This is a genomic window from Kribbella sp. CA-247076, from assembly GCF_050942445.1.
Lineage (GTDB): Bacteria > Actinomycetota > Actinomycetes > Propionibacteriales > Kribbellaceae > Kribbella.
The window spans coordinates 2,125,273-2,179,442 of the sequence record NZ_CP192051.1; the positions used below are offsets into that span (position 1 = coordinate 2,125,273).

The 54,170-nt window shown below is 69.3% G+C and carries 60 protein-coding genes, 1 tRNA gene and 2 pseudogenes (2 of these 63 only partly in view); 44 read left to right on the plus strand and 19 right to left on the minus strand.

The annotated features are described in order from the left end of the window. Positions 1–354, minus strand: the start of a protein-coding gene (dnaN, locus tag ACQPYZ_RS10245; RefSeq protein ID WP_433167219.1) for a DNA polymerase III subunit beta. Its footprint begins 780 nt before the window's first position; only the first 354 of its 1,134 coding nucleotides appear in the window; it begins with the start codon at positions 352–354; the stop codon falls past the left edge of the window. A gap of 84 nt (positions 355–438) precedes the next feature. Between dnaN and ACQPYZ_RS10250 the strand changes: the two genes are divergently transcribed. Continuing rightward, on the plus strand, positions 439–1,455 hold the full coding sequence (locus ACQPYZ_RS10250) for a PQQ-binding-like beta-propeller repeat protein (protein ID WP_433167220.1): 1,017 nt from the start codon (positions 439–441) through the stop codon (positions 1,453–1,455). On the opposite strand, the gene ACQPYZ_RS10255 is transcribed toward ACQPYZ_RS10250, so the two are convergent. Further along, complete coding sequence (locus ACQPYZ_RS10255) at positions 1,444–2,061, minus strand: AAA family ATPase (protein ID WP_433167221.1); 618 nt, start codon at positions 2,059–2,061, stop codon at positions 1,444–1,446. The two genes, ACQPYZ_RS10250 and ACQPYZ_RS10255, sit on opposite strands and share 12 nt — an antisense overlap. Before the next feature lie 480 nt (positions 2,062–2,541). Here ACQPYZ_RS10255 and ACQPYZ_RS10260 point away from each other — a divergent pair, with 480 nt between their 5' ends. From ACQPYZ_RS10260 to ACQPYZ_RS10275, 4 genes are all read left to right on the plus strand, one after another. After that, the gene (locus ACQPYZ_RS10260) at positions 2,542–3,345 is read left to right on the plus strand and encodes a hypothetical protein (protein WP_433167222.1); all 804 of its coding nucleotides are present in this window, start codon (positions 2,542–2,544) and stop codon (positions 3,343–3,345) included. Between the two features lie 225 nt (positions 3,346–3,570). After that, positions 3,571–4,299, plus strand: a complete 729-nt coding sequence (locus tag ACQPYZ_RS10265) for a DDE-type integrase/transposase/recombinase (protein ID WP_433167223.1) — start codon at positions 3,571–3,573, stop codon at positions 4,297–4,299. A 160-nt stretch (positions 4,300–4,459) separates the two neighbouring features. After that, entirely contained in the window at positions 4,460–5,854 is a 1,395-nt protein-coding gene (locus tag ACQPYZ_RS10270; protein ID WP_433167224.1) for an IS110 family transposase, read from the plus strand. 22 nt (positions 5,855–5,876) lie between these two features. Continuing rightward, positions 5,877–6,464: an integrase core domain-containing protein gene (locus tag ACQPYZ_RS10275; protein WP_433167225.1), complete on the plus strand. Its 588-nt coding sequence runs from the start codon at positions 5,877–5,879 to the stop codon at positions 6,462–6,464. Between the two features lie 51 nt (positions 6,465–6,515). On the opposite strand, the gene ACQPYZ_RS10280 is transcribed toward ACQPYZ_RS10275, so the two are convergent. Further along, positions 6,516–6,589, minus strand: a tRNA-Arg gene (locus tag ACQPYZ_RS10280). Positions 6,590–6,736: 147 nt separating this feature from the next. Between ACQPYZ_RS10280 and ACQPYZ_RS10285 the strand changes: the two genes are divergently transcribed. Continuing rightward, complete coding sequence (locus ACQPYZ_RS10285) at positions 6,737–8,419, plus strand: PrsW family intramembrane metalloprotease (protein ID WP_433167226.1); 1,683 nt, start codon at positions 6,737–6,739, stop codon at positions 8,417–8,419. Positions 8,420–9,535: 1,116 nt separating this feature from the next. Here the strand turns inward: ACQPYZ_RS10285 and ACQPYZ_RS10290 are convergent. Then, complete coding sequence (locus ACQPYZ_RS10290) at positions 9,536–10,693, minus strand: hypothetical protein (RefSeq protein ID WP_433167227.1); 1,158 nt, start codon at positions 10,691–10,693, stop codon at positions 9,536–9,538. Between ACQPYZ_RS10290 and ACQPYZ_RS10295 the strand changes: the two genes are divergently transcribed. Both ACQPYZ_RS10295 and ACQPYZ_RS10300 read left to right on the plus strand, forming a co-directional pair. Further along, complete coding sequence (locus ACQPYZ_RS10295; RefSeq protein ID WP_433167228.1) at positions 10,649–12,235, plus strand: ABC transporter; 1,587 nt, start codon at positions 10,649–10,651, stop codon at positions 12,233–12,235. The two genes, ACQPYZ_RS10290 and ACQPYZ_RS10295, sit on opposite strands and share 45 nt — an antisense overlap. Then, positions 12,232–13,911 (plus strand): GTPase, encoded by a 1,680-nt coding sequence (locus ACQPYZ_RS10300; protein ID WP_433167229.1) that lies wholly within the window; start codon positions 12,232–12,234, stop codon positions 13,909–13,911. Before ACQPYZ_RS10295 ends, ACQPYZ_RS10300 begins: the two co-directional genes overlap by 4 nt. A 110-nt stretch (positions 13,912–14,021) precedes the next feature. Here ACQPYZ_RS10300 and ACQPYZ_RS10305 read toward each other — a convergent pair whose 3' ends face one another. Further along, entirely contained in the window at positions 14,022–14,639 is a 618-nt protein-coding gene (locus ACQPYZ_RS10305; RefSeq protein ID WP_433167230.1) for an SRPBCC family protein, read from the minus strand. A 78-nt stretch (positions 14,640–14,717) separates the two neighbouring features. Further along, positions 14,718–15,245, minus strand: a complete 528-nt coding sequence (locus ACQPYZ_RS10310) for a single-stranded DNA-binding protein (RefSeq protein WP_433167231.1) — start codon at positions 15,243–15,245, stop codon at positions 14,718–14,720. A 149-nt stretch (positions 15,246–15,394) separates the two neighbouring features. On the opposite strand from ACQPYZ_RS10310, the gene ettA reads away from it, so the two are divergent. From ettA to ACQPYZ_RS10330, 4 genes are all read left to right on the plus strand, one after another. Beyond that, complete coding sequence (ettA, locus tag ACQPYZ_RS10315; protein ID WP_433167232.1) at positions 15,395–17,077, plus strand: energy-dependent translational throttle protein EttA; 1,683 nt, start codon at positions 15,395–15,397, stop codon at positions 17,075–17,077. A gap of 276 nt (positions 17,078–17,353) precedes the next feature. After that, positions 17,354–17,626: an ArsR/SmtB family transcription factor gene (locus tag ACQPYZ_RS10320; RefSeq protein WP_433169648.1), complete on the plus strand. Its 273-nt coding sequence runs from the start codon at positions 17,354–17,356 to the stop codon at positions 17,624–17,626. Next, positions 17,623–18,099, plus strand: a complete 477-nt coding sequence (locus ACQPYZ_RS10325) for an SRPBCC domain-containing protein (protein WP_433167233.1) — start codon at positions 17,623–17,625, stop codon at positions 18,097–18,099. The genes ACQPYZ_RS10320 and ACQPYZ_RS10325 overlap by 4 nt, the downstream gene beginning before the upstream one ends. Continuing rightward, positions 18,096–18,716 carry a dihydrofolate reductase family protein gene (locus ACQPYZ_RS10330; protein WP_433167234.1) on the plus strand — a complete coding sequence of 207 codons (621 nt, stop codon included), beginning with the start codon at positions 18,096–18,098 and terminating at the stop codon, positions 18,714–18,716. The genes ACQPYZ_RS10325 and ACQPYZ_RS10330 overlap by 4 nt, the downstream gene beginning before the upstream one ends. On the opposite strand, the gene ACQPYZ_RS10335 is transcribed toward ACQPYZ_RS10330, so the two are convergent. After that, positions 18,700–19,599: an aminoglycoside phosphotransferase family protein gene (locus ACQPYZ_RS10335; protein ID WP_433167235.1), complete on the minus strand. Its 900-nt coding sequence runs from the start codon at positions 19,597–19,599 to the stop codon at positions 18,700–18,702. The genes ACQPYZ_RS10330 and ACQPYZ_RS10335 overlap by 17 nt on opposite strands. 44 nt (positions 19,600–19,643) lie before the next feature. Beyond that, the gene (locus ACQPYZ_RS10340; protein WP_433169650.1) at positions 19,644–20,102 is read right to left on the minus strand and encodes a MarR family winged helix-turn-helix transcriptional regulator; all 459 of its coding nucleotides are present in this window, start codon (positions 20,100–20,102) and stop codon (positions 19,644–19,646) included. 146 nt (positions 20,103–20,248) lie between these two features. Here ACQPYZ_RS10340 and ACQPYZ_RS10345 point away from each other — a divergent pair, with 146 nt between their 5' ends. Next, a complete protein-coding gene (locus ACQPYZ_RS10345; protein ID WP_433167236.1) occupies positions 20,249–20,821 on the plus strand; it encodes a YceI family protein in 573 nt (190 codons plus the stop codon). 48 nt (positions 20,822–20,869) lie between these two features. On the opposite strand, the gene ACQPYZ_RS10350 is transcribed toward ACQPYZ_RS10345, so the two are convergent. Then, positions 20,870–21,469: a TetR/AcrR family transcriptional regulator gene (locus tag ACQPYZ_RS10350; RefSeq protein WP_433167237.1), complete on the minus strand. Its 600-nt coding sequence runs from the start codon at positions 21,467–21,469 to the stop codon at positions 20,870–20,872. A 72-nt stretch (positions 21,470–21,541) separates the two neighbouring features. On the opposite strand from ACQPYZ_RS10350, the gene ACQPYZ_RS10355 reads away from it, so the two are divergent. The 3 genes from ACQPYZ_RS10355 to ACQPYZ_RS10365 are packed head-to-tail and all read left to right on the plus strand — an operon-like array spanning position 21,542 to position 24,675. Beyond that, positions 21,542–22,687 carry an acyl-CoA dehydrogenase family protein gene (locus ACQPYZ_RS10355; protein WP_433167238.1) on the plus strand — a complete coding sequence of 382 codons (1,146 nt, stop codon included), beginning with the start codon at positions 21,542–21,544 and terminating at the stop codon, positions 22,685–22,687. 12 nt (positions 22,688–22,699) lie between these two features. After that, the gene (locus ACQPYZ_RS10360; RefSeq protein ID WP_433167239.1) at positions 22,700–23,920 is read left to right on the plus strand and encodes an acetyl-CoA C-acetyltransferase; all 1,221 of its coding nucleotides are present in this window, start codon (positions 22,700–22,702) and stop codon (positions 23,918–23,920) included. After that, a complete protein-coding gene (locus tag ACQPYZ_RS10365; protein ID WP_433167240.1) occupies positions 23,920–24,675 on the plus strand; it encodes an SDR family oxidoreductase in 756 nt (251 codons plus the stop codon). The genes ACQPYZ_RS10360 and ACQPYZ_RS10365 overlap by 1 nt, the downstream gene beginning before the upstream one ends. Here the strand turns inward: ACQPYZ_RS10365 and ACQPYZ_RS10370 are convergent. Then, positions 24,672–25,220 (minus strand): hypothetical protein, encoded by a 549-nt coding sequence (locus ACQPYZ_RS10370; protein ID WP_433167241.1) that lies wholly within the window; start codon positions 25,218–25,220, stop codon positions 24,672–24,674. The two genes, ACQPYZ_RS10365 and ACQPYZ_RS10370, sit on opposite strands and share 4 nt — an antisense overlap. Before the next feature lie 262 nt (positions 25,221–25,482). Between ACQPYZ_RS10370 and ACQPYZ_RS10375 the strand changes: the two genes are divergently transcribed. Beyond that, positions 25,483–26,391, plus strand: coding sequence for an N-acetyltransferase family protein (locus tag ACQPYZ_RS10375; protein ID WP_433167242.1), 909 nt, complete (start codon positions 25,483–25,485; stop codon positions 26,389–26,391). 109 nt (positions 26,392–26,500) lie between these two features. Next, the gene (locus ACQPYZ_RS10380; RefSeq protein WP_433167243.1) at positions 26,501–27,382 is read left to right on the plus strand and encodes a GNAT family N-acetyltransferase; all 882 of its coding nucleotides are present in this window, start codon (positions 26,501–26,503) and stop codon (positions 27,380–27,382) included. Here the strand turns inward: ACQPYZ_RS10380 and ACQPYZ_RS10385 are convergent. Together ACQPYZ_RS10385 and fabG are read right to left on the minus strand one after the other, a co-directional pair. Further along, the gene (locus ACQPYZ_RS10385) at positions 27,379–27,834 is read right to left on the minus strand and encodes a MaoC family dehydratase (protein WP_433167244.1); all 456 of its coding nucleotides are present in this window, start codon (positions 27,832–27,834) and stop codon (positions 27,379–27,381) included. The genes ACQPYZ_RS10380 and ACQPYZ_RS10385 overlap by 4 nt on opposite strands. A 9-nt stretch (positions 27,835–27,843) precedes the next feature. Then, the gene (fabG, locus tag ACQPYZ_RS10390; protein ID WP_433167245.1) at positions 27,844–28,599 is read right to left on the minus strand and encodes a 3-oxoacyl-ACP reductase FabG; all 756 of its coding nucleotides are present in this window, start codon (positions 28,597–28,599) and stop codon (positions 27,844–27,846) included. Between the two features lie 85 nt (positions 28,600–28,684). On the opposite strand from fabG, the gene ACQPYZ_RS10395 reads away from it, so the two are divergent. The 7 genes and pseudogenes from ACQPYZ_RS10395 to ACQPYZ_RS10425 form a co-directional block, all read left to right on the plus strand. Next, positions 28,685–29,110, plus strand: coding sequence for an acyl-CoA thioesterase (locus tag ACQPYZ_RS10395; protein ID WP_433167246.1), 426 nt, complete (start codon positions 28,685–28,687; stop codon positions 29,108–29,110). Further along, positions 29,107–29,526, plus strand: coding sequence for an acyl-CoA thioesterase (locus ACQPYZ_RS10400; RefSeq protein WP_433167247.1), 420 nt, complete (start codon positions 29,107–29,109; stop codon positions 29,524–29,526). Before ACQPYZ_RS10395 ends, ACQPYZ_RS10400 begins: the two co-directional genes overlap by 4 nt. 15 nt (positions 29,527–29,541) lie before the next feature. Continuing rightward, complete coding sequence (locus ACQPYZ_RS10405) at positions 29,542–29,961, plus strand: globin (RefSeq protein WP_433167248.1); 420 nt, start codon at positions 29,542–29,544, stop codon at positions 29,959–29,961. Positions 29,962–29,988: 27 nt separating this feature from the next. Next, positions 29,989–30,417 carry an OsmC family peroxiredoxin gene (locus tag ACQPYZ_RS10410; RefSeq protein ID WP_433167249.1) on the plus strand — a complete coding sequence of 143 codons (429 nt, stop codon included), beginning with the start codon at positions 29,989–29,991 and terminating at the stop codon, positions 30,415–30,417. A 190-nt stretch (positions 30,418–30,607) separates the two neighbouring features. Then, positions 30,608–31,375, plus strand: a pseudogene (locus ACQPYZ_RS10415) (helix-turn-helix domain-containing protein); the annotation flags it as partial. Positions 31,376–31,598: 223 nt separating this feature from the next. After that, a complete protein-coding gene (locus tag ACQPYZ_RS10420; protein WP_433167224.1) occupies positions 31,599–32,993 on the plus strand; it encodes an IS110 family transposase in 1,395 nt (464 codons plus the stop codon). A gap of 16 nt (positions 32,994–33,009) precedes the next feature. Next, positions 33,010–33,297: pseudogene (locus ACQPYZ_RS10425) on the plus strand (integrase core domain-containing protein); the annotation flags it as partial. A 9-nt stretch (positions 33,298–33,306) separates the two neighbouring features. Here the strand turns inward: ACQPYZ_RS10425 and ACQPYZ_RS10430 are convergent. After that, positions 33,307–34,083, minus strand: coding sequence for a mechanosensitive ion channel family protein (locus ACQPYZ_RS10430; RefSeq protein ID WP_433169652.1), 777 nt, complete (start codon positions 34,081–34,083; stop codon positions 33,307–33,309). A gap of 68 nt (positions 34,084–34,151) precedes the next feature. Here ACQPYZ_RS10430 and ACQPYZ_RS10435 point away from each other — a divergent pair, with 68 nt between their 5' ends. The 7 genes from ACQPYZ_RS10435 to ACQPYZ_RS10465 all read left to right on the plus strand — a co-directional run bounded on the left by ACQPYZ_RS10435 (position 34,152) and on the right by ACQPYZ_RS10465 (position 40,035). Next, positions 34,152–35,150: a hypothetical protein gene (locus tag ACQPYZ_RS10435; RefSeq protein WP_433167250.1), complete on the plus strand. Its 999-nt coding sequence runs from the start codon at positions 34,152–34,154 to the stop codon at positions 35,148–35,150. 73 nt (positions 35,151–35,223) lie between these two features. Beyond that, positions 35,224–37,341 (plus strand): 4-alpha-glucanotransferase, encoded by a 2,118-nt coding sequence (gene malQ, locus ACQPYZ_RS10440; protein WP_433167251.1) that lies wholly within the window; start codon positions 35,224–35,226, stop codon positions 37,339–37,341. 114 nt (positions 37,342–37,455) lie between these two features. Continuing rightward, on the plus strand, positions 37,456–38,064 hold the full coding sequence (locus ACQPYZ_RS10445) for a lytic polysaccharide monooxygenase auxiliary activity family 9 protein (protein WP_433167252.1): 609 nt from the start codon (positions 37,456–37,458) through the stop codon (positions 38,062–38,064). Between the two features lie 81 nt (positions 38,065–38,145). After that, a complete protein-coding gene (locus ACQPYZ_RS10450; protein WP_433167253.1) occupies positions 38,146–38,649 on the plus strand; it encodes a hypothetical protein in 504 nt (167 codons plus the stop codon). A 153-nt stretch (positions 38,650–38,802) separates the two neighbouring features. Next, positions 38,803–39,084, plus strand: a complete 282-nt coding sequence (gene ctaJ, locus ACQPYZ_RS10455; RefSeq protein WP_433167254.1) for an aa3-type cytochrome oxidase subunit CtaJ — start codon at positions 38,803–38,805, stop codon at positions 39,082–39,084. Beyond that, entirely contained in the window at positions 39,071–39,469 is a 399-nt protein-coding gene (locus tag ACQPYZ_RS10460) for a DUF5130 family protein (RefSeq protein ID WP_433167255.1), read from the plus strand. The genes ctaJ and ACQPYZ_RS10460 overlap by 14 nt, the downstream gene beginning before the upstream one ends. Beyond that, complete coding sequence (locus ACQPYZ_RS10465) at positions 39,466–40,035, plus strand: GNAT family N-acetyltransferase (RefSeq protein ID WP_433167256.1); 570 nt, start codon at positions 39,466–39,468, stop codon at positions 40,033–40,035. The genes ACQPYZ_RS10460 and ACQPYZ_RS10465 overlap by 4 nt, the downstream gene beginning before the upstream one ends. A gap of 7 nt (positions 40,036–40,042) precedes the next feature. On the opposite strand, the gene ACQPYZ_RS10470 is transcribed toward ACQPYZ_RS10465, so the two are convergent. Next, positions 40,043–40,807, minus strand: coding sequence for a hypothetical protein (locus ACQPYZ_RS10470; protein ID WP_433167257.1), 765 nt, complete (start codon positions 40,805–40,807; stop codon positions 40,043–40,045). 276 nt (positions 40,808–41,083) lie between these two features. On the opposite strand from ACQPYZ_RS10470, the gene ACQPYZ_RS10475 reads away from it, so the two are divergent. Further along, a complete protein-coding gene (locus ACQPYZ_RS10475; RefSeq protein WP_433167258.1) occupies positions 41,084–42,214 on the plus strand; it encodes a serine hydrolase domain-containing protein in 1,131 nt (376 codons plus the stop codon). Here the strand turns inward: ACQPYZ_RS10475 and ACQPYZ_RS10480 are convergent. Beyond that, a complete protein-coding gene (locus tag ACQPYZ_RS10480; RefSeq protein ID WP_433167259.1) occupies positions 42,211–42,741 on the minus strand; it encodes a hypothetical protein in 531 nt (176 codons plus the stop codon). The two genes, ACQPYZ_RS10475 and ACQPYZ_RS10480, sit on opposite strands and share 4 nt — an antisense overlap. Positions 42,742–42,826: 85 nt before the next feature. After that, on the minus strand, positions 42,827–45,397 hold the full coding sequence (gene pepN, locus ACQPYZ_RS10485) for an aminopeptidase N (RefSeq protein WP_433167260.1): 2,571 nt from the start codon (positions 45,395–45,397) through the stop codon (positions 42,827–42,829). Positions 45,398–45,508: 111 nt separating this feature from the next. On the opposite strand from pepN, the gene ACQPYZ_RS10490 reads away from it, so the two are divergent. From ACQPYZ_RS10490 to ACQPYZ_RS10500, 3 genes are all read left to right on the plus strand, one after another. Continuing rightward, positions 45,509–46,105: a mycothiol-dependent nitroreductase Rv2466c family protein gene (locus ACQPYZ_RS10490; protein WP_433167261.1), complete on the plus strand. Its 597-nt coding sequence runs from the start codon at positions 45,509–45,511 to the stop codon at positions 46,103–46,105. Positions 46,106–46,195: 90 nt separating this feature from the next. Beyond that, entirely contained in the window at positions 46,196–46,960 is a 765-nt protein-coding gene (locus tag ACQPYZ_RS10495; RefSeq protein WP_433167262.1) for a hypothetical protein, read from the plus strand. 19 nt (positions 46,961–46,979) lie between these two features. Further along, positions 46,980–47,447: a ribose-5-phosphate isomerase gene (locus ACQPYZ_RS10500; protein WP_433167263.1), complete on the plus strand. Its 468-nt coding sequence runs from the start codon at positions 46,980–46,982 to the stop codon at positions 47,445–47,447. On the opposite strand, the gene ACQPYZ_RS10505 is transcribed toward ACQPYZ_RS10500, so the two are convergent. Next, entirely contained in the window at positions 47,411–47,614 is a 204-nt protein-coding gene (locus ACQPYZ_RS10505) for a hypothetical protein (RefSeq protein WP_433167264.1), read from the minus strand. The genes ACQPYZ_RS10500 and ACQPYZ_RS10505 overlap by 37 nt on opposite strands. Before the next feature lie 10 nt (positions 47,615–47,624). On the opposite strand from ACQPYZ_RS10505, the gene ACQPYZ_RS10510 reads away from it, so the two are divergent. The 6 genes from ACQPYZ_RS10510 to ACQPYZ_RS10535 all read left to right on the plus strand — a co-directional run bounded on the left by ACQPYZ_RS10510 (position 47,625) and on the right by ACQPYZ_RS10535 (position 51,456). Continuing rightward, entirely contained in the window at positions 47,625–48,452 is an 828-nt protein-coding gene (locus tag ACQPYZ_RS10510; protein WP_433167265.1) for an Fpg/Nei family DNA glycosylase, read from the plus strand. A 63-nt stretch (positions 48,453–48,515) separates the two neighbouring features. Next, positions 48,516–49,610: a PP2C family protein-serine/threonine phosphatase gene (locus tag ACQPYZ_RS10515; protein ID WP_433167266.1), complete on the plus strand. Its 1,095-nt coding sequence runs from the start codon at positions 48,516–48,518 to the stop codon at positions 49,608–49,610. Between the two features lie 36 nt (positions 49,611–49,646). Next, positions 49,647–50,105, plus strand: a complete 459-nt coding sequence (locus ACQPYZ_RS10520) for a hypothetical protein (protein ID WP_433167267.1) — start codon at positions 49,647–49,649, stop codon at positions 50,103–50,105. A gap of 55 nt (positions 50,106–50,160) precedes the next feature. Continuing rightward, positions 50,161–50,598 (plus strand): SRPBCC domain-containing protein, encoded by a 438-nt coding sequence (locus ACQPYZ_RS10525; protein WP_433167268.1) that lies wholly within the window; start codon positions 50,161–50,163, stop codon positions 50,596–50,598. Further along, entirely contained in the window at positions 50,595–50,981 is a 387-nt protein-coding gene (locus tag ACQPYZ_RS10530; RefSeq protein WP_433167269.1) for an ArsR/SmtB family transcription factor, read from the plus strand. The genes ACQPYZ_RS10525 and ACQPYZ_RS10530 overlap by 4 nt, the downstream gene beginning before the upstream one ends. Before the next feature lie 31 nt (positions 50,982–51,012). Continuing rightward, complete coding sequence (locus ACQPYZ_RS10535) at positions 51,013–51,456, plus strand: nitroreductase family deazaflavin-dependent oxidoreductase (protein ID WP_433167270.1); 444 nt, start codon at positions 51,013–51,015, stop codon at positions 51,454–51,456. On the opposite strand, the gene ACQPYZ_RS10540 is transcribed toward ACQPYZ_RS10535, so the two are convergent. Next, entirely contained in the window at positions 51,450–51,950 is a 501-nt protein-coding gene (locus ACQPYZ_RS10540) for a DUF6609 family protein (RefSeq protein WP_433167271.1), read from the minus strand. The two genes, ACQPYZ_RS10535 and ACQPYZ_RS10540, sit on opposite strands and share 7 nt — an antisense overlap. A 161-nt stretch (positions 51,951–52,111) precedes the next feature. Here ACQPYZ_RS10540 and ACQPYZ_RS10545 point away from each other — a divergent pair, with 161 nt between their 5' ends. Together ACQPYZ_RS10545 and ACQPYZ_RS10550 are read left to right on the plus strand one after the other, a co-directional pair. Beyond that, the gene (locus ACQPYZ_RS10545; protein WP_433167272.1) at positions 52,112–52,840 is read left to right on the plus strand and encodes a CDP-alcohol phosphatidyltransferase family protein; all 729 of its coding nucleotides are present in this window, start codon (positions 52,112–52,114) and stop codon (positions 52,838–52,840) included. Further along, on the plus strand, positions 52,841–53,677 hold the full coding sequence (locus ACQPYZ_RS10550; protein WP_433167273.1) for a hypothetical protein: 837 nt from the start codon (positions 52,841–52,843) through the stop codon (positions 53,675–53,677). A gap of 80 nt (positions 53,678–53,757) precedes the next feature. Here the strand turns inward: ACQPYZ_RS10550 and ACQPYZ_RS10555 are convergent, their stop codons facing one another. Continuing rightward, positions 53,758–54,170, minus strand: partial view of an AAA family ATPase gene (locus tag ACQPYZ_RS10555; protein WP_433167274.1) — the 3' portion only. The gene runs 739 nt beyond the window's last position; the window shows 413 of its 1,152 coding nt (coding positions 740–1,152); its start codon lies off the right edge, out of view; the stop codon is at positions 53,758–53,760.

Below are 54,170 nucleotides of genomic sequence, written 5' to 3' on the forward strand. Positions count from 1 at the left end.
GGGAAGGGCCGGATACTCGTTCAAGGGCAAGGTCTGCAGCACGAAGCGCGACGTCCCGCTGGTCACGTGCACGCGTGCGGCGTCACCGCTCAGGTCCACGGACTCGCGCGGCATGCTGCGGCAGATCCCGGCGAGCAACCGCCCGGACACCAGATACCGCCCCTCGTCGGCGACCTCGGCCGGCACACTCACCTGCGCCGAACTCTCGTAGTCGAACCCGGACAGCGTCACCCGCCCGTCCGCGGCCTCGACCAGCATCCCGGACAGGATCGGCACACTCGGCCGGCTCGGCAGCCCCTTCGCCACCCACCCGACCGCCTCGGCCAGCACCTCACGACCAACCCGAACCTTCACGCCCACTCCTCCCCATCGAGAGGTTCGAGCCAATCACCCGCCACCGACATTTCCCGTGGGTGCCTCGGGGCGCATACTGTGGCCATGCTCACGCACCATCGAGCGCCGTTGTGGGGACGGATCTCGATCGTGGCAGCACTCGCGGTCGTCGCCGGCTGTTCGTCCGAGCCGACGGCGTCCACCTCGCCCAGCGTGCCGATCACGACGTCAGCGGCCCCAGCCACGACGGCGACGTACGCCGAGCGGCAGCAAGCCGTCATCTCGGTGGCGAACGGTGACGGCCTCGCCGCCGCGGCAGGTGCGGTCTGGGTCAAGACCGACGACGGCCGCGTCGTCCGGGTGGATCCGCGGACCAATCGGGTGACCGGCGAGACCAAGGTCGACACCACGTCGGACGAGAACGAGTACTGCCAGGGCATCGGCGCCGACCGTGCGTCGGTCTGGGCCTGCGCGACCGGCGACGACGGCATCGGGGTCGTACAGCTCGACCCTGCCACGCGCCGGATCGTCCGCCGGGTTGCCGTCGACAAGGTCTTCGACCAGCTGGCGATGCCGTTCACGTCCCGTGGCTTGTGGGTGCTGACCGCCAACGGCTCGTCGGCCGGCGTTGTGGATCCAACGACCGGACGGTTCACGTCGTACCCGCTCGGTGTTCGGTGCCTGCAGTTGACAGCACAGGGCGATCGGGTGGTCGCGACCTCGGCCACAGAGGGCAAGGTGGTCGCGCTGGACGCGACGAGCGGCGCGGTGGTCGCGAACGCCTCGCTGCCGGCTCCACGCCTGGCGGTGGCGGCCGGAGACGGGTTCTGGATCGACACCGGTGACGGCCTCACGCGGTTGAGCCGCGAGCTCGCCGTACCGTCCGTCTACGGCAACCTCAGCGCAGGCTCGAACGGCGACCTGATCGCAACGGCCGACGCGATCTGGCTGCGCTCGGCCGACGGGACGATCACCAAGCTCGATCCGGGCACCGGCGAAGTTGTCGAGCGCATCACGCCGGAACAACCCCTGACCGCCGGCAGTCTGCTGATTGCCTTCGGCAGCATCTGGACCACGTCAAGCGACGAAGGCACCCTCACTCGACTCCGCTTAGCCGGCTGAATCGAACCTGATGCGCTCGAGCTGACTCGCTTGGCGTCGGCTGAGTACGACGGCGGACACGGCGCCAGGCACTACCTGACTCGGATCGACAACCGCCTGCTCCAGCAGCTCAGGCCACCGTCGGCAGTGCGTCTCCATGCTTCCCGACCGCACGACCCGTCCACGGGCCCACTGACCGGACCGAGCCACGTCACCCGGTACGTCGAGCAGCACGAGGTGCACCTGGAGCCCGGACCGCTTCGCCCGCCAACCGATCAAGCGCCGTACCCACGGCCGGGTCGCGCAGTCGTGGAGAAGCATGGGCCCGGTCCGCATCGCGCTGAGCGCCTTCACGTAGTACGCGAGATGCAGCAGTGGCCGCCAGGCTGCATATGGGACGACGCCGAGAACTGGCATCCACTGCGCACGCAGGCGCTCGGAGTCGAACACCTGCACGCCCTGGTGGTCACCGCCTACCGGGAACAGTCGCCGCAGCAGCGTCGTCTTCCCAGCCCCCGGGATCCCGGCGAGCACCACCACCGAGTCCTGCGGGAACCGCAGCTCGTCCCTGTCCTGCGCCAGGTGGGTCCCCGGCGCCACCGCGATCCCCATACCTGCCACAGCCATCTCCGTCCTCTTGTCTCAGTGGTTACAACACCCAGTTAGACGGACGACGTTCCCGCTCGGCCCACAAAGCCCGCTGAGAAGTCCCTGGAAAAACCCTGAGAGCCGCACCCGCACGGCTGGTCGACTGTGCCTGCTGCTGGCCTGGCCGGTGCTGGCCGGGCCGGTGTTGACCGGGCCGGTGCTGGCTCGGCCGGGGTTGGCTCGGTTGGTGTTGGCCTGGCGGGGTGCTGGCCTGGCCGGTGTTGGCTCGGCCGCAACGGTTCGGACACAGAAGCAGGCCGCTGCTTTCCTAGCCGAGGCATCGAAGGCGACTCTCAGATCATGTGGACGGTCCGTGGGCGGCGGCTGCTCAGCGGCGGATTGCTGGTCGGAGTCCTCGGATGCACGGCGCTCGGGTGTTCCGGGTCGACGGCCGAACCTCAGCCGTCTCCGCCTGCGTCAACACAGCCGTCTCCGCCTGCGTCAACACAGTCACCGACCGTGCCGGCCGGCTTGATCGCCTTCGTCTCCGATCGGGACGGCCTCGACGCGCTCTACCTGATGCGAGCCGACGGCTCGAACGTACGGCGACTGACCGGGGAGCTACCGCCGGTCTCGCATCCGGCCTGGTCGGCGGACGGGCGACGGCTCGCGTTCAACGCGGGGTCGCCGACGGCCAGCGACATCTATCTGATCTCCGCGGACGGGTCGGGCCTGACGCAGATCACCCGCGACGCGGCCGCGAACTTCTACCCGACCTGGTCGCCGGACGGACGACGGCTGGCCTTCAGCTCCAACCGGGACGGCGACTGGGACATCTACGTGGCGAACGCCGACGGCTCCAACGTCCGGCAGTTGGTGAACTCGCCCGGCCTGGACGACAAGCCGCAGTGGTCACCGGACGGCTCGCGGATCGGTTTCGCGACCACACGCACCGGCGAACCCGAGCTCCGCGTGGTCGACCCCGACACCGGCGTCGAACAGCCGCTCCTCCCACAGCCGACCCGCGGCCTCAACCCGGCCTGGTCCATCGACGGCTCCCGACTGGCATACAACGTCGTGACCTCCTCCGGCTTCGACATCACCGTCGTAGACGCCGACGGCACCGCTCCCCGGTCAGTCGTCACCGGGTCGGCATCCGAGGAACGACCACGCTGGTCGCCCAACGGCCGATCACTCGCCTACTACTCCGACGCAGAGGGCTCCTGGGACATATACGTCGTCGACATCGAACTCGGCACCACCCGAGCCCTCACCCAACCCCCCAGCTTCGACGGCCAACCAGCCTGGCAACCAACCCGATAGCCGCCGCCCCCACAAGCCCAAAACACAACAGCCGAACCCACGTTTCGTGGGTTCGGCTGTCGCCTAGGTCCTGAGATATCAGAAGGCGCGCTCGGAGGTGTTGTGGCTCAGGACATCGCAAGGCGCGCCCGGCAGTGTTGTGGTTCAGGACATACCGGACGGGTGTCTCACGACATGCCGGACTGGTGTCGCAGGTGATGCCGGACGGGTTGTTGATGCTCTGGGATGTCGAAGGCCCGGTTGGTGATCATGGCTGTGGTGGTGGAGAAGCGGCCTGTTGCTGAGGTGGTCGCGCAGTACGGGGTGGCCCGGTCGTGGGTGTATGAGTTGCTGGCGCGGTGGCGGGCCGAGGGGGAGGCGGCGTTCGAGCCCAGGTCGCGGCGGCCGAAGAGCTCGCCGCGGGCGACGCCGGGTGTGACGGTGGAGCTGGTACTGCGGCTGCGCAAACAGCTCGCGGAGGCCGGCCTGGATGCCGGGGCAGACACCATCGGCTGGCACCTGCGCCACCATCACGCCACGGTGGTGTCGCGGGCGACGATCCACCGGATCCTGACCCGGGCGGGCGCGGTGACACCGGCTCCGGGGAAGCGGCCGAGGTCGTCGTACCTGCGGTTCGCCGCCGAACAGCCGAACGAGTGCTGGCAGTCCGACTTCACCCACTACCGCCTCGCCGACGGCCGCGATGTCGAAGTCATCAGCTGGCTGGACGACCACTCCCGGCTGGCTCTGCATGTCACCGCGCACCGGCGGATCACCGGGCAGACTGTGGTCACGACGTTCCGCGAAACCGTTGCGCAGCACGGGATCCCGGCCTCCACGTTGACCGATATTCAATCTGGGTGGGCGAGTCCCGTGGCTTCTTGGCGGCCGACGAGGAGGATCGGGAGTCGTCCGGCACCTGCCCGTCAACGTTGCTTGACCGAGTGGAGCGCTCTGCGACTCCTTGCCTGTTGACCATGCTGGCGGGCGGGGCCTCTGCCGGAGTTCGAGATGCCCTGTTAGGAACCCGGCGACCACATCTGGTGGATCCCTGTTAGCGAATGTCTGGTGCGGATCGTGCTCCCACGGCGGTCCGGCGGCCGGAACCAGCGAATGCGAGCAGAGGAGTCCGGCAGTGATCCTTCGGATGGGCATCGACATCGCGGTGCGCGCGCCGCACCAGGCCAGCCTGGCCGACGAACGGGGACGGGTGCTGTGGTCCGGGCACCGCTTCCGCACTATCGCCGAGGACCTGGACCGGCTCTGGTCCAGACTCCCTGCCGACGCCGCGGTCGAGGAACTGACGGTTGTCATGGAGCCGACCCGCAACGCCTGGGTTCCACTTGCGGCATGGTTCCGCCGACGCGGCGTGCAGGTGGTGCTCGTGTCGGCGGAACGGTCCGCCGACTTGCGTGCCTACTACGCCAAGCACACCAAGAGCGACCGGCTGGACTCGGTGTTGTTGGCCCGGTTGCCGATGCTGCATCCCGAGGGGCTCCATCCCGAACGCGGCCTGGGGCCTGGTGATCCGCTGCGGCGGGCCACCAAACTGCATTCCACGTTGGTCAAGCGGCGCACCACCAGCCTGGCCAGGCTGGATGCGCTGCTGGAGATCCTCGGACCGCACTGGCATGCCGCGCTCAGCGGCGACCTGGCCAACAAGACCCCACTGCGGTTCCTGGCCGCGGGCTACGCCGATCCGCACAGCGTCAAGCGGCTAGGACGCTCACGGCTGGTCCGGTTCTTCCATCGCCACTCCCGCGGCGCCTGGGGCGAGCCGGAGGTCGACGCCATCCTCGCCGCGGCCACCGCCACACTCGAACTCTGGGATGACGAGCTCGGCTTCCCCGAGCTGGCCGAGGACATCGCAGTGGAGGCGCGCCTGGCGCTGGCGTTGACCGAGGAGATCAAGGAAGTCGACGAGCGGATCGCTGTGCTGGTCGCCCAGCGGGACCCGGCAGGCATCATCGCGTCCGTCCCCGGCGTCGGCGCCGTCACCGGCGCGGTCATCCTCGGCCGGCTCGGAGACGCCAGCCGCTTCGCATCACTCGCGGCGGTCCGAGGCTTCAGCGGCCTGGTGCCCTCACTGGACTCCTCAGGACTGTCCGGCAAACACGGCGGACCCACCAAACGCGGGGACGCACTGCTGCGCGAGGCACTGTTCATGAGCGCCAACCAGGCCCGTCGCTACGACCCGACCCTGGCAGCGAAGTACCACCGACTGATGGTCGAAGCCGGCAAGCACCACAACTCGGCCATGTGTCACATCGCCACCACACTGCTCACCCGCGTGGCTGCCTGCTGGAAGACCCAAACGTCCTACCAGTTGCGCGACGTCGACGGACGGCTCATCGACAAGACCGAAGCCAAGGCGATCATCGCACTGCACTACACCGTTCCCGACCACCTACGACGCGCACGCACAACAACGACCCCCGCCGCAGGGACGGGCCGGCGAAGCAAGGAGTCACAACGTGCTCCATCAACCGGCCCGTCCACCACCCACGCTAGACGCCCTGGCGCCGCTTGACATCTCTTAGGAACTCAACGGCATGGTCTACACGACCCGGTTGTCGGGCGGGAAGGGCGGCCGCAACGGCCTGGAGACCGAGCTACGCCGCCTGAACATCGTGCAGAAGAACTCCCGCCCGAACCACCCGACCACCTGCGGGAAGGTGGAGCGGTTCCAGCAGACCCTGAAGAAGTGGCTGCGGGCCCAACCCGCCCAGCCCGCCACGATCGCCGACCTGCAGACCCTGCTCGACCAGTTCGTGGACGAGTACAACCACCGCCGCCCGCATCGGTCCCTGCCGCACCGCTGCACCCCGGCGGCCGCCTACACCGCCCGCCCCAAAGCCACCCCCACCGGCGACCGGGCCGGCGAGGTTCACCACCGGGTCCGCGCCGACCGGGTCGACCACACCGGCGTGGTCACCCTGCGGGTCAACGGCCGCCTCCACCACATCGGCATCGGCCGAACCCACGCCCGAACCCACGTCATCCTGCTCATCCACGACCTCCAGATCCGGGTCGTCGACGCCGCCACCGGCGAACTGCTACGCGAACTGGTCCTCGACCCCACCCGCGACTACCAGCCCACCGGCAGACCACCCGGACCTGCCCCCAAAAGAAGCAGGTGAACCCACGAATCGTGGGTTCACCTGTCCGGGATGTCTTGAGACATCACAAGGCGCGCCCGGCAGGATTCGAACCTGCGACCAACGGATTAGAAGTCCGACGCTCTATCCAGCTGAGCTACGGGCGCGTGGCAGGGAAGAGTCTCTCAGATGGGGGGTGAATCGTGCGCGTGGGTTACCGGTGGGCGGGTCGAAGTACAGGGTTGTCGTTCCATCCCGGTAACGCTGCGTGGGCTCTCCTGCCCTCGGATCGGCTCTCCAACTAGGCTGCGGGCATGAGTTACCCCTCACCAGGCCCGGCCGGCTCGCCGCAACCCGCGGCGGGGTCGGCGTACTCGCCCGGCGGACCCTACCCGCAGCCGAACGTGCTCGGCGGTCACCCGGTCCCGGGGCAGCGGCGCAACCGGGGCATCCTGATCGGCATCGTGATCGCGGTGGTGTTCGCGATCGCGGGCCTGGTGATCTTCAGCATCGTGGCCCAGTCGACCGGCGCGGGCGGCTTCACCTGGGGGCTGGTGTTCGCGTTCGTCCCCGTCATCCCGGTGATCGCGCTGTACCTCTGGCTGGATCGCTACGAACCGGAGCCGACCAAGTACATCCTGTTCGCGCTCTGCTGGGGCGCCTTCATCGCGACCCTGGTGGCACTGTTCATCAACACCAAGGTGTCCCTGCTGCTCGAGGAGACCGGCAGCGGCGGCTTCCGGTCCGCCGTCTTTGTCGCGCCGCCGGTGGAGGAGTTCGCGAAGGGTGCGGTGATCCTGCTGCTCGCGCTGATCCGGCGCAAGGAGTTCGACGGGATCATCGACGGCCTGGTGTACGCCGGGATGGTCGGTGTCGGGTTCGCCTTCACCGAGAACATCCTCTACTACGGCCGCATCTTCAGCGAGCTCTCCGAGGAAGCCGGCAGCGACGCCGGTCTGCGCGGTGTGTTCGTGCTGTTCTTCCTCCGCGGGTTCCTGTCGCCGTTCGCGCATCCACTCTTCACGTCGTTCACCGCGATCGGGATCGGGATCGCCGTACGACATCGCAGTACGGCGGTCCGCTTCCTGGCCCCGATCGTCGGCTACCTGACCGCCGTACTCGCGCACGGCCTGTGGAACGCGGTCGCGAGCTGGGCCAACGGCACCGGCTTCATCATGGCCTACCTGTTCCTGATGGTGCCGATCTTCATCGGCATGGTCGTCTTCGCCCTGGTGATGCGGTCCCGGGAAGGGAAGATGATCGCGTCCCGGCTGTACGACTACGTCCGCTTCGGCTGGCTGGTCGCCCAGGACGTCCCGCTGATCGCGACGCTGCGCGGGCGCAAGGCGCTCCGGCAGAACGCGAGGCGGTACGGCGCCCAGGCGGAAGCGGCCGCGAAGGCGTTCCAGCAGAACGCCACCGACCTGGCGTACCTGCGGGACAAGATCGTCCGCCAGGTGATCGGGCCGGACGCGCTGCAGACCGAGAAACGGCTGCTGGACGAACTGCGGGCCCGGCGGCCGAGCGTGCCGTTCCCGCCGATGCCGGCGTTCGCCCAGGCCGCTCCTCAGTTCCAGGGAGTGCCGGGACCGGGTGTCGGTCCTGGTCCTGGTGCCGGGATGGGTCCTGGTCCGGGGATGGGGCCTGGTCCCGGTGTGGGGCCCGGTGGGCCGGTCCCTGGCGCCGGGGTGCCTGGTGCGGGGGTGCCTGGTGCGGGGGTGCCTGGTGCGGGAGCCGGCGTACCCGGCCCTGGTGCTGGTGCCGGTGTGCCTGGCTCGGGTACCGGCTCGGGTGTGCCTGGTTCTGGTGCCGGTGGGTCGGGGTCTGGTGGATATCCGCCGCCGCAGGATGGTTATCCGCCTGCTCAGTCGGGGTATCCGTCGGGGCAAACCGCCGGTCAGCCCGGTTACCCAGCGGGCCAGTCCGGTTACCCACCGGGACCCCCTGGTCAACAAGGACCGCCGGGAGGATACGGTCCGTACCCACCATCGCAGTGACTGCCACCCGTCCACGCCGCCACACGGGGATGACGATGACTTTGCTTCTGCGCTGTCCGACCGGGCACTCTGTGCTCGTGGGCGGACGCCGTGGCTGACATCAAGTCAGCAGCTGGTGAGGGTTCGGAGCCGCAGGTTCCGGCCCAGGATCAGCCTGCCCAGGAGCTGGCGAACGCGATCGCCCAATCAGATGCCAAAGGCAAAGGCTTCTGGCGCCGCCGCAGGCGTAAGACAGCAACCGCCACCGCGGAGCCGAGCCCCGCGGCCGACCAGAAGCCGTCCGAGCCGACCCCAGAAGCTGATCAGTCAACCACAAAGCCGACCTCCGACGAGCCGGCAACCGGTACGGCGCCCGCCGACCAGGTAGCCGCCGAGCGGGCGGACGACGGCGCGGGTACGTCGGCCGGCGACGAGCAGGCCGCCGCGACCGATGGCGCGCCGGCGGCCAAGGAGTCCGATGGATCGGCCGCTGCAACTGACGCAGCCGACGAGCGTCGTCCTGCGGAGGAAGCCGCCGCAGGCTCGGGCTCACCTGAGGATGCGGTCTCGGTGGAGTCGTCTGCGGAGGGGGCAGCCACCGGGGAGTCGCCTGCGGAGGAAGCATTTGCCGCAGGGTCGCCTGCCAAGGAAGCAGCCGCCGGGAAGTCGCCGGTGGAGGCCGAGGCAGTCGCCGGAGGGCCGCTTGTGGAGGCAGCCGCCGCCCGAGAGCCTGCGGGGGAGACAGCCGCCGCCGGAGAGCCTGCGGGGGGGACGCCCGCCGCAGGAGAGTCGCTTGCGGGGGACGAGGCAGCCGCCGGGAAGTCGCCTGCAAAGCGGGCGGGCGTCGGGGAGTCACCTGCGGGGGGTGAGGAGGCGGAGTCTGGCGACGCTCAGCGGGCGGACGTTGCGCCGGAGCGTCCGACCGTGGGAGTGGTTTACGAGCCGGACGAGTCTCCGGATGGCTTTCCGGCAGAGTTCGGCGACATCATCATCGGGCTGCCCAAGACGCCGGTCACAGCCAAGTCCGCGACCGACTCCGGGGACGTCTCCGCGGCATCTGCGGAGCACGAAGAGACACCTGACGAGTCCACGGAGACTTCTGACGCCCCCGAAGCCGACTCCACCGCCGAATCCGCATCAGACGCCTCCGCCGCAGCTGACGAGCCCGGCACGCGCCCTGAGCAGGCCGACCCAGCGGACGAGCAGACCGAGCAGGCCGAGCCGGCGGTCGAGCAGACCGAGCTGGCGGTCGAGCAGGCGGAATCTGCGGTCGAGCAGGCCGACGCGTCCGAGGTGGCGGAGGAGGACGTCGACAGATCGGAGGCGTCCGAGGAGCCGGAGCTGACTTCGGACTCCGCTGACGCTGAGCCGACTGAGGTCCCCTCTGAGCAGGCCGATGCCGAAGCCGAGCAGGCAGATGAAGCTGACGGATCCGACCCGGAGCACGACGGCGCCGAGGCCGACGGTGCTGCGTCGTCTGACGCGGACGCCGGCGGTGCGCAGTCGGCTGGTGACGGCGAGAGCTCGTCTGGGGAGGTGAACGGCGGGGGCAGCCCGGAGCAGTCTGGTGAGGCCGGTGAGGAGTTCGGCGAGGCCGACGGAGACAGCGCCGAGGATGTCCAGGCGGCTGACGACGCGCGGCCCACACCCGCGGCAGATGACGCGGGCGCGGGGGATGCGGAGGGGTCTGCGGGAGCCGGTGATGCGGAGGAGTCTGCGGGCGCGGGGGATGCGCTCGACGAGTCCGGGGCGGCTGATGAGGTGCGTGCGGAGTCTGTGGCCGGTGGTGACGGCGCCGGTGCTGCGGACGAGTCTGCGGCGGGTGGTGAGGGCGCTGGTGCTGCGGACGAGTCTGCGGCGGGTGGTGAGGGCGCTGGTGCTGCGGACGAGTCTGCGGCGGGTGGTGAGGGCGCTGGTGGTGCGGACGAGTCTGCGGCGGGTGGTGAGGGCGCTGGTGGTGCGGACGAGTCTGTGGCGGGTGGGGGCGACGGTGACGAGGCACGGGGTGATGGTGCCGAGGGCGAGGGCGAGGGCGAGGGCGAGGGCGGGGGCGACGGGGATGAGACTGGGGTTGTTGAGGGGGAGGCGTCTCGGGAGCTGACGGCTGCGGAGATGGCTGAGCGGGTGGCGGCTGAGCAGGCGGCTATGGCGTTGATTACGGCGCTGATGCGGCTGCGCGGGGCGTTGGCCGGGAGTCAGTTGCCGCTGGATGTGGTGGGGGCTGACGAGGCGCGCCAGCAGCAGAAGGCGATGCTCGATCAGCTGGACGACTACATCCTGCCGCGGTTGGTGCAACTCGAGGCTCCGGTGCTGGCTGTGGTGGGCGGCTCGACCGGCGCGGGCAAGTCGACGCTGGTGAACACGATCATCGGCAAGGTGGTCAGCGAGCCTGGGGTGCTGCGTCCGACCACGCGGTCGCCGGTGCTGATCCACCACCCGGCCGACGCGGACTGGTTCGTCGGCGACCGGGTGCTGCCGGGCATGGCGCGGTCGAGTGGTGACAAGCCGGGCGGGATGGAAGACCCGGGACAGTTGCGGTTGGTTGCCGCCGACACCGTTCCGCAGGGCCTGGCGATCCTCGACGCGCCAGACATCGACTCCGTCGTCGAGGCCAACCGCGACCTGGCGACCCAGTTGCTCGCGGCGGCGGACCTCTGGCTGTTCGTGACCACGGCTGCTCGGTACGCCGACGCCGTACCGTGGGACTTCCTGCAGAGTGCGTCCGACCGCAGTACGGCGGTCGCGGTCGTGCTGGACCGGGCGCCGGAAGACACCATCGACGACATCACCGGGCACCTCGCGCAGATGCTGCTCGAGCGTGGGTTGGGTGACTCGCCGCTGTTCTCGATCAAGGAGACGGTTGTCGATGGCAACGGTATGTTGCCGGCCGAGACCGTTGCCTCTATCAAGGACTGGCTGATCGACCTGGCCGCCGACGCGGAGGCGCGTTCGGCGGTCGTCCGCCGTACGCTGCACGGTGCGGTGACCGCGATGGTCAAGAAGACGCCGCCGTTCGCGGACGCGGTGAAGGCGCAGGCCGAGGCCGTGCTCGAGCTGCGGTCGACCGTGGAGACGGCGTACGACCGAGCATTCAAGGACATCTCCAAGGCGACGCAGGACGGCACGCTGCTGCGCGGTGAGGTGCTGGCCCGGTGGCAGGAGTTCGTCGGCACCGGTGAGCTGTTGAAGGGCCTGCAGACGAACGTCGGCCGGCTGCGCGACAAGATGAAGGCGACGGTCGTCGGCAAGCCACCGCCGACTCGGGACCTCAACGACGCGGTCGAGTCCGGGCTGGAGTCGTTGCTGCGCGAGCACGCCGAGGCCGCCGCCGAACGAGCCGAGGAATCGTGGCAGTCCACAGCGGCCGGTCGCCAGCTGCTCGCTGCCGGCGATCGCGACCTCGGCCGGATGTCGAAGGACTTCCCGGCTGCGGCCGGACGCGCGGTCCGCGACTGGCAGGGCTACGTCCTCGACCTGGTCCGCAAGGAGGGCGCGGACAAGCGCTCGACCGCCCGCATCCTCGCGTACGGCGTGAACGGGCTGGGCCTCTCGCTGATGGTGGTGATCTTCGCGAGTACGGCGGGGATCACCGGCGCCGAGGTGGGCGTCGGCGCCGGTACCGCGGTTGTCGGGCAGAAGTTGCTGGAGGCCGTCTTCGGCGATCAGGCGGTTCGTACCCTGGTGACTAAGGCTCGCGAGGACCTTGACGGTAGGGTTCATGCCCTGATGGATGCCGAATTCGCCCGCTACCTGGCTGTCCTCGACCAGCATCCGGTCGATCCCGAAGCAGCCAGGCAACTGACGGAGGCCGCGCGCGCGGTGGAGGACTGCACGTGACGGGAATTGTGGATACGGTCAAGGGCCTGGTGAGGGGCTCGACCGATGTCCTGACCAAGATCGAGGCGCTGGAGGCGGCCACGGAGGCCGGCCAGGGCCGGCTGGACCCGGTAGTGCTCGCCGAGGCGAGCCAGATCGTGGATCGCGCCGGGCACCGGCTCAGGATGTCCGGCGAGCTGACCGTGGTCGCGCTGGCCGGTGCGACCGGCTCGGGCAAGTCGTCGTTGTTCAACGCGATGACCGGACTCGACCTGGCCGCGATCGGCACGCGCCGGCCGACGAGCTCGATGCCGCTCGCGTGTGTGTGGGGCGAGGAGCCGGCCGCCGAAGTGCTGAACTGGCTCGGGATCCCGCGCCGCCACCAGGTGCAGCACCGGAGCTCGCTGGAGGACGCGCACTCGGAGGACTTGGACGGCTTGGTCCTGCTGGACCTTCCGGACCATGACTCGACCGAGGTCGAGCACCGGCTGATCGTCGACCGGCTCGTCGAGCTGGTCGACATGCTTGTGTGGGTGGTCGATCCGCAGAAGTACGCCGACGCCGCGCTGCACAACCGCTACATCAAGCCGTTCGCCTCGCACTCCGGCGTGATGGTGTTCGCGCTGAACCACATCGACAAGCTCACGCCGGACCAGCGGAAGAGCTGCCTCAACGACCTCGACCGGCTGCTCAAGTCGGACGGTCTCAAGTCGCCGAACGTGGTGGCGACGTCCGCGGTGAGCGGCGACGGGCTCGACGAGCTGCGTGCACTGCTGGTCAAGCGGGTCAACAACAAGCGTGCTGCCCGCGAACGTCTGGCCGCCGATGTCGACCGCGTCGCGGACCGGATGGCCAGCCAGTGCGGCAACGCCAAGACGCCCGAGATCGCCAAGCGCGACATCACCGAGCTCGTCGACGCGCTGTCCGACGCGAGCGGTGTCCCGGTGGTGGTCGACGCCGTACGCCGGTCCTACCTGCAACGGGCTCGGGCCGCGACGGGATGGCCGGTGACCAAGTGGCTGGGACGCTTCCGCCCGGATCCGCTGCGGCGGCTGCACCTGGATCAGGTGTCGAAGCAACAGAACAAGGCGTTGCGCAAGTCGGCGTCGCACGAGGTCGCGATTGCGCGCTCTTCGTTGCCCGCGGCAACCCCGGTACAGCGGGCACGGATGGACACTGCCGTCCGCACCATCACCAACAAGGCTGCCGAAGGGCTGTCCCGTCCCTGGGCCGACTCCGTGCGATCGGCGATCCGCCGGCGGGAGGAGTCGCTGGGCGACGAGCTCGACCAGGCGGTCGCGCGGACCGACCTCGGCGCGAGCAACAACCCCGGTTGGTGGAGTGCGGTCCGGTTCATCCAGTGGGCGCTGTTCCTGGTCGCGCTCGCCGGTGGGGTGTGGCTGGCCGCGCTGGCCGTATTCAGCTTTCTGCAGTTGGAGGACCCGCCGCTGCCCAGGTGGAACGGCATCCCGTACGCGACGATCATGCTGCTCGGCGGCGCCGTCCTCGGACTCGCCGTCTCGTTCGCCTGTCGTCTCTTCGCCACCAGTGGCGCCGCCCGTCGGGGGCGTTTGGTCGCGAAGGCGCTGCGGACGGAGCTCGAGAAGGTTGCCGACAGCCACGTTGTGGCACCGGCCCGGGAAGAGCTCGACGCTTACAGCACCTGCCGCGACAGCCTCGCCACCGCCCGCCGTTGAGCCCGCTGCGCCGACCGATGACGTATCGTCGGTCGGCGCACCGGATCGACCCGTTGTTCTGTAGCTAGAGGGAAGGTCGAGGCGAGGGCCACCGACCGGGCGCGGCGGGGTCAGACCTCGGTGCCGGGCGCAAACTGATCCATGGAGACCTTGGCGGCTTCGGCCAGGTCCTTCTCGGTGGTCGTCCCGGAAGCGCGGACGGCTTCGATCCAGGCGCGGACGGATTGCTCGTTGAATCTGAGCACCTCGGGTGACTCGGCCAGCTCGACCGGGTTCGAGTCCTCGGGCAGCTCGCCGTCGACGTACAGGGCGAGGCCGAGGAAGCCGCCGTCCCAGCCTGGGCCGACCCAGAGCGCGCCGGAGCCGCCGGGCGCCGGTGGCTCGCTCATCGTGTGCTCGAGCTCCAGCTCGGTCGACGAGTCGCCGGTCGGCTGCAAGCGCAGCTCGAGCAAACTCGTCGGGCCGCCGAAGCTCACCCTGAATCGCTTGGGCGGCTCGCACTCCAGGATTTCGCCGCCGGCGTTGTTCTCCAGCTGGTAGGTGCCGCCGACCGTGAAGTCGCCGCTCACGGGCCAGAACCAGCGGCGCATGCGCTCCGGGCTGGTCAGCGCGTCCCACAGCTCCTCGGGCTCGGCCCGGTACGTCCGGCGCATCACCACCGTGGCCGTTTCCCCGGTCCTGCTGACCTCCCGCTGAACCGCGTTGATGTGCTCGAGGATGTCGATCACGGCTGTGTCCCTCTCGTCTCCGACTGTGGTGCTGCTCAGAATGCCGCTCACCACTTATATAAGTCAAGGCTGAGATAGTCATGCCGCCTCAGCCTCCGCAGTCAGCGGCATGGGTGTCGTCGTGTACTCGTCCGCGGGGAACGGGGATGCGGTCGTCTCGGCCGGACCGGAGGAGGGTACGGCGCTCAGTCCAGCGGTAGGTGGCTCGGCGGTGGCGTTCGACGTACCAGCCGGACGCGGTGGGTTCTTGGCAAAGGTCGTCGTACCCCGAGTCAGATCGTGGCCGAGGGAGAAGGCCTCGAGGACGACGCGGCTGCGCGATTCGCCGGCGTCGTCGGTCCACTCGTGGGTTCTCAGTCGGCCGGTGACGATCACCGGCTGGCCGACCTTCACCGAATCGAATGCGTTCTGGGCCAGGACACGCCAGCACTCGACCGTGAACCAGGTCGTCGGTTTGTCGGCGTACGCACCGGTGGTGCGGTCGAACTGCCGAGGTGTCGAGCCGAGCCGGAAGGTCACGCGAGCCGTCTGCCCGCCGACCTCCTTGAAATCCAGGCCGCTGCCGACCCAGCCCTGCACCGTCACGTAGGTCTCGCCGAGGCTCATGATGGCCGCCTTCCGTCAGGTCGCGATGTCGCTGTCACCCGAGAAGATGCACGCATCGTCCATGCGTCGGGAGGACCGACTTCTGATCTGTGGACAACCGACAGGGCCGGATTGGGGTTCGCCGGGGCGAACCACATAGGCTCTGGGGTATGGCGGAATTCATCTACACCCTGCGCAACGTCCGGAAGGCGTACGGCGACAAGGTCGTTCTCGACAACGTCACGCTGAACTTCCTGACCGGGGCGAAGATCGGCGTCGTCGGGCCGAACGGCACCGGCAAGTCCTCGCTGTTCAAGATCATGGCGGGGCTCGAGCAGCCCAACAACGGCGAGGCCCGGCTGGCGGACGACTCGACGGTCGGGATCCTGCTGCAGGAGCCGCCGCTGACCGAGGGCAAGACGGTGCTGGAGAACGTCCAGGAAGGCGTCGGCGACACCAAGCAGAAGCTCGACCGCTTCAATGAGGTCTCCGCCGAGCTGGCCGACCCGGACGCGGACTACGACTCGCTGCTGGCCGAGATGGGCGAGCTGCAGACCGAACTCGACCACCGCAACGCCTGGGACATCGACGCCCAGCTCGAGCAGGCGATGGACGCGCTGCGCTGCCCGCCGCCGGACGCGATCGTCGACAACCTCTCCGGTGGTGAGCGCCGCCGGGTCGCGCTGTGCAAGCTGTTGCTGCAGCAGCCCGACCTGCTGCTGCTCGACGAGCCGACCAACCACCTCGACGCCGAGTCGGTGCTCTGGCTGGAGCAGCACCTGCAGAAGTACCCGGGCGCCGTCATGGCGATCACCCACGACCGGTACTTCCTGGACAACGTCGCCGAGTGGATCCTGGAGCTCGACCGCGGCCGGACGTACGGCTACGAGGGCAACTACTCGAAGTACCTGGAGACCAAGAAGCAGCGGCTCGTGGTCGAGGGGCAGAAGGACGCCAAGCGGCAGAAGATCCTGGAGCGCGAGCTCGAGTGGGTCCGGTCGAACGCGAAGGCCCGGCAGACCAAGAGCAAGGCCCGGCTGGCCCGGTACGAGGAGCTCGCGGCCGAGGCCGAGCGGGCGAAGAAGCTCGACATCGACGAGATCAACATCCCGGCCGGCCCGCGACTGGGCAGCACGGTGCTGGAGGTCTCGAAGCTGGTGAAGGGCTTCGGCGACCGCAAGCTGATCGACGGCCTGAGCTTCAGCCTGCCGCGGGCCGGCATCGTCGGCATCGTCGGTCCGAACGGTGTCGGCAAGTCGACGCTGTTCCGGATGATCGTCGGCGAGGAGAAGCCGGACGCGGGAACGCTCAAGCTCGGCGACACGGTGAAGATCTCGTACGTCGACCAGTCGCGCGGCGGACTGGACCCGAAGAAGACCGTCTGGCAGCAGGTGTCCGACGAACTCGACTACATCAAGGTCGCGAACTTCGAGATGCCGAGCCGGGCGTACGTCGCCTCGTTCGGGTTCAAGGGCCCGGATCAGCAGAAGCCGACCGGCGTACTCTCCGGTGGTGAGCGGAACCGGTTGAACCTTGCGCTGACGCTGAAGATGGGCGGCAACCTGCTGCTGCTCGACGAGCCGACCAACGACCTGGACGTGGAGACGCTGCAGTCGCTGGAGGATGCGCTGCTGGAGTTCCCGGGGTGTGCGGTGGTCGTGTCCCACGACCGGTGGTTCCTGGACCGGGTGGCGACGCACATCCTCGCCTGGGAGGGGACCGAGCAGGACCCGGCGCAGTGGTTCTGGTTCGAGGGGAACTTCGCGTCGTACGAGGCGAACAAGGTCGAGCGGCTGGGGCCGGAGGCGGCACGTCCGCACCGGGTCACCTACCGCAAGCTCACGCGCGAGTAGCAGCAACAGCTCAAGCGCCCCACCTCGCCTGCGGCGAGGTGGGGCGCTGCTGTGTGGGTGGAGAGCTCGGGTGGGTGGCGAGCGGGCGCCGGAAGCGACGGTGGGGTTGAGTTGGGGAGCCGGTGACGTTGGAGGTGAAGCGGTGGGCGGGCTTGGGGAGTTGATACTTAGCTCTTGTGCTAAGTGTTGGGGTGGGGGATAGTTAGCTTTGTGGCACAGTGTTTGGGTGAGGTTGATGGGGTGTTTGTTGCTCTGGCTGATCCGACTCGGCGGGAGGTGATCCGGCGGCTCGGGCGGGGGGAATCGAGTGTGGGGGAGTTGGCGGCGGCGTTTCCGATGACGTTGCCGTCGTTCATGAAGCATGTGCGGACGTTGGAGAGCAACGGGCTGATCCGGACGGTCAAGGTCGGGCGGGTGCGTACCTGCGTGCTCAACCGGGAGCGGCTGGCGCTCGTCGACGACTGGCTCGCGGAGCAGCGGCGGATCTGGGAGGACCGTACCGACCGGCTCGAACGTTTCGTCACCGATTCTGTGGAGGAAGAAGCATGAACCCGGATCTCGACCTGACCGTGGAGCGGATCATCCGCGCCCCACGCAGCGCCGTCTGGCGAGCGTGGACCGACCCGGACCGCTTCGCACGGTGGTGGGTGCCGGCTCCGGCCGTGTGCAAGGTGGAGCGGCTCGAGGTCCGGCCCGGCGGTGCGCTCGTGACCAGGCTGAGTGAGGACGGCGAGGAGTTCGGCCCGCATCTGGACGCCGCCTTCCTGGTCGTCGACGACCTCGAGCGGCTCGTGTTCACCAACGCGATCGACAGCACGTGGCGCCCGGTGAACCCGGCACCGATCGCGATGACCGCCGAGGTCGCCCTGGCCGATCACCCGGACGGCACCGACTACCGGATCGTCGTACGGCATGCCGATCCGGCGGCTCGCGCGCTGCACGAGCAGCTCGGGTTCGCCGACGGCTGGGGGACGGTCACCAAGCAGCTCGCCGGGTTCGTCGAGAGCGAGGTCGCGCGATGAGGCTCGTGCTGACCGAGTTCGTCTCGCTCGACGGGGTCAGCCAGGGGCCTGGCTCGCCGACCGAGGACACCAGCGACGGGTTCACGCGCGGCGGCTGGCTCGTGCCGTTCCTGGACGAGCAGTTCGTCCGGCGTACGTCGGATTGGCTCGACCGCGCCGACGGGATCCTGCTCGGGCGGCGGACGTACGAGGCATTCGCCCGGGACTGGCCGCAGATCACCGACCCCGACGACCCGTACACCGCGCGGATGAACTCGCTGCCGAAGTACGTCGTGAGCAGCACACTGACCGAGGGAAGTTGGCACCCCACGACTGTGGTCCGCGACGTCGACGGCGTCAGCAAGCTCAAAGAGGAACCCGGTCGGGAGCTCCAGGTCCACGGGAGCGCCCGCCTCGGCAACTCGCTACTCGCGGCAGGCCTGGTCGACACCCTCCGGCTCGTCGTCGCGCCGACCGTGGTCGGCTCCGGGCGCAGGCTGCTCGACCATCCGATCGAGGCGGTCGGGTTGAAGCTGGTCGAGCAGGAAGTGACCCCGAGTGGCCTGGTCATCCTCGAGTACGACGCGGTCGGCGCCGCCGCAGTCGCGGAGTACGAAGGTGTTACGGCGTTCGTGTAGCCATGTGGTCCGCCAGGACCTCGTCGATCACCTGCCGGTTGATGTCGACGTCCCGGTCGGCGGCCAGGGTGATGAGGGCCTTCCAGAGCGCCCAGCCACGGGCACGGGCCCAGGTGCCGTCATCCTGCGCCACAGCAGAGCGGAACGCCTCGCGGGACGAGCCCTCGAAGAACGTGTAGGCGATCACCAGGTCGCAGGCCGGGTCCCCGACGCCTGAGGTGCCGAAGTCGATCACGGCCGACAGCCGGCCGTCCTGGACGAGCAGGTTGCCGCTCGCGATGTCACCGTGGAACCACACCGGCGGCCGGTCCCACGTGCTCGCGAGGGCCGCCTCCCAGACCTCGCGGGCCAGGTCGGTGTCGATCTTTCCCTTGAGTACGGCGAGCGCCTCGACGGTCTCGTCGTGGTAGTACTCCGGCGGCGCACCGCGGTAGAAGCTGTGCGCCCCGGCTACCGGCCCACCGCTCGCGTCGCAACTCAGCAACGCGACGATGAACTCGGCGATCGAGCGAGCGAACCCGGTCAGGTCCGAGACGGTGTCGCGGGATGCGGTGTCGCCGTCGATCCAGCGGCGGATCGCCCAGTGGAACGGGTACCCCTGACCCGGCTCACCCTTCGCCACCGCCTCCGGAATCTGCACAGGCAGCGCCGGAGCCAGCACCGGCAGCCACTCGTGCTCCTTGTCGACCGCGGCGGTGTAGCCCTCCGCGGTCGGCAGGCGGGCGGTCAGCTCCGAGCCGAGCCGGTACGTCCGGTTGTCCCAGCCGTCGATCTTCACCGGGGTCACCGGCAGGTCGGCCCACTGCGGGAACTGGTCGGCGAGCAACCGGCGTACGAGGTCGGCGTCGATCCCGGCCCGGCCGTCTTGGTGGAAGTCGGTCACGGGCCGCGATTCTTCCGGCGAGGGCCGGGGGAGCGCAAAGGAATTCAGCGCTGGCCGATGTGCTCGGACACGGTGTCGAACACCCGGCCGATGGCGGCGAAGTCCTCCGGAGTGGCCAGGTCGACGAGGTTGTCGCGGACCCCTTCGACATGCGTCGGGGCCGCCTGCTCGAGGAGCGCGAAGCCCGCGTCGGTGAGCTCGGCCCAGACGCCGCGCTTGTCGCTGGTGCACGACGTCCGGCGGACGAGCTCGGCGGCCTCGAGTCGGCCCACGGTGTGGGTCAGCCGGGAGCGGCTCTGGTGCAGCCGGTCGGCCAGGTCGGCCATCCGGAGCCGGCGGTCGGGCGCCTCGGAGAGCCGGACCAGGATCTCGTAATCGTTGATGCCGATGCCGAACTGACGCAGGTCGTCGTCCAGCTTCGCCATCAGGCGCGCGGTGCCCAGCAGGTACGCGCGCCACGCCACCTGCTGCTCGGCGTTGAGCCACCGGGTCTCAGTCGTCATCGTCACGAGGACAGTGTACCGGGAATGTAGTTGACATTTAAACCGTTGATGCCTACTGTCGCAGTCAACAGGTTGAAATTTGAACTTCCTTCGACTGTGTCGCCCCAGACCAGTTCAGTCCCCACGTAAGACCCCGAGAGGAACCCATGAGCGAGATCGTTACCACCGGCACCCCGACCAGCAGCATCCCCGGCCTGGTCGCCGGTACCTACGTGATCGACGCGACGCACAGCGAGATCGGCTTCACCGTCCGCCACCTGATGACCAAGGTCCGCGGCACCTTCCAGGAGTACGCCGGCGAGATCATCGTCAAGGACTCCCTGGAGGAGTCGACCGCGGCCGTCTCCGTCGAGCTGGGTTCGGTGCACACCCGCAGCGAGCAGCGCGACGGTCACCTGCGGTCCGGTGACTTCTTCGACGCCGAGAACAGCCCGAAGATGACCTTCGTCAGCACCGCCCTGAAGCCGGAGGGTGACGACTACATCCTGGCCGGCGAGCTGACCATCAAGACCGTGACCAAGCCGATCGAGCTCGCCGTCGAGTTCCTCGGCGTGCAGCAGAACGCCTACGGCCAGACCGTCATCGGCTTCGAGGCGTCCGCGCAGATCAGCCGCAAGGAGTGGGGCATCGACTTCAACGTCCCGCTGGAGGGCGGCAAGCTCCTGATCGGTGACAAGGTGGACATCCACCTCGACGTCCAGGCCGCGCTCCAGGTCTGACCACCGCAAGCATCAAGGGCCTCGCACCGCAACGGTGCGGGGCCTTTCCTATGCCTGGACCATCCGATGGGCGAGGTCGGCGTACAGCTTGCCGAGGGCGTCCGGGTCGCCGCGGTGTGGCGTGTACCACCGGGCGACGTCGATGGCGAGTGAGAGTACGGCGAGCGTCGTCCCCGGCAGGTCGTCGACCGCGAAGGAGCCGTCCTGCACGCCGTCCGCCAGCACCTGCTCGATCTGGGCCGAGATCGCCCGGCGGATCGTGGCGACCTCGGCGAAGTGCTCCGGGGAGAGGGCAGCGAGCTCGTACTGGACCACGCGGGCGATGGTGTGGTGCCGGGCGTGCCAGGCGGTGAACGCGGAGACGAGGGCGCGGAGGCGGTCCGCGGGGCTCGGGCCGGTGTCGGAGGAGCGCAGTACGTCGAGCGCGGCCTTGTGACCGTAGAGGCTGATCTCGAAGAGGAGGCGTTCCTTGGACGGGTAGTGGACGTAGAGCGCGGCCGGGCTCATCCCCGCGCGGGACGCGATGTCGCGGGTGGTGGTGGCCTGGAAACCCCGCTCGGCGAACGCGTCGATGGCGCCCGTCAGCAGGCGGCGGGCGGCGGCCGGCTGGACGTGCTCCCAGACGAGCGGGCTGGTGACTGCGGACACGTTGACACCCTGCCTCAGATTGGCGAAGCTAAGCAAGCGCTTAGCCAGTTGTCTCGACCTTCGGGAGGCCTGATGGAACGCGTCATCTTCAACGAGGACCACCACGCCTTCCGGGCGAGCGCGAAGGAGTACTGCGACCGCTCGCTGGTGCCGCGGATGGAGCAGTTCCTCGAGGAGAAGACGATCGAGCGGGCGGCCTGGATCGAGGCCGGCAAGCAGGGCTTCCTCGGGCTGGACGTGCCGGAGGAGTACGGCGGTTCGAGTGTCGGCGACTACCGCTTCAACGCGGTGTTCGCCGAGGAGGTCTCCAAGGTCTCAGCCTCGCTGTCGAGCTGCTTCGGCATCCACTTCGACTGCTGCGCGCCGTACTTCGTCGATCTCGGGACCGAGGAGCAGAAGCAGCGGTGGCTGCCGAAGTTCTGCGCCGGTGAGTACGTCGCCGCGATCGCGATGACCGAGCCGTCCGGCGGGTCCGACCTGGCCGCGCTGAAGACGACCGCGAAACGGGCCGACGGCGGCTGGGTGCTGAACGGGTCGAAGACCTTCATCACCAACGGCGACATGGCCGACCTGGTCATCGTCGCCGCGCGGACCGATCCGTCCAAGGGCGCCAAGGGCATCACGCTGTTCGTGGTCGAGGAGGGCATGGAGGGCTTCGCCCGCGGCCGCAAGCTGGACAAGGTCGGCCAGACCGAGTCCGGTACGTCGGAGCTGTTCTTCGAGGACCTGTTCGTCCCGGACGGCAACGTGCTCGGCGAGGTCGACCGCGGCTTCATCCACATGATGGAGCGGCTGGCCCAGGAGCGCGTCGGCGCGGGCGTCTCGAACATCGCACACGCGGCCCAGATCCTCGACGAGACGATCGAGTACGTGAAGCAGCGCAAGGCGTTCGGCCAGCCGGTCGGCTCGTTCCAGTACAACAAGTTCGTGATCGCCGAGCTGGTGACGAAGGTCGAGGTCACCCAGGCGTACGTCGACAACGCGGTCGTCGCGCACGACGAGGACCGGCTGTCCGCCGTGGACGCGGCGAAGGCGAAGTGGTGGAGCGCCCAGGTGCAGAACGAGGTCCTGGACGCGTGCGTGCAGCTGCACGGCGGGTACGGGTACATGAACGAGTACCGGGTGGCGCGCGCCTGGCGGGACGCCCGGGTGACCAAGATCTGGGCCGGATCCAACGAGATCATGAAGGAACTCATCGGCCGCGACCTCGGCCTGTAGAAGGGAACAGCTGTGCCTGAAGCAGTCATCGTGTCCACGGCGCGCTCGCCGATCGGCCGCGCGTACAAGGGGTCGCTCAAGGACATCCGGCCGGACGACCTGGTCGTCCAGATGATCCAGGCCGCGGTCGGCAAGGTGGGCCTGACCGGCGACCAGATCGAGGACCTGGCCGTCGGCTGTGCGGAGCCGCACGACGAGCACGGCGGCAACATGGCCCGCCGGGTCGCCGTCCAGCTCGGCTGGGACGACACTCCGGCGACCACGGTCAACCGGTTCTGCGCGTCGTCGACGCAGACCGCGCGGATGGCCTTCCATGCGATCAAGGCCGGCGAGGGGGACATCTTCGTCAGCGCCGGCGTCGAGTGCGTGTCGCGGTACAAGAACTTCGGCTCGGCCGGGGTCGGCGACCCGAGCTCGTTCAACGAGGTCTTCGCCGACGCGGTCCAGCGGACCGAGAAGTACGCCGAGACCAACGAGACCTGGCACGACCCGCGCCAGGACGGGCTGGTGCCGGACATCTACATCGCGATGGGCCAGACCGCCGAGAACGTCGCCACGCTCAAGGGGATCAGCCGGGCCGATCAGGACGCGTTCGGCGTCCGCTCGCAGAACCTCGCCGAGAAGGCGATCAACAATGGCTTTTTCGAGCGCGAGATCGTCCCGGTGACGTTGCCGGACGGGACTGTGGTCAGCAAGGACGACGGTCCGCGGGCCGGGACCACGCTGGAGAAGGTCAGCGAGCTCAAGCCGGTCTTCCGGGAGAACGGCACGGTCACGGCCGGCAACTGCTGCCCGCTGAACGACGGCGCCGCGGCGGTCGTGATCATGAGCGACACCAAGGCGCGTGAGCTCGGCCTGACCCCGCTGGCGCGGATCGTGTCGACCGGCGTCAGCGGGCTGTCGCCGGAGATCATGGGCCTCGGTCCGATCGAGGCGTCGAAGCAGGCGCTCGCCCGGGCCGGGATGAGCATCGGCGACATGGACCTGGTCGAGATCAACGAGGCGTTCGCGGTGCAGGTGATCGGGTCGGCCCGTGAGCTCGGCATCGACGAGGACAAGCTGAACGTGCACGGCGGCGCGATCGCGCTCGGTCACCCGTTCGGGTCGACCGGCGCGCGGATCATGACGACGCTGGTGAACGGGCTGCAGTTCGAGGACAAGCAGTTCGGCCTGGAGACCATGTGCGTCGGCGGCGGTCAGGGGATGGCGGTCGTGCTCGAGCGTCTCAGCTGATGTCGTTGCAGGGCCGTACGGCGATCATCACCGGAGCGTCCCGGGGGATCGGGCTGGCGATCGCGCAGCGCCTGGTCGCCGACGGCGCGCGCGTCGTCATCACCGGCCGGACGCAGGAGACGCTCGACCAGGCGGTCGCATCCCTGGGCGGCCGGGAGCACGCGTTCGCGGTCGCCGGGAAGGCGGCAGACCCGGAGCACCGGGCGAGCGTGGTCGCGGCCGCGGTGGCGACGTACGGGTCGGTCGACCTGCTGGTGAACAACACCGGCATCAACCCGATCTACGGCAAGTTGCTCGACGTCGACCAGGCGGTCGCGGCCAAGATGGTCGACACCAATGTGTTGGCCACGATCGCGTGGGTGAAGGCCTGCAGGGACGCGTGGATGCGCGCGCATGGCGGTGCGGTGGTCAACCTGTCCTCGGTGGCCGGTCTGGCGCCGTCTCCCGGGATCGGCTGGTACGGCGCGACCAAGGCGATGCTGTCCCGGGTGACGGCCGAGCTGGCGGTCGAGCTCGCCCCGGAGATCCGGGTCAACGCGGTGGCGCCGGCGGTGGTGAAGACGAAGTTCGCCGGGGCCCTGTACGAAGGGCGTGAGGACAAGGTCGCGTCGACGTACCCGCTGAAACGCCTGGGTACGCCGGAGGACGTGGCCTCGCTGGTGTGGTTCCTGCTGTCGGACGAGGCGTCCTGGATCACCGGCCAGACCGTCACCATCGACGGCGGCCTCACCCTGAACGGCGGAATCGTCGGCTAGGCCTGACCCGGTGCGGCCGGCCGGGTGGCGACGAACCGCTGGCGGACGGTGATGTTGCCGTCGGCATCCTCGTCCTCGTTGCGCCAGTGGAAACCGGTCTCGCTGATGCCGGTGAAGATCCAGCGGGTCTTGGCCGACAGCGGTTCGCGGGCGTCGAGGGTGATGGAGTCTTCGCCGGGGGTGCCGATGAAGGTCATCACGAAGGCGTGCTTCGGGCCCATCCAGGTCGAGCGGAAGGCACCGAGCTCGGGGTCGTGGATCCGGATCGTGAGCCCCCACTCGCCGTCACCGTCGGTCGGGCGGGCGGCCCGGCCGGGCGTGATCCAGATGTCGGCGACCGCCCGGCCGTCGAGCGCCCAGGCGAAGTGCCACTCGCCCTTCGTCCGGCGGGTGACGTTGCCGGCGTCGTCGTACCAGCTGACGTCGAGGTCCCAGCTGCCGATCAGCGGGGCGAACGGGGTGAAGGCCTCGGCGAACTCCGGCCGCGGTCCGTCGGACACCATCAGGCCGGCCAGCACCTCGGCGGCGGCCACTCCATCTGTCATCTGCATACCTGCTATTTACTCCTGACAGCATGGGAGCGTGTCAAGAGGATTCGGACTGCCCGCCGCCGGTGACCACGTCGTGTCCCAGCACGATGGCACTTCCGGCGGTCGGGGCGTTCAGTCCGACAGCACCGGGCCACTCTAGTCCCGATCGGGTACACGGCAGAATCACAGCGAGCGCGCAGCTGTTGCGATCGCGTTGCTGTTCGTCCCCGGCGTTATTCCGTGGCGGGCGAACCGGCCGCTGGTTAGGGTCCGGGGCATGACGACACCGGTGGCGATCCGGCAGGCCGTGGGCGACGACGCCGAAGGAGTGGCGGCGGTACGGCGCGCGGTCTACACGTACAAGGTGATGTCGCCGGAGGCCACCCGGCACCTGATCACCGTGTCGCGGCCGGAGGAGCGCTTCCTCGCCCTGATCGCCGAGTCCGAGGGCGTGGTGGTCGCGTGGGGTTCGGCCGGGCTGAACGTCTGGACGAGCGAACAGGGTCAGAGCACCACCTCGATCTACGTCCATCCGGACCACCGCAAGCAAGGCATCGGCAGCGTGCTGGCGGACCGGTTGCACCAGCACCTCACCGAGGTGGGCGCCGTACGCACGCGAGCGTTCGTGCATCCGGACGGGCTGGAGTTCGCCCGCAACCGCGGGTACGACGGGACCCGGCAGATGCACTACGCGGGCCTCGACCTCGGCACGCTGCCGGACCAGCCACCGACCCCGGACGGCATCGAGCTCGTGACCATGGACGAGTTGGACCCGCGGCAGGCGTACGCCGCCGACTCGATCGCCTCGCTGGATGAGCCGGGCGACTCGCCGCTCGACGCGATCGGGTACGACGACTGGCTCGCGGACGTGTGGAACGCTCCAGGCCTGGACAAGTCGCTCAGCGTGGCCGCCGTCGCCGGGGACGAGGTGGTCTGCTTCACCGCGGTCGAGACCGCCGACGACCGGGCGTGGTCGGGGATGACCGGCACGATCCCGGCGTACCGGGGTCGTGGACTGGCCAAACTGGTCAAGTCGGTCGCGCTGCGCCGGTGCGCCGCGGCCGGGATCACGTCGGCGTACACGTCGAACGACGACGAGAACGGGCCGATGCTTGCCATCAACAACTGGCTCGGCTACCGCCGGGTGCAGACGGAGCTGTGCCTGCTGCGTCCACTGGGCGGGTAGGTGATCAGCGGGTTAAGAAAGCGCGCTGAGACAGAGCTGTAATCGATTTCGCGGTCGGTCTGCGCCTGGCGCGCGTTATGTTCCGGAGAACTTCGCCGAAGGAGTTCGCATGGAGATCAGGCGTGCTGAGCCGGGGGACGTGGACGGCGCGATCGCCTTGCACGACGCGCATGCGCCGTACCTGGTGCTGACGGCGGCGGGCATGCGGCGCAGTCTGGCCGAGCGGGTTCCGGGCCGCGGCACGTTCGCCGCGCTGGAGGCGGGCGAGGTGGTCGGCTGGGCGTCGACCGCGCTGATCGCCGGATCCGAACCCCCCGACGGGCAACTCCGCGTGCTGGTCCGGCCGGACCACCGCGGCCGCGGCATCGGCGCCAAGTTGCTGGCGGCAACCCACGAGGAGCTGCGCTCGGCCGGGGCGACCACCGCCCGGGTGTTCGCGGACCCGGCGACGGTCCAGTGGGCCACCCGCTGGGGCTACCAGCAGACCCGGCAGGTGCACTACGCCGGGATCGATCCACGGAAGGCGCCGGACATCCCCGGAGTGCCGTCAGGCGTGCGGTTGGTGCCGCTGAACGAGGTCGACCCGCGCAGCCTGTACGAGGCGGACCTGGTTGCCCAGCGCACCAAGCCGGGCGACGCGAAGATCACCACCCGGCCGTACGACGACTGGCTCGACGGCGTGTGGAAGTCGCCGGCGATGGTCCTCGATCTCAGCATGGCCGCCGTCTACCGGGACCAGGTCGTCGGGTTCACGCTCGGCAACGGCGACCACACGAAGATCTGGTCGCAGATGACCGCGACGCTGCCGGAGTTCCGTGGCCGGGGCCTGGCAAAGCTGGTGAAGTGCGCCGCGCTGCACCGGGCCGCGGACGCCGGGGTGCAGGCCGCCTACACCGCCAACTACGACGGCAACACCCCGATGATCGCGGTCAACGAGTGGCTCGGCTACCACCGCGTCGCCACCCACGCGGTCCTGATCTGTCCCCTCTAGGGAACCAGCAGTACGACGGTTTCCGCGACGCAGGCGGGTTTGGTCGAGTTCTCCAGTTCGATCACCCAGTTCAGCGAGACCTGGACGCCGGCCGGGGTCTCCGCCGTACTGGCGATCGAGGCGCTCGCCCGGACGCGCGAGCCGACCGGGACCGGCGCCGGGAAGCGGACCTTGTTGACGCCGTAGTTCAGCTTGGCGGTGACGCCGTTGACCGAGAACAGTTCCTCACCGAACCGCGCGATCAGGCTCAGCGTGAGATAACCGTGCGCGATCGTGCCGCCGTACGGGCCCTTCTTCGCGCGCTCGACGTCGACGTGGATCCACTGGTGGTCGCCGGTCGCGTCGGCGAACGTGTCCACCTGCTCCTGGGTGATCTCGAGCCAGTCCGACTCGCCCAGCTGGGTGCCGACCGCGTGCACGACCTGGTCGACGCCGGTGAAGGACTTTGCCATCTCCGCCCCTCAGTTCCGCGGTCCGCCGGCGACGTACAGGACCTGGCCGGAGACGAAGCCGGCCTCCTCGCTGCAGAAGTACGACGCCGCGGCGGCGATGTCGTCCGGCGTGCCGGTGCGCTGCACCGGGATCGCGGCCGCGGTCGCCTTCTTGAACTCCTCGAAGTCCACGCCGACCCGGGCCGCGGTGGCCGCGGTCATGTCGGTCTCGATGAAGCCGGGAGCGATCGCGTTCGCGGTGACGCCGAACTTGCCCAGCTCGATCGCCAGCGTCTTCGCCAGGCCCTGCAGGCCGGCCTTCGCGGACGCGTAGTTCGCCTGGCCGCGGTTGCCCAGAGCGGAGGTCGAGGACAGGAACACGATCCGGCCGTAGCCGGCCTCGACCATGTGCGCCTGGCAGGCCCGGGACATCAGGAAGCTGCCCTTGAGGTGCACCGACATGACCGTGTCCCAGTCGTCGTCGGACATCTTGAACAGCAGGTTGTCGCGGAGCACGCCGGCGTTGTTCACCAGGATCGTCGGCGCGCCGAGCTCGGCGACCACCCGCTCGACCGCTGCGGCCACCTGGTCGGACCGGCTGACGTCACAGCCGACCGCGAGCGCCCGCCCGCCGGCCTCGGTGATCGCCTTCACGGTGGCCTCGCAGGCGCCCTCGTCGAGGTCCAGCACCGCGACCGCGTTCCCGTCCTTGGCGAGCCGCTGCGCCACCGCGGCGCCGATTCCCCGGGCCGCCCCGGTCACGATCGCCACCCGCTGCTCACTCATCCGTGCTCCTTCGGTCCGTGCTGGTGGGGATGACATTACCCACGCTCAGTCACCCCGGAAGTACCCAGGATGCGATGATCGCCGTGTGGATCATCACAACCGCCACGTCTACCACTGCCCGCTGCGCTGGGGCGACCAGGACGCGCTCGGCCACGTGAACAACGGACGGTACGTCGACTACCTCCAGGACGCCCGAGTCGACTTCCTGTTCCGGACCGCCAAGGAGCTCGGTGCCGACGACCTGGAGACCGGCCTGCTGGTCGCCCGGCACGAGGTGCAGTACCGGGCACCACTGCGGTTCCGGCCGGAACCGGTCCGGATCGAGCTGTGGATCAGCGAGATCAAGGCGGCCTCGTTCATCGTCGACTACGAGATCCTGGACGCCGAGCCCGAGCGGACGACGTACGTCGAGGCGCGCACCCGGCTGGTCCCGTTCGACTTCGCCGCCAACCGCCTCCGCCGGATCACCCCGGTCGAGCGCGCGGCCCTGTCCGAGCTGGTGGGCTCGTGACGTTCACCCACCCCGTCCTGGTCCGGTGGTCGGACATCGACTCCTACGACCACGTCAACAACGTCCGGTACTTCGACTACCTGCAGGAGGCCCGGATCGCGTTCCTCTCGCAGATCATCGGCACGACCGGGGACTTCTTCGCCGATCACCCGTGCGTCCTGGTCAGCCAGACCGTCGACTACCTGCGGCCGATCCTGCTGCGGCACCCGCCGTACGACGTCGACGTGTGGGTCGAGGCCGTCGGTACGACGTCGTACACGCTCGGCTCGCGGATCGTCGACCGCAGTGGTGAGGGGGCCGACATCTACGCGAAGGCGGTGTCGGTGATCGTCGCCGTGGACGGTGAGACCCACGCCAAGCGCCCGCTCGCGGACGCGGAACGGGACGCCCTGCTCAAGCACCTTGGCACGGCTTGAGAGACTGGGGGCGTTATGACTGAGCAACAGAGCTTCTACGACGCTGTCGGTGGGGCGGACACGTTCCACCGGCTGGTGGCCGCCTTCTACCGCGGCGTCGCCGCCGACCCGGAGCTGCGGGCGATGTACCCGGAGGAGGACCTCGGTCCGGCCGAGGTGCGCTTCCGGATGTTCCTCGAGCAGTACTGGGGCGGCCCCCGGACGTACTCCGAACAGCGCGGGCACCCCCGGCTGCGGATGCGGCACGGCCCGTTCGCCGTCACCCCGAGCGCGCGGGACCGCTGGCTCGGCCACATGCGTGCCGCGCTGGACGAGATCGCACTGCCACCGGATCGCGACGAGGAGATCTGGACCTACATGGTGATGGCGGCGCACAGCATGGTGAACACCGACGAACCGCAGTACCCGGGCGCGATCGACGTGTCCGGCCGCTGAACCCCTTGCGAAGGAGACAACACGAGCATGGCCGTTACCCGTACTGCCAAGGCCCACTGGGAAGGTTCGCTGCTGGAGGGAGGCGGCCAGGTCGACCTGCAGTCGTCCGGACTCGGCACGTTCGACGTGACCTGGGCCGCCCGGACCGAGCCGGAGGCCAGCGGCCGGACCAGCCCGGAAGAGCTGCTCGGTGCCGCGCACTCCGCGTGCTTCTCGATGGCGCTGTCGCACGCGCTGGCCCAGGCCGGGAACCCGCCGGCGGCGCTGGACACCCAGGCGGACGTCAGCTTCCAGCCGGGTGAGGGCATCACCGGCATCGTGCTGAAGGTCGTCGGCAACGTCCCGGGCCTGACCGCGGACCAGTTCGCCGAGTTCGCCGAAGGCGCGAAGAAGAACTGCCCGGTCTCGCAGGCGCTGTCGGCCCCGATCACCCTCGAGGTCAGCTTCACCGCCTGACAACCGTCACCACGCCGCCTTCAAAGCCGCCCTCACAGCTGGTCTGTGAGGGCGGCATTCGTTTGCGGGCCTAGGTGTGATGTCCAGGGAGGTTGTCCCGGTCGGCGTCGGTGAGCCTGTCTGACAGGTGAAGGCCTCCGGTTGTGAAGTGGAGCTGTCTAGGAACCGCTTCACGAACCAGGAGGCCTTCGTGTCCCACGCTAACGCTGCTCTGACCCCGCGCGCACGGTTGCGACTGGCGCGGCTGGTCGTCGATGAGGGCTGGACCTACGCGTCAGCCGCCGCGCTGTTCATGGTTGCCGCCAAGACCGCCCGCAAGTGGGCCGAGCGATACCGCGCCGAAGGGCCGGCCGGAATGGCCGACCGCAGCTCGAGACCGCGTCGCAACCCGACCAAGACACCCGCCCAGGTCGTGCGCCGGATCGTGCGGCTGCGATGGCGGCTTCGGCTCGGCCCGGTTCAGATCGCCGGGCGGCTCGACATGCCAGCCTCGACCGTGCACGCCGTACTGGTCAGATGCCGGATCAACCGACTCTCCCACATCGACCGAGCCAGCGGCGAGCCGCTGCGCCGCTACGAACACGACCACCCCGGCTCGCTGATCCACGTCGATGTCACCAAGTTCGGCAACATCCCCGACGGCGGCGGCTGGCGCTACGTCGGCCGCCGCCAGGGCTACCGCAACCAGGCCACGACACCAGGACTGCCCCGCGGCGCGGACCGCAAACCCCGCACCGGCAAAGCGTTCCTGCACACCGTGATCGACGACCACTCCCGCGTCGCCTACATCGAGATCCACCCCGACGAGAAAGCCACCACCGCCATCGGCGTCCTCCAACGCGCCGTGGCCTGGTTCGCCGACCACGGCGTCACCGTCGAACGAGTCCTGTCCGACATTCAATCTGGGTGGGCGAGTCCCGTGGCTTCTTGGCGGCCGACGAGGAGGATCGGGAGTCGTCCGGCACCTGCCCGTCAACGTTGCTTGACCGAGTGGAGCGCTCTGCGACTCCTTGCCTGTTGACCATGCTGGCGGGCGGGGCCTCTGCCGGAGTTCGAGATGCCCTGTTAGGAACCCGGCGACCACATCTGGTGGATCCCTGTTAGCGAATGTCTGGTGCGGATCGTGCTCCCACGGCGGTCCGGCGGCCGGAACCAGCGAATGCGAGCAGAGGAGTCCGGCAGTGATCCTTCGGATGGGCATCGACATCGCGGTGCGCGCGCCGCACCAGGCCAGCCTGGCCGACGAACGGGGACGGGTGCTGTGGTCCGGGCACCGCTTCCGCACTATCGCCGAGGACCTGGACCGGCTCTGGTCCAGACTCCCTGCCGACGCCGCGGTCGAGGAACTGACGGTTGTCATGGAGCCGACCCGCAACGCCTGGGTTCCACTTGCGGCATGGTTCCGCCGACGCGGCGTGCAGGTGGTGCTCGTGTCGGCGGAACGGTCCGCCGACTTGCGTGCCTACTACGCCAAGCACACCAAGAGCGACCGGCTGGACTCGGTGTTGTTGGCCCGGTTGCCGATGCTGCATCCCGAGGGGCTCCATCCCGAACGCGGCCTGGGGCCTGGTGATCCGCTGCGGCGGGCCACCAAACTGCATTCCACGTTGGTCAAGCGGCGCACCACCAGCCTGGCCAGGCTGGATGCGCTGCTGGAGATCCTCGGACCGCACTGGCATGCCGCGCTCAGCGGCGACCTGGCCAACAAGACCCCACTGCGGTTCCTGGCCGCGGGCTACGCCGATCCGCACAGCGTCAAGCGGCTAGGACGCTCACGGCTGGTCCGGTTCTTCCATCGCCACTCCCGCGGCGCCTGGGGCGAGCCGGAGGTCGACGCCATCCTCGCCGCGGCCACCGCCACACTCGAACTCTGGGATGACGAGCTCGGCTTCCCCGAGCTGGCCGAGGACATCGCAGTGGAGGCGCGCCTGGCGCTGGCGTTGACCGAGGAGATCAAGGAAGTCGACGAGCGGATCGCTGTGCTGGTCGCCCAGCGGGACCCGGCAGGCATCATCGCGTCCGTCCCCGGCGTCGGCGCCGTCACCGGCGCGGTCATCCTCGGCCGGCTCGGAGACGCCAGCCGCTTCGCATCACTCGCGGCGGTCCGAGGCTTCAGCGGCCTGGTGCCCTCACTGGACTCCTCAGGACTGTCCGGCAAACACGGCGGACCCACCAAACGCGGGGACGCACTGCTGCGCGAGGCACTGTTCATGAGCGCCAACCAGGCCCGTCGCTACGACCCGACCCTGGCAGCGAAGTACCACCGACTGATGGTCGAAGCCGGCAAGCACCACAACTCGGCCATGTGTCACATCGCCACCACACTGCTCACCCGCGTGGCTGCCTGCTGGAAGACCCAAACGTCCTACCAGTTGCGCGACGTCGACGGACGGCTCATCGACAAGACCGAAGCCAAGGCGATCATCGCACTGCACTACACCGTTCCCGACCACCTACGACGCGCACGCACAACAACGACCCCCGCCGCAGGGACGGGCCGGCGAAGCAAGGAGTCACAACGTGCTCCATCAACCGGCCCGTCCACCACCCACGCTAGACGCCCTGGCGCCGCTTGACATCTCTTAGGAACTCAACGGCTCGGCCTACAAGTCCCACGCCTGGCACGACGCCTGCACCAACCTCGGCATCACCTCGAAACACACCCGGCCCTACCGCCCCCAAACCAACGGCAAAATCGAGAGATTCCACCGCACCCTCGCCGACGGCTGGGCCTACACCCGCCACTACCAATCAGAAACCGAACGACGAACAGCCCTACCCACCTGGCTCCACTTCTACAATCACCACCGACCCCACTCCGCCATCGGAGGCCAACCACCCATCACCCGCCTAACCAACCTCCCTGGACATCACACCTAGGGCCGCGGCTCAGCGTGCGGGCGGTCGAGGGGTCTGCGGCTGGGTCGTCGCGGACTCGGTTGCCGGGCCTTCGCCGTCCGGTGCGGTCTCCTCGGCCTTCTCGGTGCCGCTGCCGACCCCCGAGGGCGCGCTGCTGTCCGGGTCGCGGGTGGTCAGGTTGCCGATCCGCAGGACCTCACCGTTGCGGACGTACCAGGTGGTGCCGTCCTCGCCGCGCAGGGTGGTGATCCGCAGCCCGACCGCGATCACGACCCCGGTCGCCTTCTCCATGTCGATCAGGTCGCCGACGCCGTACTGGTCCTCGAAGATCATGAAGACGCCGGCGAGGAAGTCCTTCACCAGCGTCTGCGCGCCGAAGCCGAGGGCGACGCCGATGATGCTCGCGGACGCGATCACCGGGAGGATGTTGAAGCCGAGCTCGGCCAGCACCATCACCACCAGGACGGCGGTCAGCACGATGGTCACCGCGCTGCACAGCAGGGACGCGATCGTCTCGGCCCGCTGGGCCCGGCGCTGGCTGGCCAGGGTGTTCTCGACGAAGTCCTGGCCGATCTTCGACTTCGCCAGCACACCGGCGACGGCGCCGTTCCCGGTCCGGCGGGCGAACCGGCGGATCACCTTGTGGAGCACCCAGCGGAGGACGAGGAAGCCGACGATCAGCCCGGCGATCCTGGCCGGGACCATGACGATCTGGTCGGTCACCTCCAGCTTGCCGTCGTTCCCGTACCGGAAGAAGGTCGGGAAGGTCTCGGGCAGCGAAAACAGGGGGTGACTGAACAAGGACACAAGGTAGCTGGTCAGAATAGGCATCTCGCCGCCCGATCTTAGTGAGTCCGACAAGGGAGACGCGACGCATGCCGAGCCGGCTGGATGACGAGCTGTCGAGGCTCGTGAGCGCGGGGGTGCTGCGCCAGTACCAGGCCGACGCACTGCGGGACGCGGCCGACGCCGAGGTCTCGGCGGCGCTGGCGGATCCGGGCCGGGCCCGGCCGCAGGAGCCCGCGGTGCCGGCGCCGGCGAAGCCGCGGACACCACCGCAGGCGACGCACGCGAGCGCGTTGATCGAGGTGCTCGGCTACATCGGCGGCGCGTTACTCCTCGGCGCGGTCGCACTGCTGACGGTGGCGAACTGGGGGGAGATGGGGCGCGCCGCCCGCGTGAGCACCGGCACCAGCGCCGCGGTCGTCCTGCTCGGGGCCGCCGCTGTCCTCGGCGTGCTGCGCCGCCGCGAGCAGCTCAGTTCGGCGCTCGGTTCGCTCGGGTGCTGCGTGGCCGGCTTCGCCACGTACGTCGCCATCGAGGGTGAGACCGGGCGGATCGCCGGGGTCGCGGTCGCGCTCGCGCTGGCCGGCGCCGGACTGTGGTGGCTGGCCGGCTCGTCGTTGCTAGTGGCAACCTTTGCGATCCTGGCCGTCGGTGTGCTGGTGATCACGGCCGATGTCCTCACTCCGGACACCGGCGCGACGAACAGCGCCGGAATCGCCGGCACCGGGTTCATCCTGGTCGCGTTCGTGCTGGCGATGCTCGGGCTGTTCCGGGACCAGGTGACCGCCTGGTCGCTCGCCGGTGCCGCGATGTTCAGCTCGTCGATCTGCTGGCTGATTCAGGAGCGCGGCGAGATCATGGCCCTCGCCGTCGGTACGGCGGGCCCGGCCGCGCTGCTGTTCGCGTACGGTCGCCGGCACGCGTCGGCGTACGCGGTGGTGGGCTGCGCGATCCTGCTGGTGATCTGGCCGACCGCGCTCTACCAGCTCACCGACAACGTGGCCGGTGTCGCCATCGGTCTGGTGATCGCGAGCAGCGCGCTGCTGCTCGCCGTACTCCTGCTGAGCCGTCGGCGCGCGAACCGGTGACAGCGCGCGAACGAGTAACAGTCCGGCGCGCGGCGTTGCGCGGAGGGGCAGTTGATACGGCAGACTCGCTGGGGTGACAGCTCCTACTCCGGCCCTTGTCGAGCTAGCGGTTGCCCATGGCGTGGCGACGGAGTACTGGAACTGGCAGGGCGAGCATGTGATCGTCTCCAGCGAAGTGGTGTCCGCAGTGCTCGCCGCACTCGGAGTGGACGCGTCCACGCCGGAGAAGGCGGCTGAAGCGCTGGAGGTGCACCGCCAGCAGCGCTGGCGGCGGACGCTGCCGGCCACTGTGGTGATGCGCGAGGGCTGGACCCCCTGGTTCGCCGTACACCTGCCGCACGGGTCCACCGCCGAGGTGTGGGTGGACCTGGAGGATGGCGGACAGCGGCGGGACATCGCGCAGCAGGACCACTGGGTCGAGCCGGAGTGGGTCGACGGTGTCCAGGTCGGTGAGGCGACGTTCCAGCTGCCGGGCGACCTGCCGAGCGGTTACCACCGGCTGTGCGCGCGGATCGGCAGCAGTCCGGAGATCGCGGTCGGCACGCTGATCGTGACCCCGCGCAAGCTGAAGCCGGAGAGGCTGCAACGCACCTGGGGCTGGGTGCTGCAGCTGTACTCGGTCCGCTCCCGCCGGTCCTGGGGCATCGGCGACCTGCACGACCTCGCGGACCTGGCCGCCTGGTCCGCGAGCGACCTCGGGGCCGGCTTCGTGCTGGTGAACCCGCTGCACGCCGCGGAGACCTCCGGCCGGATGGAGCCCTCGCCGTACCTGCCGGCGTCGCGACGCTTCGCCAACCCGATCTACCTGCGCATCGAGGACATCGACGAGTACGGCGACCTCGCGCCGGCCGAGCGGGATCGCGTCCGGGCCCTCAGCCTGCAGACGCGGGCGCTGAGCGAGGATCCGACCGCGCTAGACCGCGACACCGTGTGGGCGGCGAAGCGGGAGGCGCTGCAGCTGCTGTTCGGCGTACGGCCGTCGATCGGCCGGATCGCCGAGTACGGGGCGTACTGCGACCGCGAGGGCCAAGGACTGATCGACTTCGCCACCTGGGCCGCGATCGCCGACGTACACGGGCCGGAGTGGAGCAAGTGGCCCGAGGAACTGCAGGACCCGGTCTCCCCGGCCGTCGTTGCCTTCCGCAACGAGAACCCGGACGCCGTGGAGTTCCACTGCTGGCTGCAGTGGCAGCTGGACGACCAGCTCGCCCGCACGCAGGCCCGGGCGAAGGCGGCCGGCATGTCGCTGGGCGTCGTACACGACCTGGCGGTCGGCGTACACCCGGACGGTGCGGACGCGTGGGCGCTGCAGGACGTGCTGGCACCGGGCATCCACGTCGGTGCGCCGCCGGACGCGTTCAACCAGCAGGGTCAGGACTGGTCCCAGCCGCCGTGGCGGCCGAACGCGCTGGCCGAGACCGGGTACGCCGCCTGGCGCGACCTGGTCCGGGCGGTGATGCGGCACGGCGGCGGACTGCGGATCGACCACATCCTCGGCATGTTCCGGCTGTGGTGGGTCACGTCGCCGGAGCGCCCGACCGAGGGGACCTACGTCCGGTACGACCATGAGGCACTGGTCGGCATCCTGGTGCTGGAGGCCAGCCGGGCCGGGGTGACCGTCATCGGTGAGGACCTGGGCACGGTCGAGCCGTGGGTGCGCGACTACCTGACCGAGCGCGGAGTTCTCGGTACGTCGGTGCTGTGGTTCGAGCGGGACCGCCACGGCGCCCCGCTGGCGCCGGAGCGGTGGCGTGAGCTGTGCCTGGCCACGGTGACCACCCACGACCTGCCGCCGACCGCCGGGTACCTCGCCGGCGACCACGTGGAGCTTCGCCACCGGCTCGGACTGCTCACTCGGCCGGTCGCCGAGGAGCTCGAGGTGGACGAGGCCGAGCGGGACTCCTGGCTCAACGCACTCCGCGAGCGCCACCTGCTCAGCAACACCGATGGTGACGTCGAGCGCATCGTCGAGGCCCTCCACCGGTACGTCGCGCACACGCCGGCGAAGCTGGTCGGGGTGGCGCTAACGGATGCGGTCGGCGAGCGCCGTACGCAGAACCAGCCGGGCACCACGGACGAGTACCCGAACTGGCGCGTGCCGCTCAGCGGACCGGACGGCTCACCCGTCTTGGTCGAGGACCTCCCCAACAACCAACGCCTCCGTCGACTGATCGGTGCGCTCAACATCTAGTCACCACTCGCTCACGAAGTGTTGACAATAGATTTGAACGGTTGTTTTCTATGTGACCAGAAGGCGCCTTCCTTCACTGTCTATCCGCCCCAACAGTCGAAGGAGTTTGTCCGCATGCTCCGATTACTCCGATCACGCAAACTCAGCCTGGCCGGAATCGCTGTCGGCGCCCTCGCGCTGACCGTCAGCACCTCGGTCCCGCTGGCCTACGGTCACGGGTACACGACCGGGCCGACCAGTCGTGCCAAGCACTGCCAGAACGGCGCCGTGCAGAACTGTGGCCAGATCCAGTGGGAGCCGCAGAGCGTGGAAGGTCCGAAGGGCTTCCCGGCCGCCGGGCCTGCCGACGGCAAGCTCTGCTCGGCCGGGCTGGCGCAGTTCGCCGAGCTGGACGACCAGCGCGGGGGAGCGTGGCCGGCTGAGCAACTGACGGCCGGTCAGAGCTACAACTTCCGCTGGTACCTGACGGCACCGCACTCCACCGCCGACTTCAAGTACTACATCACCAAGCAGGGCTGGAACCAGAACGCCCCGCTGACCCGGTCGGCGCTCGACCTGAATCCGTTCCTCACCGTGACGATGGACGGCGGGCGGCCGCCGAACAACGTCAGTCACCCGGGCACGGTGCCGGGCGGCCGGACCGGACGGCACATGATCCTGGCCGTCTGGACGATTGCCGACACGGCGAACGCCTTCTACCAGTGCTCGGATGTTCGTTTCTGATTCAACCGCACGTTTCGTCAATATCTTTCCTGGGAAGTGCACTCCTTGAAATATCCGCCCCGTATTTCAAGGAGTGTCCCCATGAAGACTGTCCTCCGTCGGGTTCTCGTCCCGGTCGTCGCCGTACTGGCCGGACTGCTGCCCGGTGTGGTCGCGGTCGAGCAGGCCGCCGCGGTCACCAAGATGACGCACTCGCAGGCGACCTCGATCTTCCGGGCCGCCGGGATCACCTGGTCGTCCAGCGGTGGTTGCTCGGACTGGAACAACCCGACCTGCACGTCGTTCACCAACATCAACGACAGCACCGTGTACGGCGTCCGCACGCTGAAGCAGGCGAGCGGGTGCGCGATCAACCTCACGGGTGGTACCGAGGTCGGGCACGCGGGTGGCACCTACAGCCACCGGAACGGCTACAAGGTCGACTTCTCGCTGTACACCTGCGTCGGGAACTACATCCGCAACACGTTCACCCGGATCGCCGACCGTGGTGACGGAGCCGCCCAGTGGCGCAGCGGCGCCGGCAACATCTACGCCCTCGAGAGCAACCACTGGGACGTGACGTACTACAACTGCGGCGGTTGCTGATCCAAGAGCACCGCGCTCCGCGCGGGCTGGAGGGAGGCAACTGCGGCGGCTGCTGATCCAAGAGCACCGCGCTTCGCGCGGGCTGGAGGAGGCAACTGCGGCGGTTGCTGAGGCGCTGCGCTGCGTGGGATGCCGGGGGACTAGGCTCTGGGTGTGATCACTGAAGTTTCCGGCCACACCCTGCTGGTGTTCGTCGGCATCCCCGCACTGGTCATCGCGGTGGTGGCGCTGCTGGTCTACGCGCCGTCCATCGCGACCGGACCGCGCTACCGCCCTGGCCTGTCCTGGTGGGCGCCGCCGGTCTGGATCAACGGACCGACCGCCACCAAGCCCGACCCCGCCAACCTTCCCGAGTTGCCCGGCGCACCGGGGACCACCGCGAGCGCCGGTGCAGGCGTCGCCCGTTCGACCGGAGGCGCAAGTGCCAGCTGGTGACGCATTCACCCCGGACCAGCTCTACGACATCGAGAAGGCGGTCCGGCACGCCGAAGAGGTCTCCGGCCTGCGCTTCTCCGTGTACGTCGGTGGAGCCGACTCCGAGACCCGTCCGTTCGCGCTGGAGCTGCTGAACGAGCTGGACGACCCGGACCACAGCGTCCTGGTGTACGTCGACCCGGCCGGCCGTCGGCTGGAGATCGTCACCGGTGCGGTCGCGCGACGGCAGCTCTCGGACGCCGCGGCCGGCCTGGCCGCCCTCTCCATGCAGACGTCGTTCGCCACCGGTGACCTGACCGGCGGTCTGGTCACCGGCGTCCAGCAACTGGGTGCGCACGCTCACCAGGCGCCGCTGCTGCACGCGAACGAGCCGCACAAGCAGTGAGCCGGCCGGTCCAGCCACACCGGATCGACCTGGGCGACGCCGTACTGCGCCCGTTCGCGTGGACCGACGAGCCCGCGGTCGCGGAAGCGCTCAGGGACGAGGGCATCCTGCGCTGGACCGCGGGTACGGCGGTGATCCGCACGCCCGCGGACCAGCGGGCCAAGCGCTGGCTCGAGCCCCGGATCGACGGCTGGACCCGCGGCAGCGCGGTGTTCGCGATCGCGGACGCCGACGCTGACCAGGTGCTCGGCAGCGTCTCGGTCCGCGACATCGACCGCGTGCCGGACCAGGCGGTGGTGGCGTACTGGGTCAGCCCTGCGGCGCGCGGCCGCCGGCTTGCCGGCCGCGCACTGGACGCCGCGGCCCGGTGGGCGTTCGCGGACGACGGGCTCGGTCTGCACCGGCTGTCGCTCGACCATGCACTCGTCAACGAGGGCTCCTGCCGCGTCGCGACGTACGCCGGGTTCCGGCTCGAGGGCACGATGCGCGACTACTACGTCGAGCCGTCCGGCCGGCGGCACGACTCCCACCTGCACGCCCGGCTGGCGACCGACCCGGTCGAGTAGCGCGCAGTCAGCTCGCCGGCGCGACCGCCGGTTCGAACGTCGGGCAGGCGGTGTTGCTGTAGGCGGCCTGGGTCTTCGGGGTAGCGCACAGGTCGCCCATCGCCGCCGCGGAAGTGCCGGGACCGAGGTAGACCATCCAGGTGTCGAGTACCGGCTGCATGGAGCTGTTGGCGATGCCCGGGTACTGCCCGTCGACCAGCATGGCCTTGGCCGGGACGCCGGCGGTGATCATCTTGATCGCGGTGGCCTTCGCCAGTTGCTCTGCGTCCATGCCGACGTCGGTCGGGTACTTCTCCATCACGACGATCCACTGACCGCGTTTGAAAGCCGGTGTGGCCGGCCCGGTGTTCGGCGTCGCGGTCGCCTTCGCCTTCGGCGGCACCGAGGAGACCGGTGGCTTGCGGTCGGCCTTGGCGGTGTTGACCGACGGGGACGGATCCGAGCTCTTGGCTGCCACCCCCGGTGCCGACGGGGCCGATCCGCCGTCGGCCGCGGCGCCGATCCGGAAGCCTTCCTCGACCGGCGGGGTCGACGACCCCCGGGTCAGGATGAACGCGAACACGGCGACCATCGCGGCCGCGGCGACGATCGCCGCGCCGACCGCGCTGTGCGAGCGCTGGGGCCGGTGGGACGTGCTCTGCCGGGTCTCGGCCCGCTGCCGAGGTGGGCTTTTGTGCTGGCTCCGGGAGGGGCTCTTGTGGCTCCGGGAGGGGCTTCTGTGCTGGCTCCGGGCGGTGCGGGCGGGTGGCCGCCGGTGATCCACGGGTGTCACGGCAAGGGTCCCTCCCCAGATTCCCTTGTGGCGGATAGTGCGTGCAGCTTAAACCGAACCATCCGGTAAGTGAGTAGTACTCACGTGACGAGAATCTCCTTCTCCGCAAGGAATCGCGGGCCGGAGTCGGCGTCTCACTGTGTGCTGAAGAGCAATCGTTTGATGGGTTACCGGTAGCGTTCGCGCTACCACCGTCCGGGTCCGTGGGCGATGGTGGGAAATCCCCGCCGCTGAAAGTCTCCAGGCAAGTGCTTGACCGATCTGGGGGGGTTCGAGATGAGACTCACGCCGCTGATCCTGACCGTCGCGGTGACGCTCGCGGCTTCCGTCGTACCGGCGACGGCGGTGGCCGGGCGATCGACGTTGCAGGCGGACGCCGATGCGATCCGGGATGCCGGAGTGACTGGCGTACTCGCGCGCGAGACCACCCCGCATGGCTCGCGATTGGCGGTGAGCGGGGTGGCCGAGCTGGGCAGGCATCGGCCGCCGCGACTGGACGGCCGGTTCCGGATCGGCAGCACCAACAAGGCTCTGGTCGCGACCGTCGTACTGCAGCTGGTCGCGGAGCGCCGGATGGGCCTGGACGACTCCGTCGAGAAGTGGTTGCCGGGCCTCGTGCAGGGCAACGGGTACGACGGCCGGCGGATCACCGTCCGGCACCTGCTGCAGCACACCGCCGGCATCTACGACGGCAACTTTCCGAGCATCGAGAGCGCCGAGGAGTACTACGAGCGTCGCTACCGGGTCCACACCGAGGAAGAGATCGTGCGAGCCGGGCTCAGTCATCCGCCCGACTTCCAGCCGGGTGAGAGCTGGAGCTACTCCAACACCGGCTACGACCTCGTCGGCCTGGTCATCAAGGCCGTCACCGGCCGGAGCTGGTACGACGAGGTCGACCGGCGGATCGTCCGTCCGCTGAAGCTACGGGACACGTACTTCCCGGGCACGGACCCGCGGATCGTGGGACCGCACGCCCACGGGTACACGCGGTTCACCGCGGGCGAGTACACCGACACGACCGAACTGATCGACGCGGACGCCTCCGGCGGCTACATCTCGACAGTCGCGGATCTGGACGTCTTCGTCCGGGCCTTGTTCGGCGGGCGGCTGCTGAAGCCTGCGCAGTTGCGCGAGCTGATGCGGACGGTGCCGGTCGACGAGCAGACGACCGAGTTCTGGCCGGGCGCCCGGTACGGACTCGGCGTCGCCTCGAGGGACCTGCCCTGCGGCGGCACGGTGTGGATCCCGGGCGGCGACCAGATCGGGTACAAGACCCGGCTCGGGACGACCGCGGACGGCCGGCACAGCGTGGTCGTCTCTATGTCGACCCAGCTCAACGACTCCCTGGACGCAGCTCTGGCACAGGAGCGGGTCGCGAAGGATCTCGTCGACCACGCGATCTGCTAGGTGCCGGACGGGATTCCGGTCTGTTTGGGTTGGGGGCGGGTGTCGAGGGCGTCGTCGAGCCAGGCGTCGACGTCGACCTGGGCGCTGAGGATGTGCTCGACGTACGACGCCCGCTCGTGGCTCAGCACTTCGAGCTCCCAGACGCACGGGGCCGCACCGATCGGGGCGGGGCGCAGATCGTCGACCTCCATCCCGCTGAAGATGCTCAGCCGGGACTGGAAGTCCTTCGCCCAGCTCTGCACGACCAGATAGATCCCGTCGTCGCCGAGGTGTAGCACGACCACGCCCAGCCCGACCGCCCCCATCGCGTCGTCGAACTCGAGCTGCCGCGAGGCGGTGGCCCGGGCGGCCTCGACCATCTGGACGTCCCACTGCCGTCCGCGCGCGGTGATGACATACGGCTTCACCAGGCGGTGCGGATAGCGCCAGGGCATCAGCGGAGTGACAGGACGAGGGCGGTAGGCCTCGGCCAGTCCGGTCAGCGCAACGGCTGCCGCACCGGCCAGGGCGGGGTCAGAAGCGGGCACCCGACCAGTCTTACCTCAGGCCGGTCCAACACGACACCGGCGGTCTCAGCGCGAGACCGCCGGCACCGTGGTCAGCTCGCGTCGTTCAGCTCGCGTCGCGGGCCTGCGCGGCCAGCGCGCGGGTCAGGTCGGCCTGGGCCTCGCTGACGTAGCGGAGGGTGGGAGCGTCCACCGACGACGACTCCGTCGACAGCCAGGTCGTGAGTGCATCCAGCGCCGACTGCTCGGCCAGGTTGCGCGGCGACAGGTAGACCAGCACGTTCTCGCCCATCGACGAGCCGAGGCGGGTGTAGACGTCCTTGGCCGCGGTCAGGTACTTCTCGACGTACGGTCGCAGGAGCTCTTCCTGGCCGGGCTGCTGGAAGCCGAGGATGGTCCGGAACTGGGTCTCGTTCGGGGTGTCGCCGGACTCGACCGCGATCCGCCAGGCCTCCTCCTTGGCCTCGGCGGTCGGCCGGGCCGCGCGTGCCTGGGCGGCCCGCTCCTGGCCGGTGATCGTGGTGTCCCGGGTCAGCTCGTCCTCGATCTCGTCCGCGCCGATCCGGCCGAGCCGGGCGAGCGCGACGATGAGCGTCCAGCGCAGGTCGGTGTCGACCACCAGGCCGGACGGCAGGTCGCGGTCGTCGAGCCACGCGGCCAGGCGGTCGGCGCCGGCGTCGGAGTACACCGCGGAGCTGTACGCCCGGGCGAACGCCAGCTGGTGGTCGCTGCCCGATTCGGCCGCGGTGAGCAGCCCGGACAGCGCCTCCTCGAACTGTGCCCGCAGGGCCGGCCGGTTCTCCGGGGCGGAGTACAGGTTGATCGCGCTGGTCGCCTGGGCGAGCAGGGAGCGTACGCCGGTCAGGTCGGTCTCGGCCTTGATCCCGCGCAGCACGATCCCGACGTACTGGCTGGCCGGCATCTCGGCGTCCCGGGTCATGTCCCAGGCCGCACCCCAGGCGAGGGCCCTGGGCAACGACTCGGGCAGCTGGTCGATCGACTCGACCAGCGTGTTCCGGGACCGCTCGTCCAGCCGGATCTTGGCGTAGGTGAGGTCGTCGTCGTTCAGCAGCACGAGATCCGGCTGGGTAGCGCCGACCAGCTCGGCGAGCTCGGTGCGCGGCCCGTCGATGTCCACCTCGAACCGCTCGGTCCGCACCAGTCCCTCGCCGGTCCGCCGGTACAGGCCGACCGCGAGCCGGTGCGGCCGCAGGACCGGGAAGTTCTCCGCCGCGGTCTGCTCGATCGCGAACGACGTGAACGCACCCTCGGCGTCGACCGCGAAGTCGGCGCGCAGCGTGTTCACCCCGGCTGTCCGCAGCCAGCGCTCGGTCCAGTCGTCCAGGTCCCGCCCGGACGCCTTCTCCAGCGGCTTCAGCAGATCGGTCAGCTCGGTGTTGCCGAACGCGTGGTCGGAGAAGTACTCCTTGAGCGCGCTGATGAACGTGTCCTCGCCGACGAACGCGACCAGTTGCCGCAGCGTCGACGCACCCTTGGCGTAGGTGATGCCGTCGAAGTTCACCTCGACCGCGTGGAAGTCGACCATGTCGGCCGCGATCGGGTGCGTCGAGGGCAGCTGGTCCTGCCGGTAGGCCCAGTTCTTCCGCGCGTTGCAGAACGTCGTCCAGGCACCGGCGTACTTGGTCGTGGCCACCGCCTGGGCCCAGTGGCTGGCCCACTCCGCGAACGACTCGTTCAGCCACAGGTCGTCCCACCAGGTCATCGTGACCAGGTCGCCGAACCACATGTGCGCGAGCTCGTGCAGCACGGTGTTGGCACGGGCTTCCAGCTCCGCGTGCGTCGTCCGGCTGCGGAACAGGTACTCGTCCCGCAGGGTCACGCAGCCCGCGTTCTCCATCGCGCCCATGTTGTACTCCGGCACGAACGCCTGGTCGTACTTGTGGAACGGGTACGGCGTCCCGAACGCCTTCTCGAACAGCTCGAAGCCCTGCTTGGTCACCTCGAACAGGTCCTCGACGTCGAGGGCGCCCTTGAGCGACGGCCGGCACAGCAACGACAGCGGATAGCTGCCGTGCGGCCCGTCGTAGGTGTCCGTGACCACGTGGTACGGACCGGCGACCACGGCGGTGATGTACGTCGACATCCGCTCGGTCCGCGGGAACTCCCAGCGGGCCAGCTCCTCGCCGTTCTCTCCCTGGTACGGCGTGGGCTCGGGCGTCGGCGCGTTCGAGATGACGACCCAGCGGGCCGGCGCGGAGACGGTGAAAGTGAAAGGGGCCTTGAGGTCGGGCTGCTCGAACGTGGTGAACACCCGTCGGGCGTCCGGCACCTCGAACTGGGTGTAGAGGTAGGTCTCCTTGTCGGCCGGGTCGACCGAGCGGTGCAGCCCTTCACCGGTGCGCGAGTAGGTGCAGTCCGCGACCACGGTCAGCGTGTTGTGGTCCGCCAGCCGGTCCAGCTGGACGCGAGCGCCGTCGTACACCGTGTCCGGATCGAGCGCGCGGCCGTTCAGGGTCACCGCCCGCACCGTCTCCGCGATCAGGTCGGCGAACGTGCTCGCGCCGGCCACGGCGGCGAAGGTGATGGTGGTCACCGACCGGAAGGTCGGAGCGCCGGTCGGGGCGTTGGTCAGGTCGAGCTCGATCAGGTACTCGACGTCGCTGACCACCCCGGCACGGGTACGCGCTTCGTCGCGCGTCAGGTTGGTTCCAGGCATGTCCGCATCCTATGCAGCCCGCTGTGAGCTTGGCCGAGGGTTTCCCCGCGACATTGGGTATTGGATACCAGACCGGTACCTACGATTCTTCAACTTTGTATGATGGTGAATATGACTGCCTCTGCCGATTTCTGGTTCGACCCCGCCTGCCCCTGGGCCTGGATGACGTCCCGCTGGATGCTCGAGGTCGAGCAGGTCCGTGACGTGACGACCACCTGGCACGTGATGAGCCTGGCCATCCTGAACGAGGAGCGTGACGACCACGACGCCAACTGGCAGCGCAAGCTCGGCATCGTCCGGGTGCTGATCGCCGCCGAGCAGGCCCACGGCAACGCCGTCCTGCTGCCGCTGTACACCGCCCTCGGGAATCGTATCCACGTCGAGGGCCGTGGCATCAACGGCGAGGGTGTGCTCGAGGAGTCGCTGGCCGAGGCCGGCCTGCCGGCCGCGCTGCTCGAGGCCGCGGACTCCGACCGGTACGACGACGCGCTGCGCAAGTCCCACCTCGAGGGCATGGACCTGGTCGGCATGGAGGTGGGTACGCCGGTGATCGCCGTCGAGGGCACCGCTTTCTTCGGTCCAGTGGTCACGCCCGCCCCGAAGGGCGAGGCGGCCGGCAAGCTCTGGGACGGCGTCCGCCTGGTGGCCGGCACCGAGGGGTTCTTCGAGATCAAGCGGACCCGCGACCGGGGTCCGGTCTTCGACTGATTAAGTCTGTCGTACAGGGCTTGTCTCCGGCCGCGCAGGCGGGTGAAGGTTGCTCACCGAAGAGTCCCCTCAGTGGTGAGTAGGTTCCCGATGACAGTTCCCGTCCCTTCCGGTGTGACCGCGGGTATCGCCGTCTACGACCGCCGGAGCGGTCAGCTCGTCCAGCGACACAACGAGGACCACCGGTTCCGGTCCGCCTCCGTGGTGAAGCTGCTGATCGTGCTCGACTACCTCTGGGACCGCGCGCCGGAGTACGACCTACCGGATGCGGACCGGGACCGGCTCGACGCGATGCTGCGCAGCAGTGACGACGACGCGGCGAGCCACTACTGGGACGAGCTGGGTGGCGCGGCTCTCGTCGACCGGATGGTGAAGCGGCTCGGCCTGACGCACACGGCCGGGCCGCCCGCCACCCACCCGGGGTTCTGGGGGTACGTCGCCATCACGGCCGCGGACACCATCCGGATCTACCGGTACCTGCTGGAGGAGGCTCCGGCGCCGGTGCGGGAGTACGTGATGGATCTGCTGCGGCGGGCGACCCGGCACGGCACCGACGGCTTCGACCAGTACTTCGGCATCGCGTCGGCCTTCCCCGGGGAGTTCAGCATCAAGCAGGGCTGGTCCGGCTTCCTCGGGGCGAGCGGCTACGGCTCCGACCGGGCCAAACCCCAGGACACCGGGCTGGATCTGCGTAGTGATGCCCTGCACACCACCGGGACGGTCGGCCCCGACGACCGGGCCATCGTCGCGCTGTACACGCTGCACCCGGCCGGTACGCCGTACGAGCAGGCCTACGCCGACGTGACCCGGATGACCGAGGCGCTGACCGTGCCCGGCGTGCCGGAGCGTCGGTAGGAGGTGCAAGACTTCGGCCATGCGAGTGCACATCGGCTCCGACCATGCCGGCTTCGAACTGAAGAACCACCTCGTCCAGCACCTCACGGCTGCCGGGCACGACGTCGTCGACCACGGCCCGGAGGTGTACGACGCGGTCGACGACTACCCGCCGTACTGCCTGCGGGTGGGCGAGGGGGTGGCCAAGGAGGACGGCAGTCTGGGCGTCGTGATCGGTGGCTCGGGCAACGGCGAGCAGATCGCGGCGAACAAGGTCAAGGGGGTCCGGGCGGTCCTGGCCTGGAGCACCGACACCGCCCGGCTCGGCCGCGAGCACAACAACGCGAACGTGATCAGCGTCGGGGCGCGGATGCACTCCGAGGACGAGGCGACCGGGTTCGTCGAGACGTTCCTGGCCACCGGCTACTCGGGCGAGGACCGGCACACCCGGCGGATCGACATGCTGTCGGCCTACGAGTCGACCGGGGAGCTGCCGCCGCTGTCCTGATCCTTGGCGTCAGCCTTGGCATCCTGGTCCGGTCGCAGCACCGGCCGGCGGTCGACCTGCTGACGCGGCCGGGAGACGTCGCGGGCGCGCATCGACCGTCCGGTCCCGACCACGGCCGGAGTGGGCGGACCGCTCCGGCCGGACTTCGCACCACCTGTCGTACCCATAAGAGGAATCATGCCTGAAGGTCACACGCTGCACCGGCTGGCGAACGACGTCTGGGACGCGTTCGGCGGCCGCCCGGTCCGCGCGTCCAGCCCGCAGGGCCGGTTCGCCGAGGGCGCCGGCCTGCTGGACGGGCACGTGCTGCGGCAGACCGAGGCCCACGGCAAGCACTTCTTCGCCGACTTCGAGGGCGCCGGCTGGCTGCACATCCACCTCGGCCTGATCGGCAAGGTCGACTTCGGCGCGGCGCCGGTGCCCGAGCCGGTCGGCCAGGTCCGCCTCCGCCTGCAGAACGAGACGGCGTACGCCGACCTGCGCGGAGCGATCGTGTGCGAGGTGCTGACCGATCCCGAGCGCGAGTCGCTGATCGCCCGGCTCGGTCCCGACCCGCTGCGCGACGACGCGGATCCCGAGCTGGCCTGGAAACGAATCCATCGCAGCAAGCTGCCGATCGGGCAACTGCTGATGGACCAGGCCGTGCTCAGCGGCGTCGGCAACGTCTACCGCGCGGAGGTGCTGTTCCGGGCCAAGCTGCATCCGATGACCCGTGGCCACCTGGTGAAGAAGCGCGAGTGGCTGGGGATGTGGAACGACCTGCTCGCGCTGATGAAGTACGGCGTCGAGACCGGCCGGATCGACACCGTTGCCGACGACCACACTCCCGAGGCGATGGGCCGGGACCCGCGCCGCGACGACCACGGCGGTGAGGTGTACGTGTACCGGCGTCAGGGGCAGCGGTGCCACGTCTGTCACTCGGTCGTCCGGACCGAATTGCTGGCCGGACGCAACTTGTTCTGGTGCCCCCGGTGCCAGCGCACCGGGCTCACCCGCAAGAGCTGACAGTCATCAGTTGGGTTACGACCGGATGCGCGGACCGAGGAGTGCCGTTATCTTCTTCACACCATGAACAGGAGCGGCGGTCTCGCTGAGGTACGACGGATCGGCCGCCGGGTCGATGCGCTGGTGCGGCGCGCGCGGAGGTCGCACCATCTCGCGTTCGCCGCGCTGCTGCTGACGACGCTGGCCGGCGGTGCGTTCAGCCTGGCCTGGCCGTCGCAGGTGCCGGCGTCGTTGCTGGTGATCCCGCTGCTGCTCGGCGGACTGCTGCTGCGGTTCCGGCAGCTCCTCGCGCTGACGCTGATCTCGCTGGCGGCCGGGTCGTACATCGTCATGTCGCGGCCGCCCGAGCTGCCGAAGACCGGCTTCGTACTGGTGCTCGGCGTCGTCGGATGGATCGTGATCACCTCGGCCAAGGTGCGCAACCGGCTCGGCGTACCGGGCACCCGCGGCGAGTCGATGCTGATGGAGTTGCGCGACACGCTGACCGCCCAGGGCGAGCTGCCGAACCTCCCGTCGGGTTGGTGGGCCGACTACGCGATCAGGTCCGCGGGCGGCTCGACGTTCTCCGGTGACTTTGTGGTGTCGACGACCCGCGACGACCTGCTCGAGATCGCGCTGGTCGATGTCTCCGGCAAGGGAATCGACGCGGGCACCCGGGCGCTGCTGCTGTCCGGGGCGTTCGGCGCGCTGCTCGGCGTCGTCCGGGTGGAGGAGTTCCTGCCGTCGGCGAACCAGTACCTGCGGCGGCAGGACTGGGACGACGACTTCGCCACGGTGGTGCACGTCGCCGTCGACCTGAAGACCGGGGACTTCGACGTCCGGACGGCCGGTCACCCGCCGGCGATCCAGTTCGACGCGTGGTCGGGGCGGTGGCAGACCCGGGACACCGACGGGCCGCTGCTCGGGTTGGTGGAGACACCGGACTTCGAGCTCAACCACGGGCACCTCAAACCGGGCGACGCGTTGTTCCTGTACAGCGACGGGATGGTTGAGACGCCGCTGCGGGACATCGGCCGGGGGACGGACCGGCTCGCGGGACACGCGGAACGCCTTGTCGCACAGGGCTTCCAGGGCGGTGCCTCCGAGCTCGTCGACGCGGCCGGAGGTCCCGGCGACGACTCCGCGGTGGTGATCATCCACCGGAAACCGCACGGTTGACGTGCGCGGTCCGGCGATGGCGTAGCCTGCACGCTCGTGACGACCGACAAAGATGTCTCGTTCGACGCCGGCCCGGACCGGGCGGCGCCGGACGTGTCGTTCGAGGAGCTGCTCGCGCTGATGCCGGACGCGGTCCGCGACGTGTTCCCGCCGTACCGCTGGCAGCTGGAGAAGCTGTGGGAGCTGGACCTCAAGGTCGAGCCGGTCGAGGTCGCGGATCTGGTGTGGATGTTCGACCTGCCGCTGTGGCAGCTCGACGGTGAGCGCTTCAAGGTCACCCCGAACCAGGTCGCCGCGACGCCGATGAACTACCGCGCCCACTACCAGCGGGTGATGGACGCCGACCTCGACCTTCCGGTCAACCTGGTCGCGTACCGGGGCCGTCTGGTCGTGCTGGACGGCGTCCACCGGTTGCTCAAGGCCCACTTCCTCCGGCGGCGGTGGATCGAGGCGACGATCGCCACGGCGACCCAGCTCCGGTCCTGCGCACCCTGACCTGATGTGCAAGTGGTGACTTGCGCCTGGCTGCGTCGCGTGGCAGGGTGAGGGCATGGAAAGCACGGTGGAGCGTGAGGTGTACGTCGAAGCGCGGCCGGAGGTGGTGTGGGCGGCCGTGACCCAGCCGGAGAGCTTCGCCCGGTGGTACGCGTTCGGCGGAGCGGAGATCGACCTGCGGCCGGGCGGCCGGATGGTGATGCGGTGGGACGAGCACGGGGAGTATCGCGGGTTCGTGGAGAAGGTCGAGCCGGGCCGGAGGTTCGCCTACCGGTACGCCGTCGATCCCGGAGTGGAGCCGCTCCCGGGGAATTCGAACCTGGTGGAGTTCACCCTCACCCCGGAAGGCGAGGGGACGCGGTTGCGGGTGGTGGAGAGCGGCTTCGACCGACTCGAGGTCGGGGCGGAGGAGCAGCTGAAGCGGGCGGACGAGTCGGCCCAGGGCTGGGACGGTGGTCTGGCCGTGCTCGCGGAGTTGGCGCCGACGCTGTGAGCGAGCTGACCGGCGCCGGGCGGCCCCTCGTCCAGGTGGACGGCGTGCTCGAGGCGCTGGGCGATCCGACCCGGCGGATCGTGGTGGAGTTGCTGGCGGCCGGTGGTGGGCGGACGGCGACGTCACTCGCCGGGGACCTGCCGGTGACCAGGCAGGCCGTCGTCCAGCATCTCGCCGTACTGCGGGAGGCCGGGCTGGTGGAGAGCCGGCGCGAGGGGCGCGAGGTGCGGTTCGAGTTGCGCCCCGCCGCGCTGACCGCGACGGCGGCGTGGATGGCCGATGTCGCGGCGCAGTGGGACCACCGGCTGGCGATTATCGCCGAGATCGCCGAGACCGCGGCCGTGGAGGCGATGCTCGCGGACGAGACACGCCGGGACGATTGATGATGACGCGTCACCATCTAGGATCGGTGACATGACTCCGAACGACGACGAGTACGCGCCGAGTCCGACCGGCTGGGTGCGCACCCAGGTGGAGAAGATCGAGGCGGCCGGGACCACGGCAGCGGTCAAGATCATGGGGCGGCCGGTGGTGCTCCTGACCATGCGCGGCGCCAAGTCGGGCAAGATCCGCAAGGTGCCGCTGATGCGGATCGAGCACAACGGTCTCTACGTGGCTGTCGGCTCGGACGGCGGCTCCTCGAAGCACCCGGTCTGGTACCACAACCTCAAGGCCGACCCCAAGATCACGCTCCAGGACGGCGAGATCACCAAGGAGTACGTCGCCCGCGAGCTCGAGGGCGCCGAGTACGACAAGTGGTGGCCGCGGTCGGTCGCCGGCTTCCCGCAGTACGCCGAGTACCAGAAGAAGACGGCCCGCAAGATCCCGCAGTTCCTGCTGGAGCCGGTCGGTCAGTAGCTGAGCCAGACCATGGTGGCGCCGGCGGCGATCTTCAGGATGCCGTCGGTCACCCACAACACCCGGTACGGGATCCCGGGGACCAGCAGGCCGATGCCTGCGTTGACGATGCAGAGCAGGCCCAGCAGCCCGCAGATCGGTCCGTGTGAGAACGCCAGGATCAGGAAGTGGACGCCGACCACGAGCAGGATCCACAACCAGAACTCGCGGGAGTCCCGGTCCGGGACCTTGGCGACCACCAGGTTGACCAGGCCGACCTCGGCGACCACGCCGATGCCGAACGCGACGTACTGATAGATCGCCGGATAGCCGAGGCCCTCGAAGATCGTCTTGGTGATCCCGCCGATCATCATCACGAGCACGGCCAGGGCCGCGCCGGTGATCAGCCCGGGCAGGAGCCAGCGGCGGCCGCCGATCCCGCCGACGACGAGGCCGAGGCCGACGAGCACCAGGAGGGCTCCACCGCCCCGCATCAGCGGGAACGTGCGAGCCATGTCTGTAAGGTCTGGGAACAGATCCACGGCGGAACGGTACAGGGTGACCGATCCAGCCCAGGGGTTGTGAGACGCTGGGTCTCTGCCACGTTGCACCTGCCTGGCACGGCGCGCGCTGCGTCGATCGAGTTCTGGGAGTCGTCCTGACCACACACGACGCGGTGCGGGAACCGTTCGTCGGGTCGACGCGGTTGCGTCTGGCCGGACTGGCACTGCACGCCTATACCGCGAGCGGAACGGTGCTCGCGCTGCTCATCGTCATCGCCGCGATCGACGGGGACGCCGTCCGCGCCCTCTGGCTCGGCCTCGCCGCCCTGGTGATCGACGGCACGGACGGGATGCTCGCCCGCCGGCTGCGGGTGAAGGAGACCATCCCGTGGTTCGACGGCGCGATGCTGGACAACATCGTCGACTACCTGACCTACGCGTTCGCCCCGATCGTGCTGCTCTGGACCGGCGACTACCTGCCCTCGGGCGCCTGGGGAGCGGTCCTGGCCGCGCTGCCGTTGCTTGCCTCCAGCTACCAGTTCTGCCGGGTCGACGCGAAGACCGACGACCACTTCTTCCTCGGCTTCCCCAGCTACTGGAACGTGGTCGCCTTCTACGTCGTCATCCTCGGCCTCGGCCCGGTCACCACCGGTGTCATCCTGGTCGTCTGCTCGATCCTGGTGTTCGTCCCGGTCAAGTACGTGTACCCGTCCCGGACGAAGGCGTTCCGGTCGCTGAACCTGCTCACGACCGCGGTCTGGCTCGCGTCGTACGCCGTACTGCTCGCCCAGATGCCGGATCCGAACGCGATCGTGGTCGCGATCTCGCTCGCCTACCTGCTGTACTACGGCGTTCTCAGTCTGTATCTGACGTTCTGGGTCCCTCGGCGCAAGGTCAGCTGAGTGGTCCTCGGTCTGGGCGCGGCACTCTGTGCCGCGGTGGTCTTCGGCATCGCCGCGATCCTGCAGGCCGTCGGCTCGCGCAAGGTCCCGACCGAGTCGGAGCTGAACCCGCGGCGGCTCGCCGGCTTCGTCGTCGCGTTGCTGAAGCAGCCCGCGTTCCTGGCCGCGCTCGTGCTGAACCTGGTCGGCTTCGGCCTGCACTTCGTCGCCCTGCGGTTGCTGCCGCTCTACCTTGCCCAGGCCGGCATCGCCGCCAGTCTGGTCGTCACCGCGCTGCTGGCGACGCGGCTGATGTCCGACCAGTTGAGCGCGTTGGAGTGGTCCGCGGTCGTCGCGGTCTGCGTCGGCCTCGGCCTGCTCGCCGTCTCAGCCGGCCACGCCGGGGACAGCGCCCGTCACCAGGGCCTGACCGTCGGCATCGTGGTCGGGCTCGTCGTGATCGGCGTACTCGGCGCGGTGGCCAGCCGCTCGCAGCACGGCGTCTCGACGGCTCTGCTCGGCCTGCTGGCGGGTCTCGGGTACGCCGGGGTCGCGATCTCGGCGCGGTTGCTGCAGGACGGGTCCGTGGCGGAGCTGCTCGGGGGCGTCACGACGTACACGCTGCCTCTCAGTGGTGCGTTGGCGTTCATCCTGTACTCGTTGGCGTTGCAGCGTGGCTCGGTGACGCTGGCAACGACTCCGATGATCGCCCTCCAGACGATCACTCCGGCGGCGGTCGGCGTCTACGTCCTCTCCGACGCCGTCCGCTCGGGCTGGTGGCCGGCCGCCATCCTCGGCTTCACCCTCTCCGCCCTCGGCTCCCTCATCCTGGTCCGCTTCGAGTCGGTCAAGACCTGACCCCGGTCATCCAGCAGGTTTGGGGAGGATGGTCGCCCGTTCCGGGTGCATAAACCTCCCCGAACTCGCGTCAGGCGAGGCTAGCGCGTCGGCCACTTCCATGGGGGTTCGTCCAGGGGGCCTTGGCCGGCGATGGTGGTGGCGCCTTGGTGTTTGACGAGTTCGATGGTGTGGAGGTCGTCGGTCAGCTCGTCGAGGGCGGCGTGGAACGGGCGGGAGTGGGTGACGACGATGACCTGCGCCTCTTTGGCGGCGGTGACGACCAGGTTTGCCAGGGCGGGCAGGAGGTCCGGATGGAGGCTGGTCTCGGGCTCGTTGAGGACGAGGAGCTCGGGCGGGCGGGGAGTGAGCAGGGCGGCGACCCAGAGAAGGTAGCGGAGGGTGCCGTCGGACAACTCGGCGCCGGACAGGGGCCGGAGCAGGCCGTGCTGGCGAAAGGCGAGTTCGAAGCGGCCGGCGGCGTTCATGATCTGGATGCGGCTACCGGGGAACG

Bases quoted from the DNA above. Each gene is read 5' to 3' on its own strand.
- ACQPYZ_RS10250 (WP_433167220.1), top strand. From the start codon at position 439: ATGCTCACGCACCATCGAGCGCCGTTGTGGGGACGGATCTCGATCGTG.
- ACQPYZ_RS10255 (WP_433167221.1), bottom strand. From the start codon at position 2,061: ATGGCTGTGGCAGGTATGGGGATCGCGGTGGCGCCGGGGACCCACCTG.
- ACQPYZ_RS10265 (WP_433167223.1), top strand. From the start codon at position 3,571: ATGTCGAAGGCCCGGTTGGTGATCATGGCTGTGGTGGTGGAGAAGCGG.
- ACQPYZ_RS10275 (WP_433167225.1), top strand. From the start codon at position 5,877: ATGGTCTACACGACCCGGTTGTCGGGCGGGAAGGGCGGCCGCAACGGC.
- ACQPYZ_RS10285 (WP_433167226.1), top strand. From the start codon at position 6,737: ATGAGTTACCCCTCACCAGGCCCGGCCGGCTCGCCGCAACCCGCGGCG.
- ACQPYZ_RS10295 (WP_433167228.1), top strand. From the start codon at position 10,649: ATGCTCGATCAGCTGGACGACTACATCCTGCCGCGGTTGGTGCAACTC.
- ACQPYZ_RS10310 (WP_433167231.1), bottom strand. From the start codon at position 15,245: ATGAGCCTCGGCGAGACCTACGTGACGGTGCAGGGCTGGGTCGGCAGC.
- ettA (WP_433167232.1), top strand. From the start codon at position 15,395: ATGGCGGAATTCATCTACACCCTGCGCAACGTCCGGAAGGCGTACGGC.
- ACQPYZ_RS10325 (WP_433167233.1), top strand. From the start codon at position 17,623: ATGAACCCGGATCTCGACCTGACCGTGGAGCGGATCATCCGCGCCCCA.
- ACQPYZ_RS10330 (WP_433167234.1), top strand. From the start codon at position 18,096: ATGAGGCTCGTGCTGACCGAGTTCGTCTCGCTCGACGGGGTCAGCCAG.
- ACQPYZ_RS10340 (WP_433169650.1), bottom strand. From the start codon at position 20,102: ATGACGACTGAGACCCGGTGGCTCAACGCCGAGCAGCAGGTGGCGTGG.
- ACQPYZ_RS10345 (WP_433167236.1), top strand. From the start codon at position 20,249: ATGAGCGAGATCGTTACCACCGGCACCCCGACCAGCAGCATCCCCGGC.
- ACQPYZ_RS10355 (WP_433167238.1), top strand. From the start codon at position 21,542: ATGGAACGCGTCATCTTCAACGAGGACCACCACGCCTTCCGGGCGAGC.
- ACQPYZ_RS10365 (WP_433167240.1), top strand. From the start codon at position 23,920: ATGTCGTTGCAGGGCCGTACGGCGATCATCACCGGAGCGTCCCGGGGG.
- ACQPYZ_RS10370 (WP_433167241.1), bottom strand. From the start codon at position 25,220: ATGACAGATGGAGTGGCCGCCGCCGAGGTGCTGGCCGGCCTGATGGTG.
- ACQPYZ_RS10375 (WP_433167242.1), top strand. From the start codon at position 25,483: ATGACGACACCGGTGGCGATCCGGCAGGCCGTGGGCGACGACGCCGAA.
- ACQPYZ_RS10380 (WP_433167243.1), top strand. From the start codon at position 26,501: ATGGAGATCAGGCGTGCTGAGCCGGGGGACGTGGACGGCGCGATCGCC.
- ACQPYZ_RS10385 (WP_433167244.1), bottom strand. From the start codon at position 27,834: ATGGCAAAGTCCTTCACCGGCGTCGACCAGGTCGTGCACGCGGTCGGC.
- fabG (WP_433167245.1), bottom strand. From the start codon at position 28,599: ATGAGTGAGCAGCGGGTGGCGATCGTGACCGGGGCGGCCCGGGGAATC.
- ACQPYZ_RS10405 (WP_433167248.1), top strand. From the start codon at position 29,542: ATGACTGAGCAACAGAGCTTCTACGACGCTGTCGGTGGGGCGGACACG.
- ACQPYZ_RS10410 (WP_433167249.1), top strand. From the start codon at position 29,989: ATGGCCGTTACCCGTACTGCCAAGGCCCACTGGGAAGGTTCGCTGCTG.
- ACQPYZ_RS10435 (WP_433167250.1), top strand. From the start codon at position 34,152: ATGCCGAGCCGGCTGGATGACGAGCTGTCGAGGCTCGTGAGCGCGGGG.
- ACQPYZ_RS10445 (WP_433167252.1), top strand. From the start codon at position 37,456: ATGCTCCGATTACTCCGATCACGCAAACTCAGCCTGGCCGGAATCGCT.
- ACQPYZ_RS10450 (WP_433167253.1), top strand. From the start codon at position 38,146: ATGAAGACTGTCCTCCGTCGGGTTCTCGTCCCGGTCGTCGCCGTACTG.
- ACQPYZ_RS10475 (WP_433167258.1), top strand. From the start codon at position 41,084: ATGAGACTCACGCCGCTGATCCTGACCGTCGCGGTGACGCTCGCGGCT.
- pepN (WP_433167260.1), bottom strand. From the start codon at position 45,397: ATGCCTGGAACCAACCTGACGCGCGACGAAGCGCGTACCCGTGCCGGG.
- ACQPYZ_RS10490 (WP_433167261.1), top strand. From the start codon at position 45,509: ATGACTGCCTCTGCCGATTTCTGGTTCGACCCCGCCTGCCCCTGGGCC.
- ACQPYZ_RS10495 (WP_433167262.1), top strand. From the start codon at position 46,196: ATGACAGTTCCCGTCCCTTCCGGTGTGACCGCGGGTATCGCCGTCTAC.
- ACQPYZ_RS10500 (WP_433167263.1), top strand. From the start codon at position 46,980: ATGCGAGTGCACATCGGCTCCGACCATGCCGGCTTCGAACTGAAGAAC.
- ACQPYZ_RS10505 (WP_433167264.1), bottom strand. From the start codon at position 47,614: ATGGGTACGACAGGTGGTGCGAAGTCCGGCCGGAGCGGTCCGCCCACT.
- ACQPYZ_RS10510 (WP_433167265.1), top strand. From the start codon at position 47,625: ATGCCTGAAGGTCACACGCTGCACCGGCTGGCGAACGACGTCTGGGAC.
- ACQPYZ_RS10515 (WP_433167266.1), top strand. From the start codon at position 48,516: ATGAACAGGAGCGGCGGTCTCGCTGAGGTACGACGGATCGGCCGCCGG.
- ACQPYZ_RS10525 (WP_433167268.1), top strand. From the start codon at position 50,161: ATGGAAAGCACGGTGGAGCGTGAGGTGTACGTCGAAGCGCGGCCGGAG.
- ACQPYZ_RS10535 (WP_433167270.1), top strand. From the start codon at position 51,013: ATGACTCCGAACGACGACGAGTACGCGCCGAGTCCGACCGGCTGGGTG.
- ACQPYZ_RS10540 (WP_433167271.1), bottom strand. From the start codon at position 51,950: ATGGCTCGCACGTTCCCGCTGATGCGGGGCGGTGGAGCCCTCCTGGTG.